Origin of the sequence: Pseudomonas sp. WC1 (genome assembly GCF_050586565.1) — a bacterium.
Lineage (GTDB): Bacteria > Pseudomonadota > Gammaproteobacteria > Pseudomonadales > Pseudomonadaceae > Aquipseudomonas.
In genome coordinates, this window is sequence record NZ_JBOBDQ010000033.1 from 1 (window position 1) to 57671 (window position 57671).

At 61.3% G+C, this 57671-nt stretch carries 49 protein-coding genes (1 of these 49 running past the window's edge); 48 read left to right on the plus strand and 1 reads right to left on the minus strand.

Going from position 1 to position 57671, the window contains the following annotated elements; translation table 11 throughout:
* The 17 genes from ACQ4OD_RS15745 to ACQ4OD_RS15825 form a co-directional block, all read left to right on the plus strand.
* The coding region (locus ACQ4OD_RS15745; RefSeq protein ID WP_430944559.1) for a calcium-binding protein at positions 1 to 1311 on the plus strand (1311 nt) is incomplete at its 5' end.
* A gap of 216 nt (positions 1312 to 1527) precedes the next feature.
* The gene (gene flgF / locus ACQ4OD_RS15750; RefSeq protein WP_046854648.1) at positions 1528 to 2268 is read left to right on the plus strand and encodes a flagellar basal-body rod protein FlgF; all 741 of its coding nucleotides are present in this window, start codon (positions 1528 to 1530) and stop codon (positions 2266 to 2268) included.
* Positions 2269 to 2316: 48 nt separating this feature from the next.
* Complete coding sequence (flgG, locus tag ACQ4OD_RS15755) at positions 2317 to 3102, plus strand: flagellar basal-body rod protein FlgG (protein ID WP_046854649.1); 786 nt, start codon at positions 2317 to 2319, stop codon at positions 3100 to 3102.
* Positions 3103 to 3175: 73 nt separating this feature from the next.
* On the plus strand, positions 3176 to 3871 hold the full coding sequence (flgH, locus tag ACQ4OD_RS15760) for a flagellar basal body L-ring protein FlgH (RefSeq protein ID WP_046854650.1): 696 nt from the start codon (positions 3176 to 3178) through the stop codon (positions 3869 to 3871).
* A 12-nt stretch (positions 3872 to 3883) separates the two neighbouring features.
* Positions 3884 to 4993: a flagellar basal body P-ring protein FlgI gene (locus ACQ4OD_RS15765; RefSeq protein WP_046857711.1), complete on the plus strand. Its 1110-nt coding sequence runs from the start codon at positions 3884 to 3886 to the stop codon at positions 4991 to 4993.
* 10 nt (positions 4994 to 5003) lie between these two features.
* Positions 5004 to 6203, plus strand: a complete 1200-nt coding sequence (gene flgJ / locus ACQ4OD_RS15770; protein WP_198755353.1) for a flagellar assembly peptidoglycan hydrolase FlgJ — start codon at positions 5004 to 5006, stop codon at positions 6201 to 6203.
* A 12-nt stretch (positions 6204 to 6215) separates the two neighbouring features.
* The gene (flgK, locus tag ACQ4OD_RS15775) at positions 6216 to 8264 is read left to right on the plus strand and encodes a flagellar hook-associated protein FlgK (RefSeq protein ID WP_198755352.1); all 2049 of its coding nucleotides are present in this window, start codon (positions 6216 to 6218) and stop codon (positions 8262 to 8264) included.
* Positions 8265 to 8277: 13 nt separating this feature from the next.
* A complete protein-coding gene (locus ACQ4OD_RS15780) occupies positions 8278 to 9846 on the plus strand; it encodes a flagellar hook-associated protein 3 (RefSeq protein WP_139673351.1) in 1569 nt (522 codons plus the stop codon).
* Positions 9847 to 9997: 151 nt separating this feature from the next.
* Complete coding sequence (locus ACQ4OD_RS15785; protein WP_198755351.1) at positions 9998 to 13573, plus strand: glycosyltransferase; 3576 nt, start codon at positions 9998 to 10000, stop codon at positions 13571 to 13573.
* 50 nt (positions 13574 to 13623) lie between these two features.
* Complete coding sequence (locus ACQ4OD_RS15790; protein ID WP_198755350.1) at positions 13624 to 16362, plus strand: glycosyltransferase; 2739 nt, start codon at positions 13624 to 13626, stop codon at positions 16360 to 16362.
* A 548-nt stretch (positions 16363 to 16910) separates the two neighbouring features.
* Positions 16911 to 17132 carry a hypothetical protein gene (locus ACQ4OD_RS15795; RefSeq protein WP_430944560.1) on the plus strand — a complete coding sequence of 74 codons (222 nt, stop codon included), beginning with the start codon at positions 16911 to 16913 and terminating at the stop codon, positions 17130 to 17132.
* Positions 17133 to 17505: 373 nt separating this feature from the next.
* Positions 17506 to 18207: a WbqC family protein gene (locus ACQ4OD_RS15800; protein ID WP_139673338.1), complete on the plus strand. Its 702-nt coding sequence runs from the start codon at positions 17506 to 17508 to the stop codon at positions 18205 to 18207.
* Positions 18204 to 18839, plus strand: coding sequence for a class I SAM-dependent methyltransferase (locus tag ACQ4OD_RS15805; RefSeq protein WP_430944561.1), 636 nt, complete (start codon positions 18204 to 18206; stop codon positions 18837 to 18839). Before ACQ4OD_RS15800 ends, ACQ4OD_RS15805 begins: the two co-directional genes overlap by 4 nt.
* Positions 18840 to 18875: 36 nt before the next feature.
* A complete protein-coding gene (locus ACQ4OD_RS15810) occupies positions 18876 to 19643 on the plus strand; it encodes a hypothetical protein (protein WP_139673335.1) in 768 nt (255 codons plus the stop codon).
* 10 nt (positions 19644 to 19653) lie between these two features.
* Entirely contained in the window at positions 19654 to 21033 is a 1380-nt protein-coding gene (locus ACQ4OD_RS15815) for an NAD(P)/FAD-dependent oxidoreductase (RefSeq protein WP_139673332.1), read from the plus strand.
* Between the two features lie 24 nt (positions 21034 to 21057).
* Positions 21058 to 22212, plus strand: coding sequence for a dTDP-4-amino-4,6-dideoxygalactose transaminase (rffA, locus tag ACQ4OD_RS15820; protein ID WP_218571130.1), 1155 nt, complete (start codon positions 21058 to 21060; stop codon positions 22210 to 22212).
* Positions 22213 to 22258: 46 nt separating this feature from the next.
* Positions 22259 to 25768: a glycosyltransferase gene (locus tag ACQ4OD_RS15825; protein ID WP_198755347.1), complete on the plus strand. Its 3510-nt coding sequence runs from the start codon at positions 22259 to 22261 to the stop codon at positions 25766 to 25768.
* A gap of 93 nt (positions 25769 to 25861) precedes the next feature.
* Here ACQ4OD_RS15825 and ACQ4OD_RS15830 read toward each other — a convergent pair whose 3' ends face one another.
* Positions 25862 to 26641: a class I SAM-dependent methyltransferase gene (locus ACQ4OD_RS15830; protein WP_094012439.1), complete on the minus strand. Its 780-nt coding sequence runs from the start codon at positions 26639 to 26641 to the stop codon at positions 25862 to 25864.
* Positions 26642 to 26940: 299 nt separating this feature from the next.
* Here ACQ4OD_RS15830 and ACQ4OD_RS15835 point away from each other — a divergent pair, with 299 nt between their 5' ends.
* The 31 genes from ACQ4OD_RS15835 to fliA all read left to right on the plus strand — a co-directional run.
* A complete protein-coding gene (locus ACQ4OD_RS15835) occupies positions 26941 to 27876 on the plus strand; it encodes a ketoacyl-ACP synthase III (protein ID WP_139673323.1) in 936 nt (311 codons plus the stop codon).
* Between the two features lie 250 nt (positions 27877 to 28126).
* A complete protein-coding gene (locus tag ACQ4OD_RS15840) occupies positions 28127 to 28987 on the plus strand; it encodes a flagellin domain-containing protein (protein ID WP_139673320.1) in 861 nt (286 codons plus the stop codon).
* 72 nt (positions 28988 to 29059) lie between these two features.
* Positions 29060 to 29437: a flagellar protein FlaG gene (locus tag ACQ4OD_RS15845; protein ID WP_139673317.1), complete on the plus strand. Its 378-nt coding sequence runs from the start codon at positions 29060 to 29062 to the stop codon at positions 29435 to 29437.
* A 78-nt stretch (positions 29438 to 29515) separates the two neighbouring features.
* Positions 29516 to 30919 (plus strand): flagellar filament capping protein FliD, encoded by a 1404-nt coding sequence (fliD, locus tag ACQ4OD_RS15850; RefSeq protein WP_198755346.1) that lies wholly within the window; start codon positions 29516 to 29518, stop codon positions 30917 to 30919.
* A gap of 131 nt (positions 30920 to 31050) precedes the next feature.
* A complete protein-coding gene (gene fliS, locus ACQ4OD_RS15855; RefSeq protein WP_094012444.1) occupies positions 31051 to 31446 on the plus strand; it encodes a flagellar export chaperone FliS in 396 nt (131 codons plus the stop codon).
* Positions 31447 to 31460: 14 nt separating this feature from the next.
* Complete coding sequence (gene fliT / locus ACQ4OD_RS15860) at positions 31461 to 31757, plus strand: flagellar protein FliT (protein WP_094012445.1); 297 nt, start codon at positions 31461 to 31463, stop codon at positions 31755 to 31757.
* A 166-nt stretch (positions 31758 to 31923) separates the two neighbouring features.
* A complete protein-coding gene (gene fleQ / locus ACQ4OD_RS15865; RefSeq protein WP_046854671.1) occupies positions 31924 to 33399 on the plus strand; it encodes a transcriptional regulator FleQ in 1476 nt (491 codons plus the stop codon).
* Between the two features lie 155 nt (positions 33400 to 33554).
* A complete protein-coding gene (locus ACQ4OD_RS15870; protein WP_102685153.1) occupies positions 33555 to 34772 on the plus strand; it encodes a sensor histidine kinase in 1218 nt (405 codons plus the stop codon).
* Positions 34769 to 36145 (plus strand): sigma-54-dependent transcriptional regulator, encoded by a 1377-nt coding sequence (locus ACQ4OD_RS15875; RefSeq protein ID WP_139673311.1) that lies wholly within the window; start codon positions 34769 to 34771, stop codon positions 36143 to 36145. The genes ACQ4OD_RS15870 and ACQ4OD_RS15875 overlap by 4 nt, the downstream gene beginning before the upstream one ends.
* A gap of 107 nt (positions 36146 to 36252) precedes the next feature.
* Positions 36253 to 36585: a flagellar hook-basal body complex protein FliE gene (gene fliE / locus ACQ4OD_RS15880; RefSeq protein WP_046854674.1), complete on the plus strand. Its 333-nt coding sequence runs from the start codon at positions 36253 to 36255 to the stop codon at positions 36583 to 36585.
* A 15-nt stretch (positions 36586 to 36600) separates the two neighbouring features.
* Positions 36601 to 38379 carry a flagellar basal-body MS-ring/collar protein FliF gene (gene fliF, locus ACQ4OD_RS15885; RefSeq protein WP_102685151.1) on the plus strand — a complete coding sequence of 593 codons (1779 nt, stop codon included), beginning with the start codon at positions 36601 to 36603 and terminating at the stop codon, positions 38377 to 38379.
* On the plus strand, positions 38372 to 39391 hold the full coding sequence (fliG, locus tag ACQ4OD_RS15890; protein WP_023631000.1) for a flagellar motor switch protein FliG: 1020 nt from the start codon (positions 38372 to 38374) through the stop codon (positions 39389 to 39391). The genes fliF and fliG overlap by 8 nt, the downstream gene beginning before the upstream one ends.
* A 105-nt stretch (positions 39392 to 39496) precedes the next feature.
* Entirely contained in the window at positions 39497 to 40270 is a 774-nt protein-coding gene (fliH, locus tag ACQ4OD_RS15895; protein WP_139673308.1) for a flagellar assembly protein FliH, read from the plus strand.
* Complete coding sequence (gene fliI, locus ACQ4OD_RS15900; protein WP_046857712.1) at positions 40260 to 41615, plus strand: flagellar protein export ATPase FliI; 1356 nt, start codon at positions 40260 to 40262, stop codon at positions 41613 to 41615. Before fliH ends, fliI begins: the two co-directional genes overlap by 11 nt.
* A 6-nt stretch (positions 41616 to 41621) precedes the next feature.
* The gene (fliJ, locus tag ACQ4OD_RS15905) at positions 41622 to 42074 is read left to right on the plus strand and encodes a flagellar export protein FliJ (RefSeq protein ID WP_046854677.1); all 453 of its coding nucleotides are present in this window, start codon (positions 41622 to 41624) and stop codon (positions 42072 to 42074) included.
* 99 nt (positions 42075 to 42173) lie between these two features.
* A complete protein-coding gene (locus tag ACQ4OD_RS15910; protein ID WP_104445088.1) occupies positions 42174 to 42479 on the plus strand; it encodes an STAS domain-containing protein in 306 nt (101 codons plus the stop codon).
* An 8-nt stretch (positions 42480 to 42487) separates the two neighbouring features.
* Positions 42488 to 44179: a SpoIIE family protein phosphatase gene (locus ACQ4OD_RS15915; protein WP_430944562.1), complete on the plus strand. Its 1692-nt coding sequence runs from the start codon at positions 42488 to 42490 to the stop codon at positions 44177 to 44179.
* A 104-nt stretch (positions 44180 to 44283) separates the two neighbouring features.
* On the plus strand, positions 44284 to 44580 hold the full coding sequence (locus tag ACQ4OD_RS15920; protein WP_046857713.1) for an Hpt domain-containing protein: 297 nt from the start codon (positions 44284 to 44286) through the stop codon (positions 44578 to 44580).
* 72 nt (positions 44581 to 44652) lie between these two features.
* Entirely contained in the window at positions 44653 to 46011 is a 1359-nt protein-coding gene (locus ACQ4OD_RS15925) for a flagellar hook-length control protein FliK (protein WP_430944563.1), read from the plus strand.
* A 174-nt stretch (positions 46012 to 46185) separates the two neighbouring features.
* A complete protein-coding gene (fliL, locus tag ACQ4OD_RS15930) occupies positions 46186 to 46683 on the plus strand; it encodes a flagellar basal body-associated protein FliL (protein ID WP_046854681.1) in 498 nt (165 codons plus the stop codon).
* 10 nt (positions 46684 to 46693) lie between these two features.
* Complete coding sequence (fliM, locus tag ACQ4OD_RS15935) at positions 46694 to 47662, plus strand: flagellar motor switch protein FliM (protein ID WP_046854682.1); 969 nt, start codon at positions 46694 to 46696, stop codon at positions 47660 to 47662.
* A gap of 46 nt (positions 47663 to 47708) precedes the next feature.
* Positions 47709 to 48164 (plus strand): flagellar motor switch protein FliN, encoded by a 456-nt coding sequence (gene fliN, locus ACQ4OD_RS15940; RefSeq protein WP_046854683.1) that lies wholly within the window; start codon positions 47709 to 47711, stop codon positions 48162 to 48164.
* Positions 48165 to 48617 carry a flagellar biosynthetic protein FliO gene (gene fliO / locus ACQ4OD_RS15945; protein WP_139673300.1) on the plus strand — a complete coding sequence of 151 codons (453 nt, stop codon included), beginning with the start codon at positions 48165 to 48167 and terminating at the stop codon, positions 48615 to 48617.
* A complete protein-coding gene (gene fliP / locus ACQ4OD_RS15950; protein ID WP_046854685.1) occupies positions 48617 to 49372 on the plus strand; it encodes a flagellar type III secretion system pore protein FliP in 756 nt (251 codons plus the stop codon). Before fliO ends, fliP begins: the two co-directional genes overlap by 1 nt.
* A gap of 21 nt (positions 49373 to 49393) precedes the next feature.
* Positions 49394 to 49663 (plus strand): flagellar biosynthesis protein FliQ, encoded by a 270-nt coding sequence (gene fliQ / locus ACQ4OD_RS15955; protein WP_046854686.1) that lies wholly within the window; start codon positions 49394 to 49396, stop codon positions 49661 to 49663.
* Between the two features lie 7 nt (positions 49664 to 49670).
* On the plus strand, positions 49671 to 50447 hold the full coding sequence (gene fliR, locus ACQ4OD_RS15960; RefSeq protein ID WP_102685144.1) for a flagellar biosynthetic protein FliR: 777 nt from the start codon (positions 49671 to 49673) through the stop codon (positions 50445 to 50447).
* 2 nt (positions 50448 to 50449) lie between these two features.
* Positions 50450 to 51592, plus strand: a complete 1143-nt coding sequence (flhB, locus tag ACQ4OD_RS15965) for a flagellar biosynthesis protein FlhB (protein WP_430944564.1) — start codon at positions 50450 to 50452, stop codon at positions 51590 to 51592.
* Positions 51593 to 52606: 1014 nt separating this feature from the next.
* Positions 52607 to 54736 (plus strand): flagellar biosynthesis protein FlhA, encoded by a 2130-nt coding sequence (gene flhA, locus ACQ4OD_RS15970; RefSeq protein WP_198755355.1) that lies wholly within the window; start codon positions 52607 to 52609, stop codon positions 54734 to 54736.
* Between the two features lie 11 nt (positions 54737 to 54747).
* Positions 54748 to 56061, plus strand: a complete 1314-nt coding sequence (gene flhF, locus ACQ4OD_RS15975; protein ID WP_139673288.1) for a flagellar biosynthesis protein FlhF — start codon at positions 54748 to 54750, stop codon at positions 56059 to 56061.
* Between the two features lie 114 nt (positions 56062 to 56175).
* Entirely contained in the window at positions 56176 to 57009 is an 834-nt protein-coding gene (gene fleN / locus ACQ4OD_RS15980; RefSeq protein ID WP_023630864.1) for a flagellar synthesis regulator FleN, read from the plus strand.
* A protein-coding gene (gene fliA, locus ACQ4OD_RS15985) for an RNA polymerase sigma factor FliA (RefSeq protein WP_038706555.1) crosses the window boundary here: on the plus strand, positions 57006 to 57671 show its 5' portion. It continues 75 nt past the right edge of the window; 666 of the gene's 741 nt are visible here — the first part of the coding sequence; it begins with the start codon at positions 57006 to 57008; its stop codon lies beyond the right edge, outside the window. The genes fleN and fliA overlap by 4 nt, the downstream gene beginning before the upstream one ends.

A 57671-nucleotide genomic window follows, 5' to 3' on the forward strand; every position in this document is an offset into this window, starting at 1 on the left:
AACGAGGTGGAGAACCTGACCTTCATCGGTACCGGCAACTTCACCGGCTATGGCAATGCCAGTAACAATGTGATTGTCGGTGGTGCTGGCAATGACACCTTGTTTGGTGGTGCTGGTGCCGACCGATTCGTCGGTGGGGCGGGTATCGACACCGTTTCGTATGGCGACAGCAGTTCAGGCATCCTCCTGAATCTCAAGACCGGCCAGCACGGTGGCATCGCCGAAGGCGATACCTTCGAGGGCATCGAGAAGTTCGTCGGATCATCCTTGGGTGATGTCTTCGTGGCCAACGACCAGGCCAATGACTTCAATGGCGCTGGCGGCGTCGATCTGTTGACGTTCGCGGGTGAGGGGGCTGGCATCACGCTCGATCTGAACGCAACCGGCAATGACCTGTTCACCAGTATCGAGAGCTTCGAGGGCACGGCCTTCAATGACACGTTCATCGGGACTGCCGCGAGCGAGAACTTCATCGGCGGCGCTGGGGCGGATGTGATCAATGGCGGTGCCGGGCGGGATTCGGCCTGGTACATCTCGAGCAATGCCGGTGTGTCGGTAGATCTTGCCACGGGGGTTGTGGGAGGTGGGCATGCCGAGGGTGATGTGCTAAGCGGTATCGAGGGGGTGGCGGGCTCCGCGTTCGCTGATGTGCTCAATGGCGATGCCGGGGCGAACACGCTCTATGGCGCCGAAGGTGATGACGTCATCAATGGTGGCGGGGGCAATGACATTCTCTACGGGGATGGTATCTATTCCACCGATTTTGGCGCCTTGGCGCGCCCGGCCAATACCCAGGTTGCCCAGGCGGACTCGATCAATGGTGGTGACGGCGACGACACCATCACGGGTGCGTTGAACGATACAGGCTCCATCTATCATGGGGACGCTGGCAACGACACGATCCAGACCGCCAATGGCAAGGCGTACGGTGATGACGGCAATGATCGCCTCGTTGGCAATGGCTACGCCTATGAGCTGTATGGTGGTGCCGGTGCCGACCGCCTTGACATGATGAGCGCCGGTTATGCCTTTGGGGGTGAGGGCAGTGATATCTACACCATCTATTCCAAGGCTGGCGTGGTGATTCAGGACACCGGTACCGCTGGTATCGATGTGGTCGTGCTGAAGAATATCCAGACATTCCAGGATGTCGTGGTACAGAACGATGGCGTCAATGCCTACATCTTCTCCAAGGCGGACTGGAGTGCCGGCAACCTGGATTCCGGTGTGATGCTCAGTAACTGGTACGCCGGCTCGAACACTATCGAGTCGTTCCAGACCAATAACGGAGACACCTTCACCATCACCTGACAGCCAAGTGTCGCCACGTAGCGTCGAGGGCGGCCAGCCCTTGCCGCTGCCGGCCGCCCGCCGCCGAGATTTTGTCTCGCGCGCGCCGGGCTTTTCAGCAAAGGCCCCGTAAACCGGGGTCTTTGCCGTTTTTATGGTAGTTGGCGCGAAACTTGCTCAACGCTTGCCACAGCCACGGCGACCGGCAATCGATCGCCAGTGCAGCGGAGGATGACTGTGGACAAGATGCTTTACGTGGCCATGACCGGCGCCAGCCAGAACGCACTGGCGCAGAAGGCCCATGCCAACAACCTGGCGAACGTTTCCACAAACGGTTTCCAGCGCGACCTGGAGCAGGCGCGCTCGATGCCGGTGTTCGGTGACAGCTTTCCGGCGCGTGCTTTCGCCATGAGCGAGCGCCCGGCCACCGATTTCAGTGCCGGCCCGTTGGTTGAAACCGGTCGTGAACTGGATGTGGCGGTTACCGGTGATGGTTTCATCGCCGTGCAGGCACCCGACGGCAGCGAAGCGTATGTGCGTACCGGCAGCCTGAACATTGACGCGCTCGGCGTGCTGCGGGCCGGCAATGGCATGGCGGTCATCGGTAACGGCGGCCCTATCGCCATTCCACCAGAGCAGAAGGTCGAGGTCGGTGACGACGGCACCATCAGCATCCGCGCCATGGGCGAAGACCCGCGGGTAATGGCCGAAGTGGACCGTATCAAGCTGGTCAACCCGGACACCAAGGGCATGACCAAGGGGCTGGATGGTCTGATCCATACCGCCAGCGGCCAACCCGCAGACGCCGATGTGAATGTGCGTGTGGTGTCGGGTTTCCTCGAGGGCAGCAACGTCAATGCCGTCGGCGAGATGACTTCGATGCTGGCGCTGTCCCGTCAATTCGAACTGCACGTCAAGATGATGAGCGCGGCCAAGGAAGGCGACGAAGCCATGGCGCGTGTTTTGCAAATCGGCTAATCACATTTGAACGAGTGCCGTAAAACAGGCGCACGAGGAGAACACTAAATGCTTCCGGCTCTTTGGGTCGCTAAAACCGGCCTGTCCGCCCAGGACACCAACCTGACGGTCATCTCCAACAACCTGGCCAACGTTTCGACCACCGGCTTCAAGCGTGATCGCGCCGAGTTCCAGGACCTGCTGTACCAGATCAAGCGCCAGCCTGGCGCGCAGTCCACCCAGGACAGCGAGCTGCCTTCGGGCCTGCAGGTCGGTACCGGTGTGCGTGTGGTCGGCACTCAGAAGAACTTCCAGACTGGCGGGTTGCAGAACACCGAGAACCCGCTGGACATGGCAATCAATGGCCGCGGTTTCTTCCAGGTGCTCCAGCCTGATGGCACCGTGTCGTACACCCGTGACGGCACCTTCCACCTGAACTCCGATGGCCAGGTGGTCACCGCCAACGGTTTCGCGCTGGAACCTGCCATTGTCGTGCCGCCGGATGCCCAGACCTTCACCGTGGGCCAGGACGGCACCGTGTCGATCACCACCCAGGGCAACCCGGCTGCGCAGATCATCGGCAACATCCAGACCGCCGACTTCATCAACCCGGCCGGCCTGCAGGCCATGGGCAACAACCTGTTCCTCGAAACCGCCGCCAGCGGTGCGCCACAGGTCGGTACCCCGGGGCTGAACGGCTTCGGTCTCACGTTGCAGCAGACCCTGGAAAACTCCAACGTCAGCACGGTCGAGGAGATGGTGAACATGATCACCACCCAGCGCGCCTACGAGATGAACTCCAAGGTCATCTCCGCCGCAGACAAGATGCTGTCGTTCGTCACTCAGCAACTGTAAGTCCTGGCGGCCCAGCCACTTCGGGCCGCCGATAAACCGCACGCTGCTACAGCGCCTGCCAGAGGTAAGAGTCATGTATCGTCTGTTGTCCGTTTTCGCCCTGGGGGGGGCGGTGTTGCTGGCTGGTTGCGTCGCGCCGACGCCCAAGCCCAACGACCCGTACTACGCGCCGGTTCTGCCGCGCACCCCGCTGCCGGCAGCGGCCAATAACGGCTCGATCTACCAGGCCGGTTTCGAACAAGGCTTGTATACCGACCGCAAGGCGTTCCGGGTGGGTGACATCATCACCATCACCCTCAACGAGCGTACTTCGGCGAGCAAGAACGCAGGTTCCCAGATCCAGAAGAACAGCAAGGCCAATATTGGCCTCACCTCGCTGTTCGGTACCGTGCCCAACACCAACAACCCGCTGGGCAGCGGGGACCTCAGCCTTGACGCAGGCTACAGCGGCGATCGCAGCACCAAGGGCGACAGCAAGGCCACCCAGGGCAACACGCTCACCGGTTCGATCACCGTTACCGTGGCCGAAGTGCTGCCCAACGGCATCATTGCCGTGCGTGGCGAAAAATGGATGACCCTGAACACCGGCGAAGAGCTGGTGCGCATTGCAGGCCTGGTACGTGCCGATGACATCGCCACCGACAACACCGTGCCGTCCACCCGTGTGGCCGATGCGCGCATCACCTATTCGGGCACCGGCTCCTTCGCCGATGCCAGCCAGCCCGGTTGGCTGGACCGTTTCTTCATCAGCCCGCTCTGGCCCTTTTGAGTACGGATGACCATGTTCAACGCTAGGCGGTTGATTGCCGCGACACTTCTTTTGTCCTGCGCGTTCGGCGCTCACGCCGAGCGCCTGAAAGACATCGCCAGCATTTCCGGCGTGCGTGCCAACCAGTTGATTGGCTACGGCCTGGTGGTCGGCTTGAATGGCACCGGTGACCAGACGACGCAAACGCCGTTCACCCTGCAGACGTTCAACAACATGCTGTCGCAGTTCGGCATCAAGGTGCCGCCTGGGTCTGGCAACGTGCAGCTGAAAAACGTGGCGGCGGTGTCGGTGCATGCCGACCTGCCGGCCTTCGCCAAACCTGGCCAGGTGGTCGACATTACCGTGTCGTCGATCGGTAACTCCAAGAGTCTGCGTGGCGGTAGCCTGTTGATGACCCCGTTGAAGGGGATTGATGGCAATGTCTACGCCATCGCCCAGGGCAACCTGGTTGTAGGTGGTTTCGATGCCGAGGGCCGTGACGGCTCGAAGATCACCGTCAATGTTCCGTCGGCGGGCCGCATCCCGGGTGGTGCGTCCGTCGAACGTGCCGTACCCAGCGGTTTCAACCAGGGCAACAGCCTTACCCTCAACCTCAACCGCCCAGACTTCACCACGGCCAAGCGGATCGTCGACAAGGTCAATGAGCTGCTCGGCCCTGGCGTGGCCCAGGCCCTTGATGGCGGTTCGGTACGGGTGACAGCGCCCATGGATCCAAGCCAGCGCGTCGACTACCTGTCGATCCTGGAGAACCTCGAAATCGATCCGGGCCAGGCAGTGGCCAAGGTCATCATCAATTCGCGTACCGGTACCATCGTCATCGGCCAGAACGTCAAGGTTTCGCCGGCGGCCGTCACCCACGGCAGCCTGACCGTGACCATCACCGAAGACCCTATCGTCAGCCAGCCCGGGCCATTCTCCAATGGCCAGACTGCGGTCGTGCCGCGTTCGCGGGTCAATGCCCAGCAGGAAGCCAAGCCGATGTTCAAGTTCGGCCCCGGTACCACGCTGGATGAAATCGTCCGTGCAGTGAACCAGGTGGGTGCGGCGCCAGGCGACCTGATGGCGATCCTCGAAGCCCTGAAGCAGGCCGGCGCATTGCAAGCCGATCTGATCGTGATCTAAGGGGCGCCTGATGAATCCAAAAACTCAGGTGTCCAGCCAGATCGACAGCGGCGCCTACACCGACCTCAATCGCCTGAGCGCGCTCAAGCATGGTGATCGGGATAGCGAGGGCAATGTTCGCAAGGTAGCCCAGGAATTCGAGTCGATGTTCATCAGCGAGCTGCTCAAGGCATCGCGCAAGGCCACCGATGTCATGGCCGATGAAGACAGCCCGATGAACAGCGACACGGTCAAGCAGTACCGAGACATGTACGACCAGCAGCTGGCTGTGAGCATGTCCCGCGAGGGTGGCGGTATTGGCCTGCAGGACGTGCTGGTGCGCCAGTTGTCCAAGAACAAGGCCGCTTCTGTGAACACCAGCCCGTTCCCACGTATCGAAGGGCGTGCCCCAGCGTTGTGGGCGTCGAAAGTCGCCGCGCCAGTGCATGCCGAGGCAGGCGCGGGTGTGCGCAATGACGTGGCGGCGCTCAACTCGCGGCGCCTGGCACTGCCGGGCAAGCTCACCGATCGCCTGCTGGCCGGTATCGTGCCGTCTGCCGGCAGCCCGGCCACAGCGACCAACACGGCGGCGTTGCCGCGCCGTGGCGACATCCCGGTCGGTGGCGTTGCAACTGGCGACTGGGAGCCGGCCAGGGCGTTCGCGGCCCCGAGCGGCAACCTGCAGATTCTCGGGCGCGCTGTGGCTCAGCCCCCGCTGGCACCGAAAAAGGCTTTCGCCGACAGCGACGCCTTCGTCGAGACCATGCTGCCGATGGCCGAACAGGCTGCCAAGCGCATTGGCATCGACCCGCGCTACCTGGTGGCGCAGGCAGCGCTGGAAACCGGCTGGGGCAAATCGGTCATGCGTAATGCCGATGGCAGCAGCAGCCACAACCTGTTTGGCATCAAGGCTACTGGCAGTTGGCAGGGTGGTGAGGCGCGTGCGATCACCAGCGAGTTCCGCAATGGTGCGTTCGTCAAGGAGACGGCTGCGTTCCGTTCCTACGACAGCTATCAGGAAAGTTTTCACGACCTGGTAACTTTGCTGCAGAGCAATTCACGCTATCAAGATGCCGTGAGCGCCGCCGATAAACCAGAACAGTTTGTGCGAGAGCTGCAAAAGGCCGGTTACGCCACCGACCCCAATTACGCCAGCAAGATCTCGCAGATCGCCAAGCAGATGAAGTCGCAGCAGAGCTACGCAATGCTCGGTACCAGTACACAACTTTAAGGGCAGGGAACCATGGCGAGTTTGATCAATATCGGTATGTCGGGGCTGGGTGCCGCCCAGTCCGGGATGTACGTCCTGGGTAACAACATCGCCAACGCCGATGTTGAAAGTTACTCTCGCCAACAAATGGTGCAAAAGACCAAGGGTGCCCAGCAGGTTGGCCAGGTATTCATGGGGACCGGCACCACCCTGGCCGATGTGCGACGGGTGTACAACGCCTTCATCGAGAACCAGTTGCGTACCACCACGTCGCTCTCCAGTGACGCCAACACTTATCTTAATCAGATCGGCCCGCTCAACACTGCCCTGTCGGGCGCCGACACCGGTATCACTGCCGCACTCAAAAGCTTCTTCAGCGCCATGCAGGATGCTTCTGCCAAGCCCACCGAAGATGCCTCGCGCCAGTTGCTGCTGACCAGCGCACAATCACTTGCCAAGCGTTTCAATACGCTGTCGGCGCAGTTCACCCAGCAGAACGCCAACATCAACGGCAGTCTGGGGTCGATGGCCGAACAGGTGAACAACATCACCAAGACCATCGCCGACCTCAACCAGCAGATCGCCAAGCTCGGTGTTGTCAATGGTCAGCCCAATGACTTGCTTGACCAGCGTGATGGCGCGGTGCGCGAGCTGAACAAGCTTGTCGGCGTGGACGTGGTGGAGCGCGAAGGCAGCTACGACATCTATCTGAAAAATGGCCAGTCCCTGGTGCTGGGCAACTCCACCCAGACGCTGGGTGTGGAACCCGCCCCGACCGACCCGACGCGCATGAACCTGGTGCTCAACCGCGGTTCGACCAAAATGGACATCACCGACAACACTACCGGTGGCGAAATCGGTGGCTTGTTGCGCTACCGCAAGGACACCCTCGACCCTGCGCTCAACGAGCTGGGCCGTGTGGCGCTGGTGGTCGCCGATGCGATCAACAGCCAGCTGGCCCAGGGTATCGACAAGAATGGCCAGTTCGGTGCGACCCTCTTTGGCGATATCAATAGCGCAGCGGCCGTTGCCGGTCGCAGCATCCCCAAGCTGGGCAACAGTGCCGGCTCCGGCAACCTCGATGTGCACATCAAGGACAGCGGCAAGCTCACCACCAACGACTATCAAGTCGTCTTCACCAGCGCCACCGAGTATTCCGTGCGCCGGCTGCCCGATAATTCCGAGATGGGTACCTTCGATATCACGGCCGACCCACCTCCTGTGATCGACGGTTTCACGCTCAACCTCAATGGTGGCACCCCGGTTGCCGGCGACAGCTTCAAGATCACCCCGACCCGCAACGCGGCGGCCAGCATGGAAACCGTGCTGACCGACCCGAGCCGCCTGGCCATGGCCAGCCCGCTGAACGCCACCAGCGGTTCGGGCAACAAGGGGACCGGGCAGATCTCCCAGCCCACCTTGACGTCCAAGCTGGATATCTACGACGCCAAGCAACGCTCGGACATGCAGACGGGGCTGAAGTATTCGACCCCGGTCAAGCTGGTGTTTGGCGACGATTCCGTATCGCCTCAGGCGTACACCATGTACGACTCCAAAGGTAACCCGCTTGGCAGCGGTACGGTCATCCCTGGCCAGGAAAACAAGCTGCAGCTGTCTGTGCCAATGGTCGATGGCAACGGCAACCCGATCAATGACGCCAGTGGCGCTCAAATGAACTTCTCGTTCGAGATGAGCATCTCCGGTGCGCCCAAGAATGGTGACAACTACACCGTATCGCTGACCAAGGCCGGTTCTGCAGACAACCGCAATGCACAGTCGGTGATCGACCTGCAAACCAAACCCACGGTCAATACCGGCGATGGCAGCAAGGGCATCAGCTTCACCGATGCCTACGCCAAGCTGGTATCCAATGTCGGCGGCAAGACCAACCAGGCATCAATGGACAGCGACGCCACCATGGCGCTGCATGGTTCCGCGCTGACCAGCCGCAACTCCAGCTCGGGGGTGTCGGTGGATGAAGAGGTCGGCAACCTGGTCAAGTTCCAGCAGTACTACACCGCGTCGTCGCAGATCATCAAGGCGGCCCAGGAAACCTTCGCAACCTTGATCAACAGCCTTTAAGGAGCCGTAGACCATGCGCATCTCCACTCCGCAGTTCTACTCCAGCAGCAGCGCCAACTACGAGCGTACTTTTGGCAATGTAAACAAGACCCAGCAAGAAGCCAGCGACTTCATCCGCGTGCGCACCGCCGCCGATGATCCGGTTGGCTATGCGCGTCTGTTGCAGCTCGAACAGCAGCAGAACATGCTCGACCAGTTCAAGGGCAACATCACCAACGTGCGCAATGCGCTGGGCTCCAGCGAAAGCACGCTCAATGCCATTGGCGCGGTGCTGCAGCGGGTCAACGAGCTGGCCATGGGCTCCGGCAATGCCGGCTTCACCGATGCCGACCGCAAGGCCAACGCCTCTGAGCTTGCCTCCCTGGAAGACCAACTGTTCTCGCTGATGAACAGTCGGGACGAGAATGGCAAGTACCTGTTCTCGGGCTCCAAGGGCGACACTCCGCCTTACGTGCGCAACTCCGACGGCACCTACAGCTATCAGGGCGACCAGAGCCAACTCATGCTGCAGGTGGGCGACATGCTCAGCCTGGCCGCCAACGAGACGGGCTACAGCGCGTTCGAGCAGGCGCTCAATACCAGCCGCAGCGAGACCAAGCAGACGGCCCCGCTGCCTGATGACGGGCGTGTCAGCCTGTCCAATGGCCAGGTCTCCGGCAGTGCCACCTACAACGACCGTTTCCGCAGCGGCGAGCCCTACAGCATCGAGTTCACCAGCAGCACCGAATACAAGATCCTCGATGCCGGGGGCAACGATGTCACTCTCGAAGCCAGCCAGGGCGGCAAGTTCGACCCCAAAGGCGATAACATCAGCATCAATTTCCGCGGTGTAGACCTGCGCCTGAAGATCGATTTCAAGCCAGGTGACGAAGGCAACCCGGACGCGGCCATCGCCGGCCATGCGTTCAGCCTGAGTTCCAAGGCCGACTCGATTGCCGGTACCCGCAGTCCAGGCAACACATCGTCGGAGCAGATCACCGACGCCAAGATTACCGACCCGACCGCCTACAAGGCCGCATTCCCGGGTGGTGGTGCTGTACTCAAGTTCACCAGTGCCACCGACTTCGAACTGTATGCAGCACCAATGACCGCCGACAGCCGCCCGATTTCCTCGGGAACCCTCAGCGGCAACACGGCCACCGCCGCAGGTGTGAGCTTCGAATTGTCCGGCCCGCCAAGCGCCGGGGATTCGTTCGGCGTCAAGGTCGATACTCATCAGAACCAGAATATTCTCAACACCATCGGCCAGTTGCGCGGCGCGCTGAACACCCCGCAGGACCATGACCCGGCTGCTCGCCAGGCCTTCCTTGCTTCGCTGGACTCGGCGATCGGCAACATTGCCAGTGCCACCAACCAGGTGTCGTCTTCCATCTCTGCAATTGGCGGTCGCGGTCAGGCCCTCGATGTACAGGCTGAAACCAACGAGGCCCTGGGTATCGAGAATACCAAGACCCAGGGTTCGATCCGCGACAGTGATATCGGCGAAGTGATGATGCGCCTGGAGATGCAGAAGAACCAACTGACAGCCTCGATGCAATCATTCGCAAAGATTTCCAGCCTGTCGCTGGTCAACTACATCTGAGCCATGTTCCTGCGCGCAGTGGGTCAACTACGCGCAGCCCTGCCTCACCCTTTCCGGGGTGAGGCCACTGTGCGACGGTGCCAGAGGCCTTCGGGTGCTGAGCGGGGCAGGGTGTCGTCCTGTAGCGAATTTCTGTTTTGAGTGAGTACCTGTGAACGCACAACCCCTTGTCACCATCGCCATCCCTGCGTTCAACCCTGAGTTCTTCCGTGCCACACTGGCCAGCGCAATCGCCCAGGATTACCCGAATCTGGAGATTGTCGTGTGTGACGACAGCCCCGGGGGCGAGATCGAGGCGATCTGTGATGAGCTGCGTGTCACTTCGCCCGCTCCCTTGCGCTATGTGCGCAACCCGGTGCGCCTTGGTTTCGCCCGCAACCTGCTGGCTTGCCTGACGCACACCTCGGGCGAGCTGATCAAGTTCCTCTGTGACGACGACACGCTGTTTGCCGGCTGTATCAGCCAGCAGTCCAGTGTGCTCGGCGAGTCGCAGCAGATCAGCATGGTCATTTGCCAGCGCCTGTTGTGCGCCGCCGATGACGTGCTGTTGCCTTCACGCGCGCTGAACTTCGTTATTTCCATGCACAGTGCAGTGCTGCATGGCACCGACCTGCTGGAAAGCGTCGCCGATGATGCACCCAACCTGTTCGGTGGCTTGAGCCATGCCTTGCTGCGCCGTGCCCAGGTCGAAGCGTATCTGCCCACCCTGGTGCAGGATGGGCAGGGTTTTTCCGCTCGCCTGGACCTGGCGCTCTACGCTTGCGTTCTGCGCCGGGGACAGCTGGCCAGCCTGGAGCAGGTGCTGAGCATGGAGCGGGTGCATCCGGGGCGTCTTAGCCATCAAGGCACCATGGTCGAGGCCTACAAGAGCGAAACCCAGTGGCTGCTGCAAATGCTTGCTGAACGCAATGCCGAGCCGGCGCCTGCCCACGGTTGGGTGCGCTACATGCCGTTGGCGGACTACCTGGAAAACCCGCAGCAGAAGTGGGACGAGCTCGACTTGCGGCGCTTCTTCGGGGCGCAGATGGCCAACTTCAACCAGCAGATCGGTACCCACAGCCTGAGTTTTGCCGAGCTGTACGCTGAATGGCTCGAGTATCGCCGGCTGTCCGCCGGGCAGGAGCGGCTCTTGCCCAAGCGTGTGGAGCAATGGCCAAGCCAGCCGGGAATCGCGGTGGTGGTGTTCTGTGAGGCAGGCGACGAAAAGGTGCTGCGTGCGACGCTGGACAGTCTCTGGAAGCAATCCTACCCGGCCCGACAAGTTCTGGTAGTGACGCCTGAGGGTTTCGAGCGGCCGGTGGAAGAGCGTGTTCGTTACCTGGTGCGCGGCGATGCCGAGTTCATCTCGCTCAACCATTGGCTGGCGGACGGTCCGGCACTTGACTGGTTGTTCCTGCTGCGTGCTGGCGACTGCCTGCATACCCATGCGCTGGTGATCATGGCCGAGCGCATGGCGCTGCGTGGTGACAGCCTGTGCCTGTACATCGATGAGGGGGCCAACGACAGCCTCGCCGCGTCGGCACCAATCTTCAAGCCGGACTTCAACCTCGACCTGATGCGCAGCCTGCCCTACGTCGGGCGCCTGTTGGCATTCGATACTGCGGCGGTGCGTGAGCTTGGGGGATTTGACGCCAGCTTCGAAGGCCTGGCGCCTCACGACCTGCTGTGGCGAATGATCGAGGCCCATGGCCTGCAGGTGGTAGAGCATATCCCTGAAGTGCTGGTGCAGTGCCGACACGGCTATGCCGAATGGCTGGCTGATCGTGCGGGCCATGTCCAGGCGCCGCGGGTTCTGGAGGCGCACCTGCGGCGCCTGGGTGTGGAGGCGCAGGTGCAGGGTATTGCTGGCAGCCTGATGACTCGGGTCACCTACCTGCACCCCCAGGTTGCGAGCGTTTCGATCATCATTCCTGCCGTTGGCGACCTGGCGGTACTGGTGCGTTGCGTCGAGTCTGTGCTGGCCAGTACCGAGCATCCCGATTTCGAGGTGGTGCTGGTCGCCAGCGCCGGGACGTCGGACGATGTACTTACCTGGCTCGACAGTTTGCGGAATCTGGGAAGCGAGCAATTGCGGGTGCTCGAGAGTGCCGCCCATGGCCGAGCGCAGAGCTTCAACGAAGGCAGTGTGCACGCTCGGGGCGACTATCTGCTACTGCTGGATGCCGGCTGCGTGCTGTTCGAGCCGCAGTGGTTGTCCGAGCTCTTGCAGCTTGGCCAGCGTCCCGAAGTCGGGATGGTCGGGCCCAAGTTGTTCGACAACAGTGGGACCGTGGTCTCGGCAGGTCTGGTCCTGGGGATGCAGGCCACCGCGGCCAGTCCATTCCTGGGCTGCCCGGTGAACGAAGGCGGCTACATGAATAGGCTGAGCCTGGTACAGAACTGGAGCGCGCTGAGCCTGGACTGCCTGTTGGTGCGGCGTGAGCTGTTCGCCGAGCTGGGGGGGCTGGATACGGCCGCGCTGCAGGTATCGCTGCACGACGCCGACCTGTGCCTGCGGGCGCGGGCCGCGGGTTATCTGTCAGTGTGGACGCCGTTCGCGCGGGTGGCCAAGCTGGGCGCCCAGGCGGTCGAGGAAAGCTCGCCACGAAGCTGGCAGGATGATCGCGATGCCTTGTATGCGCGCTGGCTGGCCTGGGTGGCGAATGATCCGGCCTACAACCGCAACCTCAGCCTCAAGTTGCCGAACTTCAACTTCGACCCCGGATTGCGGGGTGGGTGGGATCCGTTCATCGCGCGGGCCATGCCGTCTGTCCTGGCGCTGCCGAGCAGTACCTCGGCGATCGGACACTATCGGGTGGTCCAGCCGTTCAATGAGCTGGAGCAGTCTGGCTGGATCCAGGGACGTATCGACTACAGCGCGCCGGGGCTGATCGACCTCGAGCGGGAAAAGCCCGATGTGGTGATCCTGCAGTGCCGCTACCTGCCGGCGAATGTCCGGGATATCGAACAGTACAAGCGCTTTTCCAGTGCGCGGCGGATCTACGAGCTGGACGACTACATCATTGATCCACCGAAGAAGAACGACCATGCGCGCAACATGCCGAGCAACATGCGCGAGCTGGTCAGCAAGGCGATTTCCCTGTGCGACCGGGTGGTGGTCTCCACCGAACCATTGGCCGATGCGCTGTCCAGCATGCACCAGGACATCCGTGTCGTCCCCAACATGCTCGCCGCATCGCTGTGGAGCGAGCTGACCAGTCAGCGCCAGACCAGCGTGCGGCCGCGTGTGGGGTGGGCAGGGGGTACCAGTCACCGCGGTGATCTGGAATTGATGCTGGATGTAATCAAGACCTTGGCCAGCGAAGTCGACTGGGTGTTCTTCGGCATGTGTCCAGAGGCGCTGCTGCCCTACGTCAAGGAGTTTCACCCGGGGATCTCTTTCGCGGACTATCCGCGCAAGCTGGCCAGTCTCAACCTGGACCTGGCGGTGGCGCCGTTGGAGCAGAACCTGTTCAACGACTGCAAGAGCAACCTGCGCCTGTTGGAGTATGGCGCGTGCGGTTTTCCGGTCATCTGCACCGATACCAAGGCATACGCAGGCTACCTTCCCTGCACGAGGGTCCGCGAGAACACCACCGAGCAGTGGCTGGACGCGATCCGCATGCACCTTGCCGACCCGATGGCCAGCTACCGCCAGGGCGATGCGTTGCGCGAGGCGGTCCTGCGAGACTACGTACTGAACGAACACCATCTGCAGCACTGGGCCAACGCCTGGCTGGCTGACTGAATCCTGGCGCCTGGCCAAGCCAGGTGCCGAACCCCTTGAACAGGTGCCCTATGAACGAAACAACACTCGGATCGCGTGATGAAGTGACCGTCGTCCTGCTCGGGCATGAGCAGGCGGATCACCGTGCTCGTGCGGCGCACTACTATCAGCGGGCTGGCGTGCCGTGCCAGGGCCTGACGCCGGCAGCGGTGGTCGATGCTGCCGCCCTGGGAGAATTGCTGGCACAGGTGGCGACGCCGTTCGTTTGCCTGGCGCTGGATGCCGATTTCGTCCTGGGTGCCGCGCTGGACAATGCGGTGCGGTACCTGCGTGCCCAGCCGGAGGTAATGGCCGTGCAAGGCCACGCCCTGGCCTATGCGCCTGGTAATAGCCAGCTGACCTACCACAAGGTGGGGGAAGCTTTCGCTGCACATCCCGGGGAGAGTGTGCTGGATCGCTTGCGACACTACGCGGACGCCGAACAGCAAGCCTGGCGTGCGGTAATTCGTACGCAGGCGCTACGGGCCGCACTGGTGTCGCTGCCGGAAGGGCTCGATGCTGCAGGCTGGCGGGTGGCTTTGTCCTGCGCAATCCTGCTGCTCGGGGCAGTCGCGCATCTGGAGCAGACCGATGTGATCTGCGAATCGCAGCCTGAGAAACTGTCCTCTGCCGTGCGCGAGGAGCGTATGGTCCAGACTGTGCGGGCTTTGCGTCAGTGGGGCGGCGGGCATGATGCGAGCGTCCTGTCCGCTGATGACGGCTTCGAGGCGCTCAATCGTTTCGTGCGCAAAACCTGGTGCCAGGGCGAGCAGCCGCTTCTCTTCACCTCGCGCTGGACCAGCGTGATCGATGACCCGGCGCGTTCGTTCGAGCCCGAGCAGCATGTGGAACTGCCTTATTACAATCGCCCGTTGTTCGATCGGTTGACCGAGGTGGAGTTCCTCTGTCATGCCTGGCCGACCGGCAAGCGTCATCGGCATGCCCTCGAGGGGGCCTGGGTCCGTCAGCGCGACCTGCTGGTGACGCACCCCAATGACACCCGTGAGAGCCTTCAGGAGCGTTACTGGAAGGCGCTGGGCCTGGGCCTTTTCAATGTCCAGGTGTGCCGCTCCCTCAACCAGGTGCTGACCGGTGAGGACAACACGCACCATGCCCGTGAGATGGGGGACTGGATGGCGCGGCTGCTCGGGGTGCCGGACAGCGAGACACGCCATTCCCTGCTCGACACGCCATCGGGGCAGGTGCTCGCGGCGATCGATGCGGCCACCCCGGATGAAGCTGCGCGCAAGCGGGTGCTGGCCCACCTGGCAAAACACCCGGCGCCGCAGATCGCCTTCGTCGTGCTTGACCTGAACAACGATGATCTGGCCTTGCAGGCAACCTTCGACAGCCTGTTGGCCAGCGGCGTGCGCAATTTCAAGCTGGTGGTGCTCAAGGCCGGCAAGCCGCCGGCGATTACTACCGCGCGGGACACCTTGCACTTCATCCAGGTCGCAGAGGGCAACTGGGTCTCGCATCTGAACCAATTGGTGCGCCAGTTGCCCAGCGAGTGGCTGCTGTTGCTCGAGGCCGGCGATGTGCTTCTTGCTGGTGGGCTCATGCGCCTGGCGGTAGAGCTTGCCCAGGCCCCGGCTTGCCATGCCATCGCCGCCGACGAAGTCCAGCGTGACAGTGATGGGCGCCTGTTCGCCGTGCGCCGGCCTGGCAGCGATCTGGACCTATTGCGTAGCCAACCGGGGCTCATGGCGCGGCACTGGCTGGTTCGTCGTCAGGCCGTGCTCGACCTGGACGGCTACAACGGTACCGACCCGCAGACCCTGGATTATGACTTGCTGTTGCGCCTGGTCGAGCATCACGGTGCAGCCAGCCTGGCGCACATGGATGACTACCTGGTGGTCAGCCAGCAACCTTCCTCGGCATCCATCGAGGAGGCGCGCAAGATCCTCAATCGCCACCTCACCCAGCTGGGCTATCGCCCGCAGATCAGTGAGCAAGGGGCAGGAGGGCTGGCGATCGAGTTCCGCCATAGCGCCACACCGCTGGTCAGCATCGTGCTGGCGGGCGAGGTCGAGCCTGCATGGCTGGCCGGCATTTTCCAGCGAACCCGCTACCCGCGCTACGAAGTGGTACTGGCGCTTCCCGGGCAACCTTCAGCGGCCCAGGTCGAAGCGTTCCAGGCATTGGGTGGCCGACTGCGGGTCGTAACCGGCGAAGTCGGGGCAACGCATCGGCAACTGCTCGGCCTGGCGGCCGGCGAGGCTCGTGGCGATTACCTGGTGTTGCTGTCGCCGCATTGCCAGGTCATTACCCCGGCCTGGATCGAATCGCTGTTGAACGAGGCGCAGAGGCCTGAAGTAGGGGTTGTCGGTGCGAGCTTGTGGGCGGCTGACGGTACGTTGGCGCACGCAGGCTATCAGCTGCTGGCCGGCCCCAGAGTGCATGCCCCCTGGCGGCAACTGTCGCTCGAGGGTGCCGCAAAGGCCCGCTGGCCGCTGTCGGTGCGCAGTTGTTCCGCGGTCTCGGATGGTTGCCTGATGGTGGACCGTGAAGCCTTCGTGCACTGCGGTGGCCTGCCGCTCGCAGGGGATATCGGTGTCGGCTTGAGCCTGATGGTCGCCCAGGCTGGGTTGATGGTGGTCTGGACGCCTCGCGCGCAGTTGCTTGCCACGGACCTGCCGGTCCTGGGTGATGAGGCGTCTTCGCAATTGGCGGCGCATTGGCCTGAGGCTTTCCAGGGGGATGGTCAACTGGACTCCCTTGGCGCGGGTGAAGCGTCACCGTCCAGCAACTGGATCGCTCAGTTGGGATAATTCAACGCTATTGCGTCTAGTGGTAGATGCATGGTTGTGGACTGTTTTTGACAACCGACTCTTCAAGCATGGCCGTCTACGGGGAATCCGGGTCTCCGGGGCGGCCATTTGTCGTTGCGTGGGGTGGCGGAGCGTCTTGAGTCCGTGCCCATTGCACAAATTACAGATAACAGGAGTTGGGGGCATACCCAAGAAATAGTGCGCTGGAATAAAGTTGCATAAATGCATTATTTATTAATGCGCAAATGCATATGGTTTCCTGGTTGGCGCCTACTGGTGTCGAGGCGCGATCAATCATCTGTGATTGGCACGGAGCTCGCGCAGAAAACTCAAGGAAATTAAACGATGAAAAAAATGTTGAGCCGGATTTCGATCTTGGCCATTGCTTTTGGTGCGGCCCTCACCGTGCAGGCAGGCGAAGCTCCATTGGGATACTGGAAGCTGACCACATATCATGTGTCCAGCGGTGCTGTTGCCACTATTCAAATGGTCTGTTTCAAGCCCGACAAGACCTGGTATTCCACTACTGAAGCCAAATGGAATGGTGCATGGTTTGCAACGGCAGTGAAATCCAGTGGTATGGCAATGTGCCGCTCGCCCATTACGGCAATGTCGCGACTATTGGTATCGGTGAGATGTCGACGCCAACCAGCATGTCGGGGAAGTATGCCGAGTGGTCGGCACCGGGGGCGACACCGTACAGTTTTGACAGGCATTACACCTATGCGCTGATTTATCAGCAGGCTGACTGCCCGCCGCCAAAACTGTAAATAGAAATCCGCCAAGGCCAGGTGCTATCAAGAAAGCGCGCCAACCAGTATCGCGGGTTTCAGTGCTTGGCGCATTGGGTGCGTCTGGTCATGCCTGGCACCCCGGGGCTGGCCGGCGGGGGCTTCGCTATCCGTCCAAAACCGCTTTGATAGCTGTCGGGTAAGGCCGGGAGGGCTGCGGCCCCTGTCGAAATCCATTCCGCGACTGTCTCCATGAACGCCATCAAGGGAACAAGGGGCTACGTGTTATTAGCCGGGCGCGAGCTGGCGCGGGATTTGCAAAAGCCGGGTTACAAGCCCGGCTTTTTCTTGCCTGGTGGCGGTTTATTGACAGGCAGAATGCAGTGCCTGTGCTGTGCCTATGAGGTTCGGGATGCAAAAGAAAGTGGCGGTGGTGCAATCGAACTACATCCCGTGGAAGGGGTATTTCGACCTGATTCGCAGTGTCGATGCGTTCGTTTTATATGACGATGTCCAGTACACGCGTCGCGACTGGCGTAATCGCAATAAGATCAAGACCGCCCAAGGTGAGCACTGGCTTAGTGTTCCGGTAAAAAACCGCGGTCGATACGAGCAACTGATCAATGAAGTCGAGGTCAGCGAGGCGGATTGGGCGGCCAAGCACTGGAAGACAATCGAGATGAACTATCGGCGAGCCGCCTGCTTCAATCAGATGGAGCTCCCCGTTCGCACGCTTTACGAGCAAGCCTCCGAGGTCGCTCGTCTTTCCTCCATCAACCAGCTTTTCATCACCGGCCTGTGTGCTCTGCTCGGTATCGATACACCGCTGTATCGCTCCGAGGAACTCGGGCGTAGCAGTGAAGGTAAAAACCAACGGTTGATACATCTTTGTCAGGCCCTTGGGGCGACCGAATACCTATCGGGACCGGCAGCCAGCAGCTATCTGGACGAGGCTGCGTTCGCCGCTGGCGGCCTTGAAGTCTCGTACATGAGCTATGCCGGCTATCCGGAGTATCCGCAGTTGTTCGGTGGGTTTGAGCATGCGGTCAGTGTCCTCGACCTGCTGTTCAATACCGGTAGTGAAGCATCGAACTTTCTGGAGCGTCATCCATGAGCAAAGATATCTTGCAGGGTGTGGCGGATTACTATTCGTCGCGTATTCGTACGCACGGCGCAACTCCAGAGGGGGTCGACTGGAATGGCAGCGCTTCCCAGCAACAGCGTTTTGCCCAGTTGCTTAAACTGGTGCCCGTCGAAGAGCAACGTGCGGGCTTCAGTCTTATCGATGTCGGGTGCGGTTACGGCGCGTTGCTGACCTGGATGCGTGAGCAGGGACTGCCTGTGGACTATCACGGTTATGACCTGTCCGAGCAGATGATTGCCGCAGCCAGGCAGCAGCATCCGGCTGATGACGCAGTGCGCTTCGAAGTGGCCGAAAGTGCGTCGCGACAGGCGGATTATGCGGTGGCCAGTGGCATCTTCAACGTTTGTCAGAGCACCGCTCGCGACACGTGGGAGAGGTACATCGCCGACGTATTGCGTGCGATGGATGCCTGCAGCCGCAAAGGCTTTGCCTTCAATTGCCTTACCTCGTACTCGGACCCGCCCTTCATGCGTGATTACCTGTATTACGGGGATCCTTGTTTCTATTTTGATCTGTGCAAAAGAACCTACTCCAGAGAGGTGGCACTCTTGCATGACTACGGCTTGTACGAGTTTACCTTGCTTGTGCGCAAGTCTTCCTGACGCGCCGTCCTTATCCCTCTTTGCCTGGAGAACATCATGCTCAAAAGCGGTTCCACTTCTGTCACCCAATCCAGCGATAGCCAGCTCGACGCGCGCGAGCAACTTTGGCAGGCGTTCGCGAACGCACCTCTTGATGATGCTGAGAAAGAGCGAAATCTTGGTTTGTTCATTCGTTCTGCGTCCTTGGCGCGAATGCTGGCAATTTCCGATCTGTACCGGGACATCGTTCGCTTGCCTGGCTCGGTGCTCGACTTCGGCACCTGGCGTGGGCAGAACGCCGTACTCTGCGAAAACCTGCGCGCCATCTTCGAGCCCTTCAACAAGCAGCGACGTATTGCCGCGTTCGACACTTTTGCGGGTTACCAATCCCATGCCGGCGATGGCAAGGTCGCCAACGTCAATTTCCAGGATGGGTGCTATGCCACCGGCAATGGATACGCCGACTATCTGCGGCACTTGCTGAGCCTGCATGAAGGCATTAACGCGCTGCCGCAGGTACCAGGCGGTCATCAGGTCGTAGAGGGTGATATCAAGGATACCTTGCCGCAGTTCATCGAAGAACAGCGGAACTTGCTGGTAGCGCTGGCCTTCTTCGATATGAACCTTGAAGGGCCGACGCGCTTTGCCCTCGAGCAGATCCTGCCGCGTTGCCTGCCGGGCTCGCTGCTGGTGTTCTTCCAGTTGCAGCGCGATTTCCTGCCGGGTGAAGGCTATGCCTATGTAGCCGAAGTACTGGGGAAAGTGCGTCACGAGATCAAGCGATCGGAAACCTATCCGTCGCTGTGCATCGTCAAGCTTCTGTAAGGGGGTCACCATGTTTCTGATTGTTGGTAATGGCATGGTCGCCCTGGCTATCGCCGCAGGTTTGTCGCGTAGTGTTCCGGGCGAGTGCATTCAGGTTGTGGGCCCGGCAGCACGCCCTTACAGCGCCTCCATGGCGGCTGCGGCAATGCTCAACTCTTTCGCCGAGCTCGAGCCTGGCGCACTCGATCAGCCGCGTGATCGTCTGAAGTTCGAGTTAAGCCAGGCATCTGCTCGTCTGTGGGGAGATTTCGTAAAAGAATTCGATATTCCTGCTGAACACTACCGTCTGGGCACCGTGCTGATAAACAACAACGCATCCAACCGTTTCGAGGATGCCGCATTCGATGCCATCGCCGGTTATCTTGACGAGTTCGACGAGCCTTATGAACGCGTCGATCCGCAGCTGGAACCCGCCTATGTGCCGGGTGAGAGCTATCGTACGCGCCAGGCTTTGTTCCTGCCGCGCGAGGGCGTACTCAATCCGGATGGTGTGATCCATGCGCTGCAGGCCACGCTGGAAAGGCGTGGTGTGCGCTTTGTCGATGGCGTGGTGAAGTCGCTCGACAAGGTCAGCGGTCGTACCCGCGGCGTAACCCTCGAAGACGGGCGCGTGCTCAGCGCCGAGCGGATTGTGTTGGCCAACGGCAGCATGGCCACGCGCCTCTGGGAGGAGGAAGGCTGCATTCGGGTGATCAATGGCGTCGGCGCCACGGTGGTGTTGAAGAACCCAGGAATACAGGGGCGCTATGTCCTGCGCACGCCAAATCGTGGCGGTGCTTGCGGAATCTACCACGCGCCCTACCAGGGTGATCAGTTCGTCGTCGGTGCCACCAATCTGGTGACCACCGCCGACGAGCACTTCCCTCGCGCAGAGTCGGTGGCCGCGCTGATAAACGGTGCGATCAACCAGGTCAACCATCTGCACCGTACCAGTGGTTTCATTCGTTATAACTTTGGCTATCGTCCGCTGAGTCTCGATGGCTACCCGGTCATCGGCCAGCTTAACGACAACACCTTCATTGCTTCCGGCACTCGCCGTGATGGTTACCATTTTGCGCCATGGTTGGCCGACAATCTGGCGGCCTTGCTGCTGGACAAGTCGATTTCCTCGCAGGCCGGCAGCTACTTCGAATTCACCCGGCCGCAGCGTAGCGCATGGCTCGACCAGTCGGTGGAGGCATGCTGTCGCAAGTACGCGGCAGTCAAGTGCTCGGCACTGTCGCAGCACGGTTTGGATGCGGGGCATACCGACGCCGATCAGGTGCTGGAGCAGTATTACTACCAGCGGGCGCGCGCCTTCTTCGATAAGCATGAGCTCGAGCGAACAGTTCAGGTCGACTTCCTGGATGCCCTGCTGGGTGGCTACCTTTCCCTGTCGGACTTTGCCTGAAGCGTGAATACCGGAGACATGAACGTGAACAAGCAGATCATTCCTTTCAATAAGCCATTTGTGGTTGGCAAAGAGCTGTTCTATATCGCCCAGGCGGTGATGAATGGTGGTATCGCCGGCGATGGACAGTTCACGCGCTTATGCCAGGAATGGCTCGAGGTCAGCCTGGGGTGTCCCAGGGCGCTGCTGACGCATTCGTGCACGGCGGCCCTCGAGATGGCGGCGATCCTGGCGGATATCGGGCCGGGAGATGAAGTCATCATGCCGTCGTTCACTTTCGTGTCCACTGCCAACGCTTTCGTTCTTCGCGGCGCGGTGCCGGTTTTCGTGGATGTGCGCGAGGATACCCTCAACCTGGACGAGCGCCTTATCGAGGCCGCCATCACCGAGAAGACCAAGGCGATTGTCGCGGTGCATTATGCGGGGCAGCCTTGCGATATGGCTGCCTTGCTGCACCTGTGCGACAAGCACGGTCTGATTCTCATTGAAGATGCCGCCCAGGCGATCCTCGCCCGGGAAAAGGATCGCGCACTGGGGACCTTTGGGCATCTGGGATGCCTGAGTTTTCATGAAACGAAGAATGTGATCAGCGGTGAAGGAGGGGCGCTACTCATCAACGATCCCAAGTTGATTGAGCGGGCTGAAATCATCTGGCAGAAAGGTACCAATCGCAAAGCCTTTTCCCGAGGCGAGGTGAGCAAGTACACCTGGGTGGATGTGGGGTCGTCTTTTCTTCCCAGCGAGCTGACGGCTGCTTTCCTCTATGCCCAACTAGAGCAGGGGGAGAGCATCAATGTACATCGTCGCGCTTTGTACAAGTCCTATTACCACCAACTAGAGCCTCTCGAAGCGGACGGTTGCTTGACCTTGCCTTGCGCGCCGGGTGGCAAGCCGGCCAACGCACATATCTTCTATATATTGATGCGTAGCAACGAGGCGCGTGGAGAGTTGATCGCGTTTCTTCGCGAGCGGGGTATCTATGCTGTGTTCCACTACGTGCCCTTGCATGATTCCCCGGCAGGCCTGCGTTACGCGCGCAGTGTCGGTCAGTTGCCTGTCACTCAGGAAGTTTCTGCAAGCTTGCTGCGCCTGCCGCTTTATTCTGACATGACCATCGAGCAGGTCACCGAGGTGTGCGAGGCGATCTTCCAATTCTTCGCAGGTACGCAGAAGGCGTAACGGCCTTGGTTCGGCGATTGTTCAGCTGATTTCTGGAGTTTTTCCCATGTCGAATTCCGTGCAGGTGGGCGCGGGTCTTGAGCAGGCCATGAAGCGTCTTCGGTTGATGTATGCCCGGCCGGAGCACCCGTACTACATCATGGCGCCGGACTACCGGGAAACCTCATCGGGGATTGCCTCGCTTCATTACCTCTGTCACCTGCTCAACCTCAACGGGCGAGAGGCCTACATCCTGGGCGGCAAAGTGGTGAACCCCGAGCTTAAGACGCCGTTGCTCGATGATGAGGCCAGCGAGCGTCACAGGCTTGCTGGTCGGGTGCCAATCGCAGTCTACCCCGAGGTCACGGTGGGCAACCCCTTCCATTGTTCGGTCGTGGCACGCTTTCTGTTGAACTTCGAAGGTTTCATCAGTGGGCGAGGAATGGAGGCGGCTCCCAGTGACCTGTGTTTTTACTCAGGCAAGCTGATCGCGCAAGACCACGGTCGTCCGGATGGTGACCTGTTGTGCCTGCCTACCATCGATGTGGACCTGTTCTGTGCCGGAGAGCCAGTTGATCGGCGTGAAGGCCGGTATCTGTATCAGAATCGCCATCCGCTCGATGCCATTGACTATTCGATACTGCCAGAGGATATCCGCCTACTGAGCATGGCGAACGCTCTGACGTTGTCGGAGCTGGCGCAGCTGCTTCGCCGGGCGGAGGTGATGTATACCCATGAATGGTCGATGACCTGCGTAATCGCGGTGCTTTGCGGGTGTCCGGTCATTTTCATACCTGGGCATGGCATCGACCAGGCCTTCCTCGATGCCAGCTTTGTCGGCAGTGCCGGCTTCGCCATGCTGGATCGCGAAGATGCGTTGGCACATGCCCGTGGAGGTCTGGATGGCGCTTTGCAGCGTTATGTCGAGCGAACGGCGCCGTTCTGGAATCAGCTTGAAGTGTTCATCGCCAAGACGCAGGCGGCCGCCCGTCGTGAAGCCGTGGGTGATCGGCTAGGAGGGCGTGGCTGGTTGCGTCAGCGTTATCCCCGGCCGCGGCAGATGCAGGTGATTGATGAGCATCTGGCCAGTGCTACTGCTGTGCGCTTTGTCGTGCTGGTAAAGGACCATGGTGACGATGCAGCGCTGGCGGTTACCTTGGATAGCCTGGCTCGCGGCCTGTATCGGGGGGTGCAGACCTGTGTGCTTGATAGGGATGGTTCCCGGGTGGGGTCGGTCACGGCAATTGATGCCTGCCTGCAGGGGGGCTCCGATGAATGGTTCATGCTGGTCGATGCGGGCACCGAGTTTACCGCCAGTGGTCTGCTGATGACGGCGCTCGAGCTGGTTCGGGCCTCGTCGGACTGCTTGGCTGTCTACGCTGACGAGGCCTTGTGTCAGGCGCAGGGCGTAGTCGAGACCGCATTACGGCCTGATCTGAATCTGGATATGTTGCTGGCTTTCCCGGAGAGCCTGTCGCGACATTGGCTGTACCGATGCGATGCTTGGCGTCAGCTAGGCGCTTTCAGCGAGGCTGCTGGTCGTGCGCTCGAGCTGGATTATCAGTTGCGTTTGATCAGTGAGCGCGGGTTGGGATGCGTTGGTCATGTCAGTGAGCCGTTGCTGATTGGCAATGCGTTGCTGCTACAGCCGTGTGAAGACGTTTGCGCGGTCATCGAGGCGCACCTGCAGGGGCGAGGATATCTCGGCGCTCGGGCGTTGCCATTGACCACTGCTCCTGGTCGCTATCGAATCGAGTACGCGCATCAACAGTCGGCCTCGGTCAGCATCATCATTTTCCTTGAAGGGCAGTTGGTGAACTTCCAGCGTTGTCTGGAGGGCTTGCTGGCGCAGACGGCTCATGTCGGGTACGAAGTATTGCTGGTTGAGCCGGGCAGCGACGATGAGGTGCTACTGGACTGGTTGGCGATGGTCGGGCAAATGGGGGAGGGGCGCTTCAAGGTCCTTCGCTTCGAGCCCGGCCATGCACGCGCGGCCATGTGCAATGCGGCAGCCGAGCAGGCTCGTGGCGATTATCTGCTATGGCTGGATGCTGATAGCGTGGTGCTTGATGATGATTGGCTGCCCACGTTGCTCAATCATGCCCAGCGTCCGGAGGTGGGGGCGGTTGGTTGCAAGCTGTTGTCCCGCGATGGTGCTATCCATCAGGCAGCCCTGGTGCTGGGGCTGGGGGGCGGGGTTGGGCGTGCCTTCGAGGGGCGGTCGGTGCAGGATCCGGGTTACATGGGGCGCCTTGGGCTGGAGCAGGATTGTTCGGCTGTCGGTGGTGAGTGTCTCATGGTGCGCCGCTCGCTGTTTGTCGAGCTTGGTGGCTTCGATACCGATCCGTTGTATTCCCGCTGGGCGGCTGTGGACCTGTGCCTGCGGTTGGCTCAGGCGGGTTATCTGAATGTCTGGACGCCTCACGCCAGGGTATTGCTGGATGCTCCGCCGCCTGCGCCGGCCAGTGCCGAGCAGGAGGAAGCGCTATATGCGCGCTGGTTGCCGCAGTTGGCGCATGATGCGGCGTACAACGTCAACTTTTCGCTGAGTACCGGCGAGGAGTTCGCCGTTCAGGGCTATGAAATGAGTTGGCGACCGTTGCAGGGGGTGGTGCCAAGCGTGCTGGCCTTTGTGGTCGATCAGGAGCAGGCAGTACCCTCGCGGCTGCTGGAACCCATGGAGTCCTTGCGTGAGGCAGGTCGTCTGGAGGGTGCAGTGGTCGCCGGGACATTGTCAGCCGTGGAAATAGAACGCTTCAATCCCTCAAGTGTTGTCCTGCAGGGGGCGCTGGATGAGGCTGGGTTATTGACCTTGCGTAGGCTGCGAGCTTTCTCGCAGGCGTTCAAGGTCTACGATCTGGATCGTTATCCGCAGGACCTGGGCGGTGCGCAGTTGCTTCATGCCGAAGATCTGGAGCGGCGTATCCGGCCCGCAGTGATGCAGGCTGACAGGGTGCTGGTTGCAACAGCTGCCGCAGCCGAGAGGCTGCAGGGTTGGCATGACGATGTCCAGGTGCTCGAAAATGTGCTGCCAGCTTCGTGGGGACGCTTGCAAGGGAGGCGGCGCGCAGGAGAGAAGCCCCGCGTGGGATGGCTCGGGTGTCGTGATGCGTACCTGCTCGCCGAAGTAGTGCCGGTGCTGGTGGGCGAGGTCGACTGGGTTGTGCTGGGGGATTGTCCTGCCAGCTTGTTGCCCTATCTCAAAGAGCATCATCATGCTGTGGATGCGCAATCCCTTGGCGTCACCCTGGCTGCCTTGGACCTGGACATCGCCCTTGTGCCGATGGGCGAGTCTGAGGTGAACGCATTTTCCGGTGACGTGCGTGTGCTCCAGCATGCGGCGTGCGGTCAGTCGGTAATCTGTAGTCGGGTGGCTGGCTTCGCAGGTGGCGATACCTTGCCATTGTCGAGGGTGAGCAATCAGGCCTGTGACTGGATTCGGGCGATACGTCTGCATCTTGATGATCGTGATGCATCTGCGGCCCTTGGCAGCGCCCAGCAGGCGATGGTGCGCAGTGATTGGTTGCTCGAGGGACAGAGGCTGGACGCCTGGCGACGCGCCGTGCTCGCGGGTTGATCAGTAGGTGAATTGACAACAAGGGCGCCAGGAGTGGCGCCCTTATTGTTTGCATTGGCTTGCATGGGGTGGAGTGACCCATGCGGGGCAGTATCAGCAGAAGCTGATATTGTGCTGCTGGCTTCCGTAGACCACACGCGCTGCGGTGATCAGCTGGTAGGGGATTTCGACGTAGGGGACGTCCGAGTTGGTCAGGGCCATGTCCATCAACTGAACGAGCATGGAGTTCTTCCTGACCAGGATTACATCCGACCAGTCGGTATTGGTCATGGCGACCGGGATGAAATCAGAGCGTTTGATGAAGCTGCCCAGTGCTTCGAGCACGCCCAGGTTCTGTTTGGTGCCATTCGGGCTGTGGCAGCAGTCATTGAGCATGATGAAGCCGTCTTCGGCGACCAGGTCCTGGTAGTACATCAGGTCGCGCAGGATATATTCGTACTGGTGGTTGGCATCGATGTACACCAGGTCGAACTTGCTGATGTCGGTTTCCTGTCGGATTTTTTCGATGGCGCCGATGGTCTCGGAACGGATAATTGTCACTTCCGGCAGGTGGGTGAAGCGTTCCCGGCATTCTTCGTACAGTTTGTCCCAGGTCTGCTGGTCGTGAAGCGAGCCCCCGTAGTAATAGGCGTAGGTATCGACGGGAGCGACCCAGGGCGGCAGTTGATCGAAAGGGCTGTACGCATCGTTGGCCGCCTTGCTCCAGCTGTCGATGAGCACCATCTTTTCCGGCGACAGCGCCGAGTGAATTTTCAGTGCGTTTTCTCCGCGCAGAACCCCAAGCTCGGCGACGATCGGACGCTTTTCCATTATTTGGAAAAGTGCGCCCAGCAGCGTGTACAGATTTTCCCGATGGGTGTGGCAGACCTTCATTGCGCTGTCCTTTATCGTTGGGTGGTCTTGCTTGCAGAGGCCGAATCCGCACAGGTTCAATTCGCTTCGGTTCGGCCCGGTATTCTGGATCTGGGTTAGCTAACGCAAGATATGTGCCGCTGGCGTGCCTTGCATGTGGCTGTATAGGTGGGAGAAATGCATCATTGCGTGACTTGGCAGTCGAAACGTGCATCTTTAATCTATTGAGTCAGCGGGCAGCCTCGTCGATGCGGTAGGCAGGGTGCATGATCTTGGTCGCGAAGCCCGCGAATTTTCGCCATTTCCATCGGGAAGCCACAATGATTGGCATCAAAAGCATCGCCAGTTACGTACCTGCAGAGGGTGTCGACAATTACGCCCAGGGTGCGAAATTCGGCAAGGATCAGGATTTTATCTTCGGCAAGATCGGTTCGACCTTCCTGCCGCGCAAGGGTGTCGATCAGGAAACCTCCGACCTGTGCGTCGAGGCCGCTCGGGCACTGTTTGCTGGCAACCCGGAGCTAGATCCGGCGTCCATCGATGTGGTGATCGTCGTTACCCAGAACGGCGATGCCGAAGGCCTGCCGCATACCGCGGCGATCGTCCAGAACAAGCTGGGCTTGTCTACCGCCATCGCTGCCTTCGATATCTCGCTGGGCTGCTCCGGCTATGTCTATGGCCTGTATGCCATGAAGGGGTTCATGGATGCCGCGGGGCTGAAGAATGGCTTGTTGATCACCGCAGATCCCTATTCGAAGATTGTCGACCCTGAGGACCGCAACACCACCATGCTGTTCGGCGATGCTGCAACGGCCACCTGGATGGGAGAGGGCGCTGCCTGGCGGCTGGGCAAGTCGCTGTTTGGCAGTGATGGGGCGGGTGCCGAGCACTTGCGCACCACCGAAGGCACGTTCTTCATGAATGGTCGTCAGGTCTATAATTTTGCCCTGGTCAAGGTGCCGGCGCACCTGCAGCAGTTGCTCGAGACCAGTCACTTGAAGGCCGAGGATATTGACCTTTACTGCCTGCATCAGGGGAGCGCGGCGATCGTCGATGCGGTCTCGCAGCGTTTCGACGAGGGGCGTCAGCGCGAGAAGTTCGTCAAGGACATGGTCGAGACTGGCAATACCGTGTCTTCGAGCATTCCGCTGCTATTGGAAAAGCATGTGATCGGCTCGCAGTGCAGGCGTGTCGCGCTCAGTGGTTTCGGCGTCGGTCTGTCGTGGGGCTCGGCAATCATCGAGCGCAATGGCTAAGCTCCGCGTGTCTATATAGAAGAGGCGCTGCCCGTTATAGGTCAGCGCTTTTTTGTTTTTTGGCTGTTGGTAATTTGGCGTCAAACCCCTGATTTCATTGGAGTGGCAGGATGCCAGTAAAAAAAATGGGAAATCGCCCTAAAGCAAACTGCACTGGCGACGATAAACATTACGAAGGTTCTCTAGGCCACCTACCCGGCGAATTGCCAAGGCCGGAAGCCGTAGTACCCAATCCAACGAGGAATTCGTCATGGCTTTGACTGTAAACACTAACACCACCTCTCTGGGCGTTCAGAAGAACCTGAACCGTGCTTCCGACGCACTGAGCACTTCGATGACCCGTCTGTCCTCCGGCCTGAAAATCAACAGCGCCAAAGACGACGCCGCCGGCCTGCAGATCGCTACCCGCATGACCTCGCAGATCCGTGGTCAGACCATGGCCATCAAAAACGCCAACGACGGTATCTCCATCGCCCAGACCGCTGAAGGCGCGATGCAAGAGCAGACCAACATCCTGCAGCGTATGCGCGAACTGGCACTGCAATCGCGTAACGACTCGAACAGCTCGCAAGACCGTGACGCACTGGACAAAGAGTTCCAGTCGATGCTGCAAGAGATCGACCGTATCGCTGACTCCACCCAGCTGAACGGCAAGAACCTGCTGGACGGTACTGGCGGCCAGATGGTCTTCCAGGTTGGTTCGAACGTTGGTGCTGCCAACCAGATCACCATCAGCCTGAGCGCTGCGATGAAAACTACTGGTGCTGGCGCAGCCCTGACTGCTCTGGCCGGCAAGAGCATCACTGGTGCCGATAGCACCGCCGCCCAGGCCACCTTCAGCGCCGCTGTCAGCGCTATCGACTCCGCCCTGCAGGCAATCAACACCTCGCGTGCCGACCTGGGTGCTTCGCAGAACCGTCTGACCAGCACCATCAACAACCTGCAGAACATCAACGAGAACGCCGAAGCCGCCCGTGGCCGTGTACAGGACACCGACTTCGCTGCTGAAACTGCCCAGCTGACCAAGCAGCAGACCCTGCAGCAGGCTTCGACCTCGGTTCTGGCCCAGGCCAACCAGCTGCCATCGGCAGTCCTGAAGCTGCTGGGCTAATCTGCCTGATAGCTGATGGCGGGGGAGTGCTCTCCAGGCGCTTCCCCGCCTTTTCATTGTGAGGTGCTGGACATGGACATGAGCGTCAAGCTGAACCTGTCTTACCCGGCTGCGCGCACGGCCGAGCAGGTTGCTGAAAAACCGGTTGCGCGGTCGACAGGCACTTCCGGTGACGGCGAGAAGCAGCAGGATCCGGGCAAGGTGCAGAGCGCCGACAAGGTACAGGCTGCAAATGATGTCAAAGGTGCTGTCTCGGAGATCGAGAAGTTCCTGAAGGAAACGCGACGCAATCTGGAGTTCGTCACAGACGAAGAGTCCGGTAAGATCGTGGTCAAGGTCATTGCCAGTGAAACTGGTGAGTTGATTCGTCAGTTGCCCTCGGAAGAGGCCCTGCGGATCGCTCATAGCCTGAGCGATGTCAAAAGTATTCTGTTCGACGCCAAGGTCTGATTGGCGGCGAGCGCAAATATGTGATTCAAGTCAGTCTTGCAGGAGCGGGGCTGGCCCATCGAAGAGAGGAGCGACAGCATGGCAAGCCCGATTACTACCAACACGGGTGCGGGCTACGGGCTCGATATCAAGAACATCGTCAGCGTGTTGGTGAATGCCGACACCTCGGCCAAGGCCAACCAGATTGCTCGGCAGACGAGCAACAACTCCGCGATGATCTCCGGTATCGGTTCCCTGCGCAGCGCCTTGACGGCGTTCCAGGACGCCATGAAGAAGCTCAACGACAAGAACGCGCCTTCGTTCAATGCCTTCGCAGGCACTTCCGCTGACGAGAAAGTGGTCAAGATCAAGTCGAGCAACTCGGCGGTCGCAGGGACCTACGATATCAAGGTCGACAAGTTGGCTACCGCCTCCAAGGTTGCCAGCAAGCAGTTCGCAGGTGGTGCCAGCACGGCGATCGGCGCCGGTGAGCTGACCATCAGTCAGAACGGCAAGGACTACAAGGTCAATGTCGCCAGCGGTGCCACGCTGCAGAGCGTGCGCGACCAGATCAACAAGGAAATGAGCGCCAACGGCATCACCGCCAACATCATCAACGAGGCGGGCGGTTCGCGCCTGGTATTCAGCTCCACCACGACCGGCCAAGGCAGCGACATCTCTGTCGGTGGTATTCCGGAGCTGGCCATCAACGGTACTCAGCCCATCAGCGGAAGTGGTGCGGGTTACATCAGCGGGCTGGCCCAGGACGCGGAATTCTCCATCGACGGGCTGGCGCTGAAAAGCCCGAAGAATACCGTCGACCAGGCTATCAGTGGCCTGACGCTCGAGCTCACCGGTGTCTCCGCGGGCGGTAATCCCACGAAGGCGACTGTTGCGCTGGACAACGAAGGCCTGAAGAAGTCCGTGCAGTCGTTCGTCGATGCCTATAACACCCTGCAGAAGGCTGTTACTGCGCTGGTCACGCCTGAGAAAGATGCCAACGGAAACGTCAAGAGCCTTGGTCCGCTGACCAACGACCCGACTACCCGGTCGTTGCTGGGCGATGTGCGCAAGGTGCTGACGGAAGTGGGGGCAGGGGACAAGCTGACCACGCTCAGTCAGTTGGGTATCAACACCCAGAAAGATGGCACCCTGGAGTTCAATAGCACCAAGTTCACCTCTGCATTGAACGACAAGAAGCTGGGTTCTGAGATCCAGGAACTGTTCACGGGGACCAATGGTCTGTTCGAGCGGATGAACAAGGCCATCGAACCATACAACTCGACCGGTGGCATGCTCGATTCCCGCAAGACGAACCTCGACAAGGCGGCCAAGAATCTGGAAAACCAGCAGGCGGCGCTGGATCGTCGTACCGAGTTGCTGACCGCGTCGCTGACCAAGAAATTCTCCGCGCTCGACACCGCCCTGGCCAAGATGAAGAAGCAGGGCGAGCAGATCACCTCGATCTTCGAGGCTATGAACGCCCAGGCCAAGAAGTCCTGATGGATCGAGCATGACAAAAGCCCGGCGGCGCCACACAGGCGTGCCGGGCTTTGTCTTTCCTGGCTAAAGTTTTTTGACGTGGCGGCGATACAAGAGGTATATGCACCTTTTCGCTGCAACGAGGTAGATCCATGAACCCGATGTTGGCCCTTCGGCAATACCAGAAAGTCAATGGCGCGGCACAGACTTCCGAGGCCAGTCCGCACCGTCTGGTGCAAATGCTCATGCAGGGCGGTCTAGATCGCCTGGCGCAGGCCAAGGGCGCCATTGCCCGCAAGGATATCGCCCAAAAGGGCATCCTGATCGGCAAGGCCATCGATATCATCGGTGGCCTGCGCGAGGGTCTCGACCTGGAAAACCATGCCGACAGCCTGGCCGACCTGGACAACCTGTACACCTACATGAGCCGTCGCCTGGTCGAGGCGAACGTCAAGAACGACCCCGAGATCATCGATGAAGTCGCGCGGCTGCTGATCACGGTCAAGGAAGGCTGGGATGCGATCGGCGAGCAGCTGCCGACGCCCTGAACCAGGAGGTTGTCATGAGTGAGGTAATCGATCGTATCGACCAGACCCGCGAGTTGCTGCTGGCCGCCTTGGCCAGCCGGGACTGGGATGCGGTGGGCGAACTAGATCTTGAATGCCGTCTGTGTGTTGAAGACGTGCTGGCCGAGGCCTTGTCTAACGAGGATGAGGTTCGCGCAAGCCTGGAGCAGCTGCAGGGTGTCTATCGGCAGCTAATTGAAGTTGCAAGTGGCGAGCGTCAATCGGTAGTCGACGAGATGGCGAAGATCCGTCAGGCAGAAAACGCGACAAAGGTATACCATTTGTTCACCTGACCACAGGTGACACAAAAATCAGCGCGCCATAAATTTGACTGTGTGCCGTTTTTTGACTTTACTAGTGGCTGTTTTCGAAATTCAGACGTCCGAACACTGACCATTCAGTCGGAATGATGTCGTGCACGCCTTCGGGCGCCGATATGACTAGGGAAGTTGCTATTGCATGTGGCGTGAAACCAAGATTCTCCTGATCGATGACGACAGCGAACGCCGCCGCGATCTGGCGGTGGTCCTGAATTTTCTCGGCGAAGAAAACCTGTCCTGCTCCAGCGATGACTGGCAGCAGGTGGTCGAGGGTTTGTCTTCCAGCCGTGAAGTGCTGTGTGTCCTCATCGGTACCGTAAATGCCCCGGCCAGCGTACTGGGGCTCCTTAAGACAGTGGCCGGGTGGGATGAGTTCCTTCCGGTTCTGCTTCTGGGGGAAATTTCTTCTGCGGACTTCCCCGAGGACCTGCGCCGTCGCGTGCTGTCCAACCTCGAGATGCCGCCGAGCTACAGCCAGTTGCTCGATTCCCTGCACCGTGCCCAGGTCTATCGCGAGATGTACGACCAGGCCCGCGAGCGCGGTCGTCAGCGCGAGCCCAACCTGTTCCGCAGCCTGGTGGGTACCAGTCGTGCCATCCAGCATGTGCGGCAGATGATGCAGCAGGTCGCCGACACCGATGCCAGCGTGCTGATCCTCGGCGAGTCCGGCACCGGCAAGGAAGTGGTGGCGCGCAACCTGCACTACCACTCCAAGCGCCGCGAGGCACCGTTCGTGCCGGTCAACTGCGGGGCGATCCCGGCGGAGCTGCTCGAAAGCGAATTGTTCGGTCACGAGAAGGGCGCCTTCACCGGGGCCATCACCAGCCGTGCCGGGCGCTTCGAGCTGGCCAATGGTGGCACGTTGTTCCTCGACGAGATCGGCGACATGCCGCTGCCGATGCAGGTCAAGCTGCTGCGCGTACTGCAGGAGCGCACCTTCGAGCGGGTCGGCAGCAACAAGACCCAGAGCATCGACGTGCGTATCATCGCTGCGACGCACAAGAACCTCGAGACCATGATCGAGGATGGGACCTTCCGCGAAGATTTGTATTACCGGCTGAACGTGTTCCCTATCGAGATGGCGCCGTTGCGTGAGCGGGTGGAAGATATCCCGCTGCTGATGAACGAGCTGATCTCGCGCATGGAGCACGAGAAGCGTGGGTCGATCCGCTTCAACTCCGCTTCGATCATGTCGTTGTGCCGCCATGGTTGGCCGGGCAACGTCCGCGAGCTGGCCAACCTGGTGGAGCGCATGGCAATCATGCATCCGTATGGGGTGATCGGCGTGGCGGAGCTGCCGAAGAAGTTCCGCTACGTCGATGATGAAGACGAGCAGTTGGTGGACAGCCTGCGCTCCGACCTGGAAGAGCGCGTGGCGATCAACGGCCATGCGCCGAATTTCGCCAACCACGCCATGCTGCCGCCGGAAGGCTTGGACCTTAAGGACTACCTCGGCAGCCTGGAGCAGGGCCTGATCCAGCAGGCACTGGATGATGCCAATGGCATCGTTGCGCGTGCTGCCGAGCGTCTGCGTATCCGTCGGACCACGCTGGTCGAGAAGATGCGCAAGTACGGCATGAGCCGGCAAGGTGGCGAAGACCAGGCCGACGAGTGACGTTTGCTCGCCCGGGGTCGCGATGCGGCCCCGGGCGTTGACGTCGATCAGCGTGCAATGCTGCCTGGTGTCATTGTCCCCATCTTCGGCACGGCTATTGCTACACCGCAGGCAACATACCGTTTTTATGACGGTCAGCCATGCGAGAGAGCACGATGCCCCAGGCCGCCCACCGTTCCCCAGCCCCCGATTCGCGAGGGCACACCCCGCTTGAGCAGGAGAGCCGGCAGGGTCTTGAGCAGGCGTTCGCCCTGTTCGATCAGGTCTCCAGCCAGTTGAGCCACTCGTACAGCATGCTTGAGTCGCGGGTCAGCGAGCTCAAGGGCGAGTTGGCAGTGGTCAGTGCGCAGCGCATGGCCGAGCTGGACGAGAAAGAGCGCCTGGCCAACCGTCTGCAGAATTTGCTCGATCTGCTGCCTGGCGGGGTGATCGTCATCGATGGTGAGGGCTGTGTGCGCGAGGCGAATCCGGCGGCTTGCGAGCTGCTGGGTGAACCTTTGACCGGGCTGCTGTGGCGCCAGGTGATTGCGCGCAGTTTCGCGCCGCGCGAGGACGACGGTCATGAGGTTTCCTTGCGTGACGGGCGTCGTTTGTCCATTGCCACCCGCTCTCTGGATGCCGAACCTGGGCAGTTGGTGCTGCTCAATGACCTGACCGAAACGCGTCGCCTTCAAAGCCAGTTGGCGCGACACGAGCGTCTGTCTTCGTTGGGGCGCATGGTTGCCTCCCTTGCGCATCAGATTCGCACGCCCTTGTCGGCCGCGATGCTCTATGCCAGCCACCTGGCGGACCCGGAGCAGGCGTTGGCCTGCGACACGCGCCTGCGTTTTGCCGGCAATCTCAAGGAGCGCCTGCACGAACTGGAGCATCAGGTTCGCGACATGCTGGTGTTCGCCCGTGGCGAGCTGCCACTCAATGATCGAGTCAGCCCCAAGGGGTTGTTCCAGGCCTTGCAGCAAGCCGCTCACTCCCATGTGCAGGGGCATGCGGTGCGCTGGCAATGCGATACCCATCTGGGAGAACTGCTGTGCAACCGCGATACGCTGGTGGGTGCATTGCTCAACCTGATCGAAAATGCCGTGCAGGCCGGTGGCGAGTCGGCGCGTTTGAAGATTCATCTGCTGCGCCGCGAAAACGCTGTGCACCTGTGTGTCAGCGATGCAGGCAGTGGTATCGATAGCCAGTTGTTGACTCGCTTGGGGGAGCCGTTTTTGACCACCAAGTCCACGGGTACCGGGCTGGGGGTGGCCGTGGTCCAGGCAGTGGTGCGAGCGCACCGCGGTACGCTGCGCCTGCGTTCCCGGGTGGGGCGCGGTACATGCGCCACCGTGGAGCTGCCATTGATCGGTATTCAGGAGGAGGCGGGGCAATGACGATGAAGGTGCTGCTGGTCGAGGATGACCGAGTCCTGCGCCAGGCGCTGGCCGACACCCTGGAGATCGGCGGCCTCGCTCACCGTGCAGTTGGTAGTGCTGAGGAAGCGTTGCGGGCGGTCTTAGAGGAATCCTTTGCGCTGGTAGTCAGTGATGTGAACATGCCGGGCATGGATGGCCACGAGCTGCTGGCACAGTTACGCCGTCACCACCCGCATTTGCCGGTGCTGCTGATGACGGCTCACGCGGCTGTGGAGCGTGCGGTGGAGGCCATGCGCCAGGGAGCGGTCGACTATCTGGTAAAACCATTCGAACCCAAGGCCTTGCTCGACCTGGTGGCACGCCATGCCGTGGGTGGCGGTGCCGTGGGTGACGAGGCGGGACCTGTTGCCTGTGAGCCTGCCAGTCGGCAATTGCTGGAGCTGGCTGTAAGGGTTGCGCAAAGCGACTCGACGGTGTTGATTTCCGGTGAGTCCGGCACAGGCAAGGAAGTGCTGGCGCGTTTCATTCACCAACAGTCGCGCCGGGCCGGGCAGGCGTTCGTGGCGATCAACTGCGCCGCGATCCCTGACAACATGCTCGAAGCCACGCTTTTCGGCCATGAGAAGGGTGCCTTTACCGGGGCTATCGCCGCGCAGGCTGGCAAGTTCGAGCAGGCGGACGGCGGTACCTTGCTGCTCGATGAGATCTCTGAAATGCCGTTGGGGCTGCAGGCCAAGTTGCTGCGTGTGCTGCAGGAGCGTGAAGTGGAGCGGGTGGGCGGGCGCAAGCCGGTGGTGCTGGATATTCGCGTGCTCGCTACCACCAACCGCGATCTGGCGGAGGAGGTTGCTGCCGGGCGCTTCCGGGAGGACCTGTACTACCGCCTATCGGTATTCCCCATGGCTTGGCGTGCATTGCGTGATCGGCCGGCCGACATCGTGCCGCTCGCTGAGCGTTTGTTGGCACGTCATGTCAGCAAGATGCGCCACGCTCAGGTCAAGCTATCCGCTGAGGCGCGGGCCTGCCTGCAGGCTTATGCCTGGCCTGGCAACGTTCGCGAGCTGGATAATGCGCTCCAGCGGGCGTTGATCCTGCAGCAGGGCGGAGTGATCGAGGCGGCGGATTTTTGTCTGGCTGGCGCCATTCCATTGTCGGCATCCAAAGTGGCCACTATTGAGCCAGTATTTGCGGATTCTGCGGTTGAGCCCGGTGGCCTGGGTGATGACATGCGTCGCCACGAATACCAGATGATCATCGACACCTTGCGTGCCGAGCGCGGTCGTCGCAAGGAGGCGGCCGATCGTCTGGGGATCAGCCCTAGAACCTTGCGTTACAAGCTTGCGCAGATGCGTGACGCTGGGTTCGATGTCGAGGCCAGTCTGTTCGGCTGATACGTCCTTTTGAATGTTTTCTGAATGGCTGGCACTTCTCTTGCTAGCTCCATCACTATTCGCTGCATGAGTGTCAAAAAAAGTGCGGCCGCCGGAGAGAGAAGTCCATGACCCAAGGTGTTGAATTCAATCGTCTGATGTTGGACATGCGCGCCATGCAGGCCGATGCCATGTCCCTGCCCAAGGTTGGCGCCGCGCCTGAGCTCGCGCCCGGGCAGAGCAGCTTTGCCGATATGCTCGGCCAGGCCATTGGCAAGGTGAATGAGGTTCAGCAGGCATCCAGCCAATTGTCCAGCGCCTTCGAAATTGGCAAGAGCGGTGTTGACCTGACTGACGTGATGATCGCCTCGCAAAAGGCTTCCGTGTCGTTCCAGGCACTTACCCAGGTTCGTAACAAGCTGGTGCAAGCGTACCAGGACATCATGCAGATGCCGGTATAAGGGCGAGAGTGAGTCATGGCCGAAGCAGTCGTCGATAACGCCCCCGCCAAGAGTGGCCCCCCAGTAGCCAAGCCGCCGCTGTTCGGCATGTCGTTCCTGGAAAACATTTCGCAGATGCCCATGCTGCGTCAGGTCGGCCTGCTGGTCGGGCTGGCGGCAAGCGTGGCCATCGGCTTCGCCGTGGTGCTCTGGTCGCAGCAACCGGACTACCGCCCGCTCTATGGCAGCCTGGCGGGCATGGACACCAAGCAGGTGATCGATACCCTGGCCACCTCCGACATCCCGTATCGCGTGGAGCCCAACTCCGGCGCGCTGCTGGTCAAGGCCGACGATCTCTCCCGTGCGCGTCTGAAACTCGCTGCGGCCGGCGTGGCGCCGAGCGATGGCAATGTCGGCTTCGAATTGCTCGATAAAGAGCAAGGGCTGGGTACCAGCCAGTTCATGGAAGCTACCCGTTACCGTCGCAGCCTTGAAGGCGAGCTGGCGCGTACGGTATCGAGCTTGAACAACGTCAAGGCTGCCCGTGTGCACCTGGCGATCCCGAAAAGTTCGGTGTTCGTGCGCGACGAGCGCAAGCCCAGCGCCTCGGTACTGGTCGAGCTGTATCCGGGGCGCGCTCTGGAAGCTGGCCAGGTGATGGCGATTGTCAATCTGGTGGCGACCAGTGTGCCGGAGCTGGACAAGTCCCAGGTGACCGTAGTCGACCAGAAGGGCAACCTGCTCTCCGACCAGTTGCAAGACACGGCCCTGACCATGGCCGGCAAGCAATTCGACTACAGCCGTCGCATGGAAAGCATGCTCACTCAGCGTGTGCACAATATTCTGCAGCCAGTGCTGGGTAACGACCGCTACAAGGCAGAGGTGTCTACTGACGTCGACTTCAGTGCTGTCGAGTCCACCTCCGAACAGTTCAACCCCGACCAACCGGCGCTGCGCAGCGAGCAATCGGTCAATGAGCAGCGTGCCAGCAGCCAAGGGCCGCAGGGTGTGCCGGGGGCGTTGAGCAACCAGCCGCCGGCCGGCGCCTCTGCCCCCGAAAACGCTACCGCTGGCGCGACACCTGCCGGCGCGATCCAGCCGGGCCAGCCGCTGGTGGATGCCAATGGCCAACAGATCATGGACCCGGCGACTGGCCAGCCGATGCTGGCGCCGTACCCGAGCGACAAGCGCCAGCAAAGCACCAAGAACTTCGAACTGGACCGTTCCATCAGTCACACCCGCCAGCAGCAAGGTCGCCTGACCCGCCTGTCGGTAGCCGTGGTGGTGGACGACCAGGTCAAGCTGGACGCCGCCACCGGCGAAGCCACCCGTACCCCGTGGGGCGCCGAGGACCTGGCGCGCTTCACCCGCCTGGTACAGGACGCGGTGGGCTTCGATGCCAGCCGTGGTGACAGTGTCACCGTGATCAACGTGCCGTTCGCCGCCGACCGTGGCGACGAGCTGGTCGATATTCCGTTCTACTCGCAGCCCTGGTTCTGGGACATCGTCAAGCAGGTGCTGGGTGTGTTGTTCATCCTGGTGCTGGTGTTCGGCGTGCTGCGTCCGGTGCTCAACAACATCACAGGTGGCGGCAAGCAGGCGGCCACGGACAGCGACATGGAGCTGGGCGGCATGATCGGTCTGGATGGCGAACTGGCCAACGACCGCGTCAGCCTGGGTGGCCCGACAAGCATTCTGTTGCCGAGCCCGAGCGAGGGTTACGAGGCACAGCTCAACGCAATCAAGGGCCTGGTGGCCGAAGACCCGGGCCGCGTGGCCCAGGTCGTGAAAGAGTGGATCAACGCCGATGAGTGACAATCGAGCCATTACCGCCAAGCTGAGCCGCGTCGACAAGGCGGCCATCCTCCTGCTCTCGCTTGGCGAGACCGATGCCGCGCAGGTCCTGCGCCACATGGGGCCCAAGGAAGTTCAGCGGGTCGGTGTGGCCATGGCGCAGATGGGCAACGTCCATCGCGAGCAGGTCGAGCAGGTGATGAGCGAGTTCGTCGAAATCGTCGGCGACCAGACCAGCCTGGGTGTCGGCTCCGACGGCTATATCCGCAAGATGCTCAACCAGGCCCTCGGCGAGGACAAGGCCAACGGCCTGATCGACCGCATCCTGCTCGGTGGCAACACCAGCGGCCTGGACAGCCTCAAGTGGATGGAGCCGCGTGCCGTGGCCGATGTCATCCGCTACGAGCACCCGCAGATCCAGGCCATTGTGGTCGCCTACCTCGACCCCGACCAGGCCGGCGAGGTGCTGAGCAACTTCGACCACAAGGTGCGCCTGGACATCGTCCTGCGTGTATCGTCGCTCAACACCGTGCAGCCGGCGGCACTCAAGGAGCTCAACCAGATCCTCGAGAAGCAGTTCTCCGGCAACTCCAATGCCGCGCGTACCACCCTGGGTGGCATCAAGCGCGCCGCCGATATCATGAACTTCCTCGACAGCTCTGTGGAAGGTGCGCTGATGGACTCGATCCGCGAGATCGACAGTGACCTGTCGGAGCAGATCGAAGACTTGATGTTCGTCTTCAACAACCTGGCCGACGTCGACGATCGCGGCATCCAGGCGCTGTTGCGCGAAGTGTCGTCGGACGTGCTGGTGGTGTCGCTCAAGGGCGCCGACGAGCGGGTCAAGGACAAGATCTTCAAGAACATGTCCAAGCGTGCGTCCGAGCTGCTGCGCGACGACCTGGAGGCCAAGGGGCCGGTACGGGTCAGCGACGTGGAAACGGCGCAGAAGGAAATCCTCACCATCGCCCGCCGCATGGCCGAGGCCGGCGAGATCGTGCTTGGCGGCAAGGGCGCCGAGGAAATGATTTAAGCGGCAGGTTTCAAGCTGCAAGCGACAAGAAACAGCGGGTCAAGCAAGGGCTGCCGTTTCTTGCTGCTTGAAGCGTGATGCTTGCAGCTAAAGAGGTTTTTGAGCATGTCCACCACCGAACACCCCAGCGATCTGATCCGTGCCCGCGACCTTGAGGGCGTGGATGTATGGTCGTTGCCTAGCTTCGATCCGGAGCCTGAACCACAGCCTGAGCCTGAGCCGACCGTCGTCGAGGAAGAAGTCGAAGAGGTGCCGCTGGAGGAAGTCCAGCCCCTTACCCTCGAAGAGCTTGAGGCCATTCGCCAGGAGGCCTACAACGAAGGTTTCGCCACGGGCGAGCGGGAAGGCTTCCACAGTACCCAGCTCAAGGTTCGTCAGGAGGCCGAAGTGGCGCTGGCCGCCAAACTTGCGAACCTGGAGCAGGTCATGAATCACCTGCTGGAGCCGATCGCCGAGCAGGATACGCAGATCGAAAAGGCGCTGGTGCTGCTGGTAGCGAACATGGCCCGCCAGGTCATCGGCCGCGAGCTGCGCGCAGATTCCAGCCAGATCACCCATGTGCTTCGCGAGGCACTGAAGCTGCTGCCAATGGGCGCTGATAACATCCGTATCCATCTCAACCCCCAGGACTTCGAGCTGGCCAAGACCCTGCGCGAGCGCCATGAGGAAGATTGGAAGCTGCTTGAGGACGAAGCCCTGCTGCCTGGCGGTTGCCGGATCGAAACCGCCCACAGCCGCATCGACGCGACCATGGAAACCCGTATCGAGAAGGCCGTGGCGCAGCTGTTCGACCAATCCCATGACCAGGCATTGCACCCCGCGGCGCCAGATATTCAGGTCGAACTCGATGAGCCTGCAGGTGAAGCCGATGCGCCTTGAACGCACCAGTTTCGGCAAGCGCCTTGAAGGCTACGCCGATGCGGTGAGGCTGCCTGAGCAGCCAATCGTCGAGGGCCGCCTGCTGCGTATGGTCGGCCTCACGCTTGAGGCCGAAGGCCTGCGGGCAGCAGTGGGTAGCCGCTGCCTGGTGATCAACGACGACAGCTATCACCCTGTGCAGGTCGAGGCCGAAGTCATGGGCTTTGCCGGTGGCAAGGTGTTCCTGATGCCGGTCGGCAGCATTGTCGGGCTGGCGCCCGGTGCCCGCGTGGTGCCGCTGGATGACAGCGGCCGCTTGCCGATGGGCATGAGCATGCTCGGGCGGGTGCTCGATGGCGCCGGCCGTGCGCTGGATGGCAAGGGCGGCATGAAGGCCGAGGATTGGGTGCCGATGGATGGCCCGGTCATCAACCCTCTGAACCGTGACCCGATCAGCCAGCCATTGGACGTGGGCATTCGCAGCATCAATGGCCTGCTTACCGTGGGTCGCGGCCAGCGTCTGGGGCTGTTCGCCGGTACTGGTGTGGGCAAGTCGGTGCTGCTGGGCATGATGACGCGCTTTACCGAGGCCGAAATCATCGTGGTGGGGCTGATCGGCGAACGGGGCCGCGAGGTGAAGGAGTTCATCGAGCACATTCTTGGTGAAGAGGGGCTCAAGCGTTCGGTGGTGGTGGCCTCGCCTGCGGATGATGCCCCGCTGATGCGCCTGCGGGCAGCCATGTATTGCACGCGAATCGCCGAATATTTCCGTGACAAGGGCAAGAACGTCCTGCTGTTGATGGACTCGTTGACCCGTTTCGCCCAGGCCCAGCGTGAGATCGCCCTGGCAATCGGCGAGCCGCCGGCCACGCGTGGGTATCCGCCGTCGGTATTCGCCAAGTTGCCCAAGCTGGTGGAGCGTGCCGGTAATGGCGAGCCGGGCGGTGGCTCGATCACCGCGTTCTATACCGTGCTCTCCGAGGGCGACGATCAGCAGGACCCGATCGCAGACTCGGCGCGGGGCGTGCTCGACGGACACTTTGTGTTGTCCCGGCGCCTGGCCGAAGAGGGGCACTACCCGGCCATCGATATCGAGGCCTCGATCAGCCGGGTGATGCCTCAGGTGGTAGACCCTGATCACTTGCGCCAGGCGCAGAAATTCAAGCAGTTGTGGTCGCGCCTTTCGCAAAGCCGCGACCTGATCAGCGTCGGTGCGTATGTGGCTGGCGGTGATCCGGAAACCGACCTGGCCATTGCCTTGCAGCCCAAACTGGTGGACTTCCTGCGCCAGGGCCTGGATGAAAACGTTGGCATGGCCCAGGGCCGCGAGCAGTTGGGCGCAATCTTTGCGCCGCCGGGGAACTGATAGGCCATGGCCCAGCCCAGCCGTGCCGCACGCCTGGCTCCCGTGGTGACCATGGCCGAGGAGGCCGAGCGCAAGGCCGCTCAGCGGGTTGGGCACTTTCAGCGAATGTTGACCGATGCGCAGGCCAAGCAGGCCGAGCTTGAAAGTTTCCGCGAGGCCTACCAGCAGCAGTGGATCAGTCGTGGCTCCAAGGGAGTCGACGGCAACTGGTTGGTCAATTACCAGCGTTTCCTCGGTCAGTTGGAAACGGCCATGACCCAGCAGCGCCAGAGCATGGCCTGGCACCAGAACAACCTCAACAACGCACGCAACGCCTGGCAGCAGACCTACGCACGGGTGGAGGGGTTGCGCAAGCTGGTGCAGCGCTACCTCGACGAGGCACGCAGGGCTGAAGACAAGCGCGAGCAGCGCCTGCTCGACGAGTTGTCCCAGCGCTTGCCGCGGCAGGGGCATCTGTAGGAAAGGGCTTGCCCGCCCGGCGTCAGCGCCTTGCACCAGCCCATGACGCCTGCTAAACCTTCAGGAGTTGCATTCGCCATCACCGAAGGAATCGCTCGTATGGCAGTCGAAACTGATTTTTCACAGGACGGGAAAAAGCTGACGATCAAGGTCAAGGGTCGTTTCGATTTCGGCAAGCATCAGGAATTCCGGGATGCCTACGAGCGCCAGCGCCCGCGCCCGGATTCCGTGGTGGTCGACCTGAAGGAGGCCACTTATCTCGACAGCTCGGCGCTGGGCATGCTGTTGTTGCTGCGCGACCATGTCGGCGGTGAGGAGTCGGATATCCGCGTGGTCCATGCCAGCCCGGACGTGCGCAAGATCCTCGCCATCTCCAATTTCGAAAAACTGTTCGACATCAGTTGAGTGCCGTCATGCCCGCCGAGCAGGCGTTGACCGTGCTGGTGGCCGAAGACGGCGCCGCAGATCGCCTCTTGCTGGCGCAGATTGTCCGCCGCCAAGGGCATGAGGTGTTCACCGCCGAGAACGGTGAACAGGCCGTGGCGATGTTCACCGAGCGACGGCCGCAACTGGTTCTGCTCGACGCCTTGATGCCGGTGATGGACGGTTTTGAAGCTGCGCGGCGAATCAAGGCGTTGGCCGGCGAAGCCCTTGTGCCGATCATCTTCCTGACCTCACTCAACGAAGAGGAGGGCCTGGTACGCTGCCTGGAGGCCGGGGGCGACGACTTCATGGCCAAACCTTACAGCGCCGTCATTCTTGCAGCGAAAATCCGCGCCATGGACCGTTTGCGCCGATTGCACGCCACGGTGCTTGAACAGCGTGACCAGATCACCCGTCACCATCACCACTTGCTCAACGAGCAGCGCGTGGCCAAGGCGGTGTTCGACAAGATCGCCCATTCCGGCTGCCTGAAGGCGGCAAATATCCGTTACCTGCAATCGCCCTATGCACTGTTCAATGGCGACCTGCTGTTGGCAGCATTCACGCCGTCTGGCGACATGCATGTACTGCTGGGGGATTTTACCGGCCACGGTTTGCCGGCTGCAGTGGGGGCCATGCCGCTGGCGGAGGTGTTCTATGGCATGACCGCCAAGGGCTATGGCCTGGCCGAGACGCTGCGGGAAATGAACGCCAAGCTCAAGCGTATTCTGCCGGTGGACATGTTCTGCTGCGCGCTGTTGCTCAGCCTGAGTTTTCAGCGCGGTACGGTTGAGGTCTGGAATGGCGGGATGCCGGATGGCTATCATCTTTCTGCCGAAGGTGAGGTGCTGGGCATGCTGTGTTCCCATCATCTGCCATTGGGGGTGCTGGCACCGGAGCAGTTCGACGACGCCACGCAGGTGTTGCCACTGGCGGTCGGCGAGCGGCTGTTCCTGCTGTCCGATGGTGTGGTGGATACCGGAGATGCCCAGGAACGCTTGTTCGGGGTCGATCGCTTGCGCGATGTGCTCGCCGGCAACCGTGACCCCGGTCTGTTGTTCGATGAGGTGATGCAGGCGCTGGCAGGTTTCGGCGGGCAGTCGCGTGATGACATCAGTTTGTGCGATATCCGCATGTCTGCCCCCAATGAGTTGGTGGCACAACCAGTGGTGTACTCCGACAGTGGTAGTTCGAGCCCTCTGGACTGGTCGCTGCGGTTCGAATTGCGGGGGCAGAGCCTGCGCCGCTTCAACCCCGTGCCTTACCTGGTGCAACTGTTGCAGGAAATTCACGGACTCAGGCCTAGCAGCGGGCGCCTGCACAGCGTACTGAGCGAGTTGTATTCCAATGCGCTGGAGCACGGTGTGCTGGCGATGGACTCCCGGCTCAAGCGGGACGCCCAGGGCTTTGCGCAGTATTATCGGCAGCGTGCCGAGCGCTTGATGCACGAGGTGGACGGGGTCGTGAGCATCGGGCTGCAGGTTGAACCGAAGGGAGCTGGCGGGCGTCTGATGATCGAGGTGCGAGACAGTGGCGCAGGCTTCGACGTGGCGCGTGAGCTTGCCAGGACGCCTGAGCAGCAGGCTTTCAGTGGACGAGGCATGGGTCTGGTACAGCGCCTGGCAGGTCAGGCCCGCTGGCTGGAGGGTGGTCGCCTTGCCCAGGTGGATTTTGAATGGTGAGCCTGCGGGATGCCCGCGGGGTCTGGCTAAGCGAGGCTTGATCAGGGAGTGAGCAAGTGGACGTTCACATCAATCAACAGGTGTTGAGTGACTTGCAGGAGGTCATGGAAGATGGCTACCTGCAGTTGCTGGAGACCTTTCTGGAAGACTCCGAGCGACGCCTGAACCAGTTGCACAAGGCCAGGGATGCCGATGAGCTGGGCATGGCAGCGCACAGCTTCAAGGGCAGTAGCAGCAATATGGGTGCCGTTGGCCTGGCCGCCTTGTGCCAGCAGCTTGAAGAACGTGTGCGCCAGCAGCCTTTGTATGGTATCGAGGACCTGATCAATCGCATCGATCAGGAATACCTGGTCGTCCAGCGTTACTATCGCAGTGAACGGCAACGAGTTTCCGCGCAATAGCCGAACCTGGCGCGAGTTTTGCTTTTCCAGCCCCAGACGTATTTTTCCAGGTTCTGGAGCGGAGATTGTTCAATGCCTGTCGCACCCAATCAATTGTTGCAAGCCGGCCTCGCCAATCAGGCGCAACGCCAAGCTGCCAGTGCGGCGGAAAAGCCGCTGCAGGCCGCGAAGCAAGGCGCCGGCTTTGATCAGGTGATGGCCCGACAAGAGCGTGACAGCACCCCGGTCAAGAGTGTCCCGGCAAGGGATGAAAAGCCCGTCAGCCAAGTGCCGTCGGCGAAGAACAAGGCGCAGCCTGACCCAGCCGCGGGCGGCAAGCAGGCCGCGGGTAAGACGCCGGCCGTTGCCGATGACGGCAAGAGCTTGCCATCGACTGCATCTTCGCAGTCCGCCGACGACACTGATGAGGTCGCCGATGACAGTGCAGTGCCCCCGCTCGATGCCAGCCTGGTCGCTGGCCAGGTGACCGATGCCCAGGCCGGGGCGCAACTGCTCCAGGCCCAGGCGGAAGCGGTGGCGCCCGTGTTGCAGGCGGCGGTTCAAGCGCCGCTGCAGCCTGCACCAGCGCCGGTGCAGGTAGCGCAAGAGGCTGAGCAAACCACGGCGTTCGACCCCGAGGCCGATGCGCTTGCCGATATGCCGGCCTTGCGCCTGGCGCTTGAACAGGATGCGCAGTCCAAGGGCAAGACGTCGGCCCATGCCGTTGTCGATAACAACGGTCAGCAAACTGCCAGTCCTGCTGCTGCAGCCGTCAATACCTTGGCGACTTTGGCCGAGAAAGGGGAGTCGGAGCCGGGGCAGGGTGAGCGTGGTGACAAGGCCTTTGCCGGCCTGCTCGATGACGGCCTCAAGGATATCAAGGGTGCCAGCAGTGATACCCGCGTCGACGATTTTGCCAACCGCCTGGCCAGCCTTACCCAGGCGGTGACGCCCAAGACCGCCAACACCGTGCCCGTCACGCCTGGCCCGCTGCAGCAACCGTTGGCGATGAACCAGGGCGGCTGGACCGAGGGGTTGGTCAACCGGGTCATGTACCTCTCCAGCCAGAACCTCAAGTCTGCGGACATCCAGCTTGAGCCGCGGGAGTTGGGACGCCTGGATATTCGCGTCAACGTGGCGACAGACCAGTCGACCCAGATCCACTTCGTCAGCGGCCATGCCGGTGTGCGCGACGCCCTCGACAGCCAGGTGCATCGCCTGCGAGAGCTGTTCGCCCAGCAGGGCTTGGCCCAGCCCGACGTCAGCGTGGCTGATCAGTCCCGTGGCCAGCAGCAACAGCAAGAGGCGCAGCAGGGTGGGTCGGGCCTGTCCGGCGTGGCGGCGCGGCGTGGCAACGCAGCGGACGGGGACGATGCCGATCCCGCTGAAGTCGCGCGCCCTGTCGAGCAGCAGGTGGTGGTAGGCGACAGTGTGGTCGATTATTACGCTTGATTGTTCGGGCTTGCCTGGCGTTGCCTGTGTGCAGCGACGCCAGGCGAAATTTTACAGATGCCGCATCTCGTAAAGTGGTTGCACCCCCAGAAGCTCGCAAAGGCAAATCTGGCATAACACTTGCTCAGCCACGTCATCCTTCTTTGAAACCCCGATGGACGACGGATTATTGGCATGGCGAAGAGCGACGCAGTGAAAGACCCCGCCACTAAAGGCAAACTCAAGCTGATCCTGCTGTTGGTGCTGGCGCTGCTTCTCGCAGTCGGCCTGTCGGTGGGTGCGACCTGGTTCTTCATGCACAAGAGCGAGTCGGCTCCGGCGCCTGAAGCAGCTCAGAGCAACATCAAGCCAGCGGCGATCTACGAGCCCCTGGCACCGGCCTTTGTCGTCAACTTCAACCAGAATGGCCGCCAGCGCTACATGCAGGTGAGTATCACCATGCAGGGCCGCAGCCAAGCGGACCTGGAGGCGCTGAAAGTACACATGCCGGTGATCCGCAACAACCTGGTGATGATGTTCTCCGGGCAGGGTTTCGACACCCTCGCCGCGAGCCCGGTCGGCCAGGAAATGCTGCGCCAGAAGGCTACTGCGGTGGTCCAGGAAGTGGCGCAGAAGGAAGTCGGCAGGCCGGTCGTCGACCAGCTGCTGTTCACCAATTTCGTATTGCAGTAGGAGCACATAGATGGCCGTGCAGGACCTGCTGTCCCAGGATGAGATCGACGCCCTGCTGCATGGGGTGGACGATGGGCTGGTACAAACCGAGAGCACCGGCGAGCCCGGCAGCATCAAGAGCTACGACCTGACCAGTCAGGATCGTATCGTCCGGGGGCGCATGCCGACCCTGGAAATGATCAACGAGCGTTTCGCCCGTTACACCCGCATCAGCATGTTCAACCTGCTGCGCCGCTCCGCCGACGTGGCGGTGGGCGGCGTGCAGGTGATGAAATTCGGCGAGTACGTGCACTCGCTGTACGTGCCGACCAGCCTGAACCTGGTCAAGATCAAGCCGTTGCGCGGCACCGCGCTGTTCATCCTCGACGCCAAGCTGGTGTTCAAGCTGGTGGACAACTTCTTCGGTGGCGACGGCCGTCATGCCAAGATCGAGGGGCGTGAATTCACCCCGACCGAGCTGCGCGTAGTGCGCATGGTCCTGGACCAGTGCTTCGTCGACCTCAAGGAAGCCTGGCAGGCGATCATGCCGGTCAACTTCGAGTACATCAACTCCGAGGTCAACCCGGCCATGGCCAACATCGTTGGCCCCAGCGAGGCCGTGGTGGTTTCGACCTTCCACATCGAACTCGATGGCGGTGGCGGCGACCTGCACGTGACCATGCCGTACTCGATGATCGAGCCGGTGCGTGAAATGCTCGATGCCGGGTTCCAGTCCGACCTGGACGACCAGGACGAGCGCTGGGTCAAGGCGCTGCGTGAGGATGTTCTGGACGTCAATGTGCCGCTGTCGGCCACTGTTGCCCGCCGCCAGCTCAAACTGCGCGACATCCTGCACATGCAGCCAGGCGACGTGATCCCGGTGGAACTGCCGGAGCACCTGGTCTTGCGCGCCAATGGCGTGCCGTCGTTCAAGGCGCGGCTGGGATCGCACAAGGGCACCCTGTCGCTGCAGATCATCGACCCGATCGAGCGCCGCTGACGGCGTGCCGGTCGCTTAAACGTATTGAATGCCTGTCGAGGAAATCATGGCTAACGAAAACGAGATCAACTCTCCAGAGGAACAGGCCCTGGCCGATGAGTGGGCTGCGGCCCTGGAAGAGACCGGCGATGCCGGCCAGTCCGACATCGATGCGCTGTTGGCTGCAGACTCCGGCGCCGGCCGCCTGCCGATGGAAGAGTTCGCAAGCTCCCCCAAGCCCAACGAGAATGTCAGCCTCGAAGGTCCCAACCTGGATGTGATCCTGGATATTCCGGTGAGCATCTCGATGGAGGTGGGCAGCACCGAAATCAACATCCGCAACCTGCTGCAACTCAACCAGGGTTCAGTGATCGAGCTTGATCGCCTCGCCGGCGAGCCGCTGGATGTGCTGGTCAACGGCACGCTGATCGCCCATGGCGAGGTCGTGGTGGTCAACGAGAAGTTCGGCATTCGCCTGACCGACGTGATCAGCCCCAGCGAACGTATCAAGAAGTTGCGCTGAGTGAAGCGCATGGTGCGGGCCATGCTGGCCCTTGGCACGTTGCTGGCCAGTGAGGTGGTGATCGCCGCTGCCGAGCCGGTAACCGTGCCGGCTGCGGCGCCTGCCCCTGGCGGCTTCGGCGCGCAGCTGGCGCAAACCGTATTCGGCCTGCTGGTGGTCGTCGGCCTGATCTTTTTCCTGGCCTGGTTGCTGCGGCGCATGCAGGGCTCGGTGCAGCGGGGCGCTCCGGTCATCGAGATCGTCGGCACCCGTGCCATTGGCCCGCGCGACCGGCTGCTGCTGATCCAGGTGGGCAAGGAGCAGATTCTCATTGGCCATACCCCTGGCAGCATCGAGGCGTTGCATGTGCTGGCCGAGCCTGTCGACGTGCCCGCCGATGCGCGCCAGGCCACGCCGGAATTCGCCCAGCGGCTGCTTGAGCTGATGGGCAAGGATCAGAAGGACAAGAAGTGATGACCGGCGCACTGCGCTTACTGTTGACGCTGGCGCTGCTGCTGGCTGCACCGCTGGCCCTGGCTGCCGACCCGTTGTCCATCCCGGCCATCACCCTGTCCAATGGGGCGGACGGGCAGCAGGAGTATTCGGTCAGCCTGCAGATTCTGCTGATCATGACTGCGCTGAGCTTCATTCCGGCGTTTGTCATCCTGATGACCAGCTTTACCCGCATCATCATCGTCTTCTCGATCCTGCGACAGGCTCTGGGCCTGCAACAGACACCCTCGAACCAGATCCTCACCGGCATGGCGCTGTTCTTGACCATGTTCATCATGGCGCCCGTGTTCGAGCGAGTGAACAAGGATGCCATCCAACCTTATCTGGCCGAGCAGATGACGGCCCAGCAGGCCATCGACAAGGCCCAGGGCCCGTTGAAGGACTTCATGCTGGCGCAAACCCGGCAGAGCGACCTGGACCTGTTCATGCGCCTATCCAAGCGCACCGATATCGCAGGCCCGGATCAGGTGCCGCTGACGATCCTGGTGCCGGCATTCGTGACCTCCGAGCTCAAGACGGCGTTCCAGATCGGCTTCATGATCTTCATCCCGTTCCTGATCATCGACATGGTGGTCGCCAGTGTGCTGATGGCCATGGGCATGATGATGCTGTCGCCGCTGATCATTTCGTTGCCGTTCAAGATCATGCTGTTCGTGCTGGTCGATGGATGGGCGCTGATCATGGGTACCCTGGCCGGCAGTTTCGGCGGTGTCTGATGCCACCAAGGAGAGTCTTGCATGACACCTGAAGTCGCAGTCGACCTGTTCCGTGAAGCCTTGTGGATGACCTCCATGATGGTGGCTATCCTGGTGGTGCCGAGCCTGCTGGTCGGCCTGGTGGTGGCAATGTTTCAGGCGGCCACGCAGATCAACGAGCAGACCCTGAGCTTCCTGCCGCGCCTGTTGGTGATGCTGGTCACGCTGATCATCGCCGGCCCTTGGCTTGTGCAGAAGTTCATGGAGTACTTCATTGGCCTGTACACCAGCATCCCGCAGTTGATCGGTTGACGCGGCCATGCTGGAGCTGACCGATACTCAGATCGGTACCTGGGTGGCCACCTTCATCCTGCCGTTGTTTCGGGTGACGGCGCTGCTGATGACCATGCCGATCTTTGGCACCAAGATGCTGCCGGCCCGGGTGCGGCTGTATGCGGCATTGGCCATTACCGTGGTGATAGTGCCGGCGCTTCCGCCGTTGCCGCCGATAGACCCCTTGAGCCTGCGCGGCGTGCTGTTGTGCGGCGAACAGGTGATCGTTGGGGCGTTGTTCGGGTTCTCCCTGCAGCTGCTGTTTCAGGCGTTTGTGATTGCGGGGCAGATCATTGCGATCCAGATGGGTATGGCGTTCGCCTCCATGATGGACCCGACCAACGGCGTCAACGTCGCGGTGGTCAGCCAGTTCATGACGATGCTGGTGAGCGTTTTGTTCCTGCTGATGAATGGCCATTTGGTGGCGTTCGAGATCCTCACCGAGAGCTTTACCACGCTACCGGTTGGCAGTGCCCTGGTGGTCAACCATTTCTGGGAGATGGCGGGGCGTTTGAGCTGGGTGCTGGGGGCTGGGTTGCTGCTTGTCTTGCCAGCCATTGCGTCGCTGCTGGTGGTCAACATTGCCTTCGGTGTAATGACCCGCGCAGCGCCACAGTTGAATATTTTCTCCATCGGCTTCCCGCTGACACTGGTGTTGGGCCTGATCATTTTCTGGATCGGCCTGGCCGATATTCTTTCCCATTACCAGGCACTGGCCAGCGAAGCGCTGCAGTGGCTGCGTGAGCTGGCACGGGCGCGCTGAGCATGGCAGAGAGCGAGAGCGGTCAGGACAAGACAGAGGAACCCACCGACAAGCGCAAGAAGGACTCGCGCGAAAAGGGGGAGATTGCCCGTTCCAAGGAGCTGAACACCGTCGCGGTAACCTTGGCCGGCTCGGGTGCGCTGATGGCGTTCGGTGGCTACCTGGCCGAGACGTTGATGGCCTTGATGCGCATGAACTTCAGCCTTACCCGGGAGGTGGTGGTCGACGAGCGCAACATGGCGGCATTCCTGTTGGCCTCGGGCAAGATGGCAATCTGGGCTGTGCAGCCGGTAATGCTGCTGCTGTTCGTGATTTCATTCGTAGCGCCCATTGCGCTGGGAGGGTTCTTGTTCTCGGGCAGCTTGCTGCAGCCGAAGTTCAGCCGCATGAACCCGCTGTCGGGGATCAAGCGCATGTTCTCGCTGAATGCGCTGACCGAACTGGTCAAGGCCATGGCCAAGTTCTTCATGATCTTGATCGTTGCCTTGGTCGTGCTGTCGGCGGACCGTCAGGCGTTGCTGGCCATTGCCAATGAGCCGCTCGAGCAGGCGATCATCCACTCGGTGCAGGTGGTGGGGTGGAGTGCGCTGTGGATGGCGGCGGGGCTGCTGTTGATTGCGGCGGCGGATGTGCCGTTCCAGCTTTGGCAGACGCACAAGAAAATGAAGATGACCAAGCAGGAAGTGAAGGACGAGTACAAGGACAGTGAGGGCAAGCCTGAGGTCAAGCAGCGTATCCGGCAGTTGCAGCGTGAGGCGTCGCAGCGGCGGATGATGGCGGCAGTGCCTGAGGCGGATGTGATCATCACCAACCCGACTCACTATGCGGTGGCGTTGCAGTACGACCCTGAGAAGGGGGGGATGGCGCCGTTGCTGGTGGCCAAGGGCACCGATTTTGTCGCGCTGAAGATCCGTGAGATCGGTGCCGAGCACAATGTGCAGATACTGGAGTCGGCGGCCCTGGCGCGGGCTATCTACTACTCCACCGAGCTTGAGCAGGAGATCCCGGCGGGGTTGTACCTGGCCGTGGCGCAGGTATTGGCGTTTGTGTTCCAGGTTCGACAGTACCGGGCGGGCAAGGGCAAGCCGCCTGAGCCTTTGAACAAGGATTTGCCGATTCCCGAGGATTTGCAGCGCGATAGCTGAGTTTGTAGTTTGTAGTTTGTAGTTTGTAGTTTGTAGTTTGTAGTTTGTAGTTTGTAGTTTGTAGTTTGTAGTTTGTAGTTTGTAGTTTGTAGTTTTCGGTGGTATTGGGGTTTGCGTGCGCATTCATTTGTGGCGTCGACGCACAGTCACCTTTCCGCCCTTACGGCGGGTCCCTTTTTGAAGGATCAAAAAGGAACCAAAAAATCCTCGCTCCATTCATCCGGCCCCTACGCTTCGCTCCGGGGTCCCCTCACTCCGGCCTTGCTCCCGGGAGGACCGCGCTGAACGCCCCATCCTGGGGCGCAGCGCTTGACGGGCATCCATGCCCGTCACCTCCCTCCGCAAGACCTGCGTTCGGCCTCCTGAAGTCGCGAAGTTACGGGCGGCGCCTGGGCTGACGCAGCTGTCGCTAGTTGCTACGTAATTAATCTCTCGATTGTTTCGCGGGGCGGCTAATATATAAATAACTTTCAAATAGTCAACTTCGCATTTCCTGCTCTTGCTCTTGCTCTTGCTCTTGCTCTTGCTCTTGCTCTTGCTTCTAAGTGCGCGATAGTTCAGGCGCCACACATTGCGACTTCAGGAGGCCGAGCGGAGGTCTTGCGTAGTGGGGCGACGGCCATGGATGGCCGTCGAGCGCTGGGGCCCAGGATGGGCCCTGCAGCGCGGTACCCACGGGAGCAAGAACGGAGCGAGGGAACCCCGGAGCGCAGCGTAGGGGCCGTATGAATGGAGCGAGCGGTTTTTGCCTTCTTTTGCCCGCGTGCAAAAGAAGGTCGCCGTAAAGGCGAAAAGGTGAGTATGCGTCGCCATCGCCTCTGAATGCGCATACCCCCATAAAAACCATCACCAACACTCTAAAGCCAGCCAGCCAGCCAGCCAGCCAGCCAGCCAGCCAGCCAGCCAGCCAGCCCAGCCCGCCAAATCCCCCAAAACCAAAAGTTGGAAAGCTTCTTGCAGAGGCAGCGCCAGGCGCCACGCAGGCGTCAAAGTTTTGCTTGAAGGGGACTCGCGGTGGATCGCACTCAGTTAATCAGCAACGCCCGCAACAACCTGGCCGGTCTCGGCCGGGGCAATCTCGGCGTGCCGCTGCTGCTGCTGGTGATGTTGGCAATGATGATGTTGCCGATACCGCCGTTCCTGCTCGATGTGTTCTTCACCTTCAACATCGCCCTGTCGATCGTGGTGCTTCTCGTCTGCGTCTATGCGCTGCGTCCCCTGGACTTCGCAGCCTTCCCGACGATCTTGCTGGTGGCGACCCTGTTGCGTCTGGCGCTGAACGTCGCGTCCACCCGTGTGGTCATGCTGCACGGCCAGGAAGGCCATGGCGCCGCGGGCAAGGTGATCCAGGCCTTCGGTGAAGTGGTGATCGGCGGCAACTATGTCGTCGGTGCCGTGGTCTTCGCCATCCTCATGATCATCAACTTCGTGGTGGTGACCAAGGGTGCTGGGCGTATCTCCGAAGTGAGCGCCCGGTTCACTCTCGACGCTATGCCCGGCAAGCAGATGGCCATCGACGCCGACCTCAACGCCGGCCTCATCGACCAGGCCCAGGCCAAGGCGCGGCGTAGCGAAGTTGCCCAGGAAGCCGAGTTCTATGGTTCCATGGACGGTGCCAGCAAGTTCGTGCGCGGTGACGCCATCGCCGGCCTGCTGATCCTCTTCATCAACCTCATCGGCGGCATGCTCATCGGCATGCTCCAGCACGGCATGAGCTTCGGCGACGCCGGCAAGGTCTATGCCTTGCTGACCATCGGTGACGGTTTGGTGGCGCAACTGCCCTCGCTGCTGCTGTCCACCGCCGCCGCGATCATGGTCACCCGCGCCTCGGGCTCCGAGGACATGGGCAAGTTGATCAACCGTCAGATGTTCGATTCGCCCAAGGCGCTGGCGGTGTCTGGCGGGTTGATGATTGTCATGGGACTGGTGCCGGGCATGCCGCACATGGCCTTCCTGGGCCTGGGCGGGGTGGCCTGCGGTGGCGCCTATCTGCTCTGGAAAAAGCAGCAAAAGGCCAAGGTCGCGGCCCAGCAGGAGGCCGAGCGCCAGCAGGACCTGCTGCCTTCGCCGCAGCGTGCCATGGAAACCAAGGAACTGGGCTGGGACGATGTCACCCCAATCGACATGATCGGCCTTGAGGTTGGCTACCGCCTGATTCCGTTGGTCGACCGCAATCAAGGGGGGCAGTTGCTTGCGCGCATCAAGGGCGTGCGCAAGAAGCTCTCCCAGGACCTGGGCTTCCTCATGCCCACCGTGCATATCCGCGACAACCTCGACCTGCAGCCCAGCGCCTACCGCCTGACGCTGATGGGTGTGATTCTGGCCGAGGCCGAGATCTACCCGGATCGGGAGCTTGCGATCAATCCGGGCCAGGTGTTCGGTGCCCTCAACGGCATCGCCTCACGAGATCCGGCATTTGGCCTGGAGGCAGTATGGATCGATGTCGGTCAGCGTGCCCAGGCGCAATCGCTGGGCTATACGGTGGTGGACGCCAGCACCGTGGTCGCCACCCACCTCAACCAGATCCTGCAGAAGCACTGTCACGAGCTGATCGGGCACGAGGAGGTGGTGCAACTGCTGCAGGTGCTGGCCAAGGTCTCGCCGAAACTGGCCGAAGAGGTGGTGCCGGGTGTCATTTCCTTGTCGGGCCTGCTCAAGGTCCTGCAGGCACTGCTCGCCGAACAGGTGCCGGTGCGTGACATCCGCAGCATTGCCGAAGCCATCGCCAACAACGCGGCGAAGAGTCAAGATACCGCCGCGCTGGTGGCGGTGGTGCGCGTCGGGTTGTCCCGCGCCATCGTGCAAAGCATTGTCGGCGTTGAGTCCGAGCTGCCTGTGATCACCTTGGAGCCAAGGTTGGAACAGATCTTGCTCAATAGTCTGCAAAGGGCCGGGCAGGGTCAGGAAGATGGTGTTCTTCTTGAGCCGAGCATGGCCGAAAAGCTTCAGCGTTCGTTGATCGAGGCAGCCCAGCGCCAGGAAATGCAGGGCCAGCCGGCCATCCTTCTGGTAGCCGGCCCGATCCGCGCCATGCTGTCGCGCTTCGGCCGCCTGGCTGTACCGAATTTGCATGTTTTGGCGTATCAGGAAATACCTGACAACAAGCAAGTCACCATCGTTGCCACCGTGGGCCCGAACGGCTGAGGTAGTGGGTTATGCAAGTTAAGCGTTTTTTTGCCGCCGATATGCGTCAGGCCATGAAGCTGGTCCGGGATGAGCTCGGCTCCGACGCCGCCATCATCGGCAACCGGCGCATTGCCGGCGGTGTCGAGCTGACGGCTGCGCTGGACTACAAGCTGTCCGCTCTGGCCCCGCGCGTGCCCAACGCAGAGCTCGAAGACGAGCTGCGCAAGACCCAGTCGCGCATCGTTACCGCCCAGGCCGAACTGACCGGGCGTGGCGATGCCGTCGAAGGCGGCAACCGGCAATTGTTCGCCGGGCAGCCGCTGACCGCCTCGGAGCCGCTGATCGAGCCTCATGTCGACGAGCCCGCGCCGGTTGCCGCGCCAGCCTCGGCACCCGTTGATCCACGCCTGTTCGATGCCATGCGTTTCGAACTGACCGGCTTGCGCGAGCTGCTTGAAGTCCAGCTCGGTTCGCTCGCCTGGAGCCAGCTGCAAGGCAGCAAGCCGCAGCAGGCCAACCTCTGGCGCCGGCTTCAGCGCCTCGGCCTTTCCGGTGGCCTGGCCCGCGAACTGCTCGACCTCACTGCCGGGATCGAAGAACCACGCCATGCCTGGCGCATGGTCCTGGCGCACCTGGCGCGGATGATCGACGTGCCCGAGATCGAACCGATCGAGGAGGGCGGAGTGATCGCCATGGTCGGCCCGGCTGGCATGGGCAAGACCACCACGCTGGCCAAGCTGGCCGCCCGCTATGTGCTCAAGTACGGCGCGAACAACCTGGCGCTGGTGAGCATGGACAGCTTCCGCATTGGCGCCCAGGAACAGCTCAAGACGCTGGGCCGCATCCTCAATGTGCCGGTCACCTACGTCGACCCGGGTGAGTCGCTGGCCCAGGCCCTGGAGCCGCTGCTGCGCAAACGTGTGGTGCTGATCGACACCGCCGGCCTGCAGGCCAGCGACCCGGCGCTGCGCATGCAGCTCGAGACCCTGGCCGGGCGCGGCATCGCCGCAAAGAATTACCTGGTGCTGGCGACCACCAGCCAGAAGCAGGTGCTCACCGCCGCCTACCATAGCTACAAGCGCTGCGGCCTGGCCGGGTGCATCCTGACCAAACTCGACGAAACGGCCTGCCTCGGCGAAGTGCTGAGCCTGGCGATCAGTCATGAATTGCCGGTGGCCTATCTGACCGATGGGCCGCGCATTCCCGACGACCTGCAGCTACCGCGCAAGCACCAGTTGGTAAGCCGCGCAGTCAGTGTGCAATTGCAGGAAGAGCCCAGCGACGAGGCCATGGCCGACATGTTCGCTGATCTGTACCACAACCCTGGCAAGCGCGCGGGTTGAGGGTGAATACTGTGCAAAGTACCTACATCATGGGGTTGCCCGGCCGGACCGTGGCCTTGAATGTTCAGCCCCTCATGTGGCCTGGGTCCAAGCGAGACAAGGTAAAGAACAGACATGGGTAGCATGCATCCCGTACAGGTGATCGCCGTGACCGGTGGCAAAGGTGGCGTCGGCAAGACTAACGTTTCAGTGAACCTGTCCCTGGCGCTGGCCGAACTCGGCCGCCGGGTGATGTTGCTGGATGCCGACCTGGGCCTGGCCAATGTCGACGTTCTGCTGGGGCTCACGCCCAAGCGCACCCTCGCCGACGTGATCGAAGGCCGTTGCGAGCTGCGTGATGTGCTGTTGCAGGGGCCGGGTGGTGTGCGCATCGTCCCGGCGGCCTCCGGCACGCAGAGCATGGTGCACCTGGCGCCCGCGCAACACGCCGGCCTGATCCAGGCCTTCAGCGACATCGGCGACAACCTCGATGTGCTGGTGATCGACACGGCTGCGGGTATCGGTGACTCGGTGGTCAGTTTTGTTCGCGCCGCCCAGGAAGTGCTGCTGGTGGTGTGTGACGAGCCGACCTCGATCACCGACGCCTATGCGCTGATCAAGCTGCTCAACCGCGATTACGGGATGAACCGATTTCGTGTGCTGGCCAACATGGCCCAGAGCCCGCAGGAAGGCCGCAACCTTTTCGCCAAGTTGACCAAGGTCACGGACCGCTTCCTCGACGTCGCCCTACAATACGTCGGTGCCGTGCCTTACGACGAATGCGTGCGCAAGGCCGTGCAGAAGCAGCGGGCGGTCTATGAGGCCTTCCCTCGGTCCAAGTGCGCGCTGGCGTTCAAGGCCATCGCGCAGAAGGTCGACAGCTGGCCGCTGCCTGCCAACCCGCGTGGGCACCTGGAATTCTTTGTCGAGCGCCTGGTGCAGCCCACCAGTGCAGGGCCGGTGCTATGAACGCGAGCGGTTTCAAGATGTACAGCAAGGCCGCCAAGGATGCGCAGTACGAGCTGATCGAACGCTATGCGCCGTTGGTCAAGCGTATCGCCTATCACCTGCTGGCGCGCCTGCCGGCCAACGTCCAGGTCGAGGATCTGATCCAGGCCGGGATGATCGGCTTGCTGGAAGTGGCCAACAAATACGATGCCAGCAAGGGTGCCAGTTTCGAAACCTACGCCGGTATCCGTATTCGCGGCGCCATGCTCGACGAGGTGCGCAAGGGCGATTGGGCGCCACGTTCGGTACACCGCAATACGCGCATGGTCAGTGACGCGATCCGCTGTGTCGAAGCAAAGACTGGCCGCGACGCTAAAGATCACGAGGTTGCTGCCGAACTCCAATTGAGTCTCGATGATTACTACGGGATTTTGAATGACACCTTGGGCAGCCGCCTGTTCAGTTTCGACGACCTGCTGCAGGACGGCGAACATGAAGGGCTGCACGAGGACGGAGCCAGCGGCCAGCTGGAGCCGGCGCGTGACCTGGAAGACGAGCGCTTCCAGGCTGCGCTGGCCGATGCGATCGCCAACCTGCCGGAGCGCGAACGCCTGGTCCTGGCGCTGTACTACGACGAAGAGCTGAACCTCAAGGAAATCGGTGAGGTGCTGGGGGTCAGCGAA

Excerpts from the sequence above, each read along its gene's own strand:
- fliE (WP_046854674.1), top strand. The coding sequence starts at position 36,253 with ATGACCCAAGGTGTTGAATTCAATCGTCTGATGTTGGACATGCGCGCC.
- ACQ4OD_RS15765 (WP_046857711.1), top strand. The coding sequence starts at position 3,884 with ATGTTCAACGCTAGGCGGTTGATTGCCGCGACACTTCTTTTGTCCTGC.
- flgH (WP_046854650.1), top strand. The coding sequence starts at position 3,176 with ATGTATCGTCTGTTGTCCGTTTTCGCCCTGGGGGGGGCGGTGTTGCTG.
- fleQ (WP_046854671.1), top strand. The coding sequence starts at position 31,924 with ATGTGGCGTGAAACCAAGATTCTCCTGATCGATGACGACAGCGAACGC.
- fliS (WP_094012444.1), top strand. The coding sequence starts at position 31,051 with ATGAACCCGATGTTGGCCCTTCGGCAATACCAGAAAGTCAATGGCGCG.
- ACQ4OD_RS15800 (WP_139673338.1), top strand. The coding sequence starts at position 17,506 with ATGCAAAAGAAAGTGGCGGTGGTGCAATCGAACTACATCCCGTGGAAG.
- ACQ4OD_RS15920 (WP_046857713.1), top strand. The coding sequence starts at position 44,284 with ATGGAAGATGGCTACCTGCAGTTGCTGGAGACCTTTCTGGAAGACTCC.
- flgK (WP_198755352.1), top strand. The coding sequence starts at position 6,216 with ATGGCGAGTTTGATCAATATCGGTATGTCGGGGCTGGGTGCCGCCCAG.
- fliP (WP_046854685.1), top strand. The coding sequence starts at position 48,617 with ATGACCGGCGCACTGCGCTTACTGTTGACGCTGGCGCTGCTGCTGGCT.
- fliH (WP_139673308.1), top strand. The coding sequence starts at position 39,497 with ATGTCCACCACCGAACACCCCAGCGATCTGATCCGTGCCCGCGACCTT.
- ACQ4OD_RS15780 (WP_139673351.1), top strand. The coding sequence starts at position 8,278 with ATGCGCATCTCCACTCCGCAGTTCTACTCCAGCAGCAGCGCCAACTAC.
- fliM (WP_046854682.1), top strand. The coding sequence starts at position 46,694 with ATGGCCGTGCAGGACCTGCTGTCCCAGGATGAGATCGACGCCCTGCTG.
- fliL (WP_046854681.1), top strand. The coding sequence starts at position 46,186 with ATGGCGAAGAGCGACGCAGTGAAAGACCCCGCCACTAAAGGCAAACTC.
- fliR (WP_102685144.1), top strand. The coding sequence starts at position 49,671 with ATGCTGGAGCTGACCGATACTCAGATCGGTACCTGGGTGGCCACCTTC.
- ACQ4OD_RS15910 (WP_104445088.1), top strand. The coding sequence starts at position 42,174 with ATGGCAGTCGAAACTGATTTTTCACAGGACGGGAAAAAGCTGACGATC.
- ACQ4OD_RS15915 (WP_430944562.1), top strand. The coding sequence starts at position 42,488 with ATGCCCGCCGAGCAGGCGTTGACCGTGCTGGTGGCCGAAGACGGCGCC.
- flgJ (WP_198755353.1), top strand. The coding sequence starts at position 5,004 with ATGAATCCAAAAACTCAGGTGTCCAGCCAGATCGACAGCGGCGCCTAC.
- ACQ4OD_RS15830 (WP_094012439.1), bottom strand. The coding sequence starts at position 26,641 with ATGAAGGTCTGCCACACCCATCGGGAAAATCTGTACACGCTGCTGGGC.
- flhB (WP_430944564.1), top strand. The coding sequence starts at position 50,450 with ATGGCAGAGAGCGAGAGCGGTCAGGACAAGACAGAGGAACCCACCGAC.
- ACQ4OD_RS15875 (WP_139673311.1), top strand. The coding sequence starts at position 34,769 with ATGACGATGAAGGTGCTGCTGGTCGAGGATGACCGAGTCCTGCGCCAG.
- ACQ4OD_RS15845 (WP_139673317.1), top strand. The coding sequence starts at position 29,060 with ATGGACATGAGCGTCAAGCTGAACCTGTCTTACCCGGCTGCGCGCACG.
- ACQ4OD_RS15835 (WP_139673323.1), top strand. The coding sequence starts at position 26,941 with ATGATTGGCATCAAAAGCATCGCCAGTTACGTACCTGCAGAGGGTGTC.
- ACQ4OD_RS15925 (WP_430944563.1), top strand. The coding sequence starts at position 44,653 with ATGCCTGTCGCACCCAATCAATTGTTGCAAGCCGGCCTCGCCAATCAG.
- fliI (WP_046857712.1), top strand. The coding sequence starts at position 40,260 with ATGCGCCTTGAACGCACCAGTTTCGGCAAGCGCCTTGAAGGCTACGCC.
- ACQ4OD_RS15840 (WP_139673320.1), top strand. The coding sequence starts at position 28,127 with ATGGCTTTGACTGTAAACACTAACACCACCTCTCTGGGCGTTCAGAAG.
- ACQ4OD_RS15810 (WP_139673335.1), top strand. The coding sequence starts at position 18,876 with ATGCTCAAAAGCGGTTCCACTTCTGTCACCCAATCCAGCGATAGCCAG.
- ACQ4OD_RS15790 (WP_198755350.1), top strand. The coding sequence starts at position 13,624 with ATGAACGAAACAACACTCGGATCGCGTGATGAAGTGACCGTCGTCCTG.
- flgG (WP_046854649.1), top strand. The coding sequence starts at position 2,317 with ATGCTTCCGGCTCTTTGGGTCGCTAAAACCGGCCTGTCCGCCCAGGAC.
- fliT (WP_094012445.1), top strand. The coding sequence starts at position 31,461 with ATGAGTGAGGTAATCGATCGTATCGACCAGACCCGCGAGTTGCTGCTG.
- ACQ4OD_RS15795 (WP_430944560.1), top strand. The coding sequence starts at position 16,911 with ATGGTTTGCAACGGCAGTGAAATCCAGTGGTATGGCAATGTGCCGCTC.
- fliF (WP_102685151.1), top strand. The coding sequence starts at position 36,601 with ATGGCCGAAGCAGTCGTCGATAACGCCCCCGCCAAGAGTGGCCCCCCA.
- flhF (WP_139673288.1), top strand. The coding sequence starts at position 54,748 with ATGCAAGTTAAGCGTTTTTTTGCCGCCGATATGCGTCAGGCCATGAAG.
- fliG (WP_023631000.1), top strand. The coding sequence starts at position 38,372 with ATGAGTGACAATCGAGCCATTACCGCCAAGCTGAGCCGCGTCGACAAG.
- ACQ4OD_RS15805 (WP_430944561.1), top strand. The coding sequence starts at position 18,204 with ATGAGCAAAGATATCTTGCAGGGTGTGGCGGATTACTATTCGTCGCGT.
- fleN (WP_023630864.1), top strand. The coding sequence starts at position 56,176 with ATGGGTAGCATGCATCCCGTACAGGTGATCGCCGTGACCGGTGGCAAA.
- fliQ (WP_046854686.1), top strand. The coding sequence starts at position 49,394 with ATGACACCTGAAGTCGCAGTCGACCTGTTCCGTGAAGCCTTGTGGATG.
- ACQ4OD_RS15870 (WP_102685153.1), top strand. The coding sequence starts at position 33,555 with ATGCCCCAGGCCGCCCACCGTTCCCCAGCCCCCGATTCGCGAGGGCAC.
- ACQ4OD_RS15815 (WP_139673332.1), top strand. The coding sequence starts at position 19,654 with ATGTTTCTGATTGTTGGTAATGGCATGGTCGCCCTGGCTATCGCCGCA.
- fliJ (WP_046854677.1), top strand. The coding sequence starts at position 41,622 with ATGGCCCAGCCCAGCCGTGCCGCACGCCTGGCTCCCGTGGTGACCATG.
- ACQ4OD_RS15825 (WP_198755347.1), top strand. The coding sequence starts at position 22,259 with ATGTCGAATTCCGTGCAGGTGGGCGCGGGTCTTGAGCAGGCCATGAAG.
- fliN (WP_046854683.1), top strand. The coding sequence starts at position 47,709 with ATGGCTAACGAAAACGAGATCAACTCTCCAGAGGAACAGGCCCTGGCC.
- fliD (WP_198755346.1), top strand. The coding sequence starts at position 29,516 with ATGGCAAGCCCGATTACTACCAACACGGGTGCGGGCTACGGGCTCGAT.